Source organism: Methanosarcina sp. MTP4 (assembly GCF_000970045.1).
Classification (GTDB): Archaea; Halobacteriota; Methanosarcinia; order Methanosarcinales; family Methanosarcinaceae; genus MTP4.
This window is the reverse complement of record NZ_CP009505.1, coordinates 115,344-173,014: the sequence shown is the minus strand read 5'-3', so window position 1 is coordinate 173,014 and position 57,671 is coordinate 115,344. Positions and strand designations below refer to the sequence as shown.

51 protein-coding genes (2 of these 51 cut by a window edge) are annotated in these 57,671 nt (G+C 47.3%); 20 read left to right on the top strand and 31 right to left on the bottom strand.

Features of this window, described 5'->3' with window-relative positions; all coding sequences use genetic code 11:
* From MSMTP_RS00740 to MSMTP_RS00710, 7 genes are all read right to left on the bottom strand, one after another.
* A protein-coding gene (locus tag MSMTP_RS00740; RefSeq protein WP_048177143.1) for a nucleotide sugar dehydrogenase crosses the window boundary here: on the bottom strand, window positions 1–452 show its 5' end (the start). Its footprint begins 979 nt before the window's first position; only the first 452 of its 1,431 coding nucleotides appear in the window; it begins with the start codon at window positions 450–452; its stop codon lies beyond the left edge, outside the window.
* Window positions 453–597: 145 nt separating this feature from the next.
* Window positions 598–1,530 (bottom strand): UDP-N-acetylglucosamine 3-dehydrogenase, encoded by a 933-nt coding sequence (locus MSMTP_RS00735; protein ID WP_082090441.1) that lies wholly within the window; start codon window positions 1,528–1,530, stop codon window positions 598–600.
* A gap of 70 nt (window positions 1,531–1,600) precedes the next feature.
* Window positions 1,601–2,683 (bottom strand): DegT/DnrJ/EryC1/StrS aminotransferase family protein, encoded by a 1,083-nt coding sequence (locus MSMTP_RS00730; RefSeq protein ID WP_048177140.1) that lies wholly within the window; start codon window positions 2,681–2,683, stop codon window positions 1,601–1,603.
* A gap of 216 nt (window positions 2,684–2,899) precedes the next feature.
* On the bottom strand, window positions 2,900–3,568 hold the full coding sequence (locus MSMTP_RS00725) for an N-acetyltransferase (RefSeq protein WP_048182351.1): 669 nt from the start codon (window positions 3,566–3,568) through the stop codon (window positions 2,900–2,902).
* Between the two features lie 362 nt (window positions 3,569–3,930).
* The gene (locus tag MSMTP_RS00720; protein WP_048177138.1) at window positions 3,931–4,899 is read right to left on the bottom strand and encodes an NAD-dependent epimerase/dehydratase family protein; all 969 of its coding nucleotides are present in this window, start codon (window positions 4,897–4,899) and stop codon (window positions 3,931–3,933) included.
* A 331-nt stretch (window positions 4,900–5,230) separates the two neighbouring features.
* Complete coding sequence (locus tag MSMTP_RS00715) at window positions 5,231–6,151, bottom strand: CPBP family intramembrane glutamic endopeptidase (protein ID WP_082090440.1); 921 nt, start codon at window positions 6,149–6,151, stop codon at window positions 5,231–5,233.
* 2 nt (window positions 6,152–6,153) lie between these two features.
* Entirely contained in the window at window positions 6,154–7,050 is an 897-nt protein-coding gene (locus tag MSMTP_RS00710) for a DUF1616 domain-containing protein (protein ID WP_048177136.1), read from the bottom strand.
* Between the two features lie 592 nt (window positions 7,051–7,642).
* Between MSMTP_RS00710 and MSMTP_RS00705 the strand changes: the two genes are divergently transcribed.
* The gene (locus MSMTP_RS00705) at window positions 7,643–8,539 is read left to right on the top strand and encodes an NAD-dependent epimerase/dehydratase family protein (RefSeq protein WP_048177134.1); all 897 of its coding nucleotides are present in this window, start codon (window positions 7,643–7,645) and stop codon (window positions 8,537–8,539) included.
* Window positions 8,540–8,640: 101 nt separating this feature from the next.
* Here the strand turns inward: MSMTP_RS00705 and MSMTP_RS20285 are convergent, their stop codons facing one another.
* A complete protein-coding gene (locus tag MSMTP_RS20285; RefSeq protein WP_156153622.1) occupies window positions 8,641–8,823 on the bottom strand; it encodes a hypothetical protein in 183 nt (60 codons plus the stop codon).
* A 289-nt stretch (window positions 8,824–9,112) separates the two neighbouring features.
* Between MSMTP_RS20285 and guaA the strand changes: the two genes are divergently transcribed.
* Window positions 9,113–10,027, top strand: coding sequence for a glutamine-hydrolyzing GMP synthase (guaA, locus tag MSMTP_RS00700; protein WP_048177132.1), 915 nt, complete (start codon window positions 9,113–9,115; stop codon window positions 10,025–10,027).
* An 83-nt stretch (window positions 10,028–10,110) separates the two neighbouring features.
* Window positions 10,111–11,151: an archaeosine biosynthesis radical SAM protein RaSEA gene (locus MSMTP_RS00695; RefSeq protein ID WP_048177131.1), complete on the top strand. Its 1,041-nt coding sequence runs from the start codon at window positions 10,111–10,113 to the stop codon at window positions 11,149–11,151.
* A gap of 260 nt (window positions 11,152–11,411) precedes the next feature.
* Here MSMTP_RS00695 and argB read toward each other — a convergent pair whose 3' ends face one another.
* Together argB and MSMTP_RS00680 are read right to left on the bottom strand one after the other, a co-directional pair.
* Window positions 11,412–12,308, bottom strand: a complete 897-nt coding sequence (argB, locus tag MSMTP_RS00690) for an acetylglutamate kinase (RefSeq protein WP_048177129.1) — start codon at window positions 12,306–12,308, stop codon at window positions 11,412–11,414.
* A gap of 437 nt (window positions 12,309–12,745) precedes the next feature.
* A complete protein-coding gene (locus MSMTP_RS00680) occupies window positions 12,746–13,030 on the bottom strand; it encodes a non-histone chromosomal MC1 family protein (protein ID WP_048177125.1) in 285 nt (94 codons plus the stop codon).
* A gap of 421 nt (window positions 13,031–13,451) precedes the next feature.
* Here MSMTP_RS00680 and mptA point away from each other — a divergent pair, with 421 nt between their 5' ends.
* Both mptA and MSMTP_RS00670 read left to right on the top strand, forming a co-directional pair.
* Window positions 13,452–14,411 carry a GTP cyclohydrolase MptA gene (gene mptA, locus MSMTP_RS00675; RefSeq protein WP_048177124.1) on the top strand — a complete coding sequence of 320 codons (960 nt, stop codon included), beginning with the start codon at window positions 13,452–13,454 and terminating at the stop codon, window positions 14,409–14,411.
* A gap of 344 nt (window positions 14,412–14,755) precedes the next feature.
* Entirely contained in the window at window positions 14,756–15,079 is a 324-nt protein-coding gene (locus MSMTP_RS00670; RefSeq protein WP_048177122.1) for a DUF2098 domain-containing protein, read from the top strand.
* Between the two features lie 180 nt (window positions 15,080–15,259).
* Here the strand turns inward: MSMTP_RS00670 and MSMTP_RS00665 are convergent, their stop codons facing one another.
* Complete coding sequence (locus MSMTP_RS00665) at window positions 15,260–16,693, bottom strand: methanogenesis marker 14 protein (protein ID WP_048177120.1); 1,434 nt, start codon at window positions 16,691–16,693, stop codon at window positions 15,260–15,262.
* Between the two features lie 695 nt (window positions 16,694–17,388).
* Here MSMTP_RS00665 and MSMTP_RS00660 point away from each other — a divergent pair.
* The 4 genes from MSMTP_RS00660 to gatB all read left to right on the top strand — a co-directional run bounded on the left by MSMTP_RS00660 (window position 17,389) and on the right by gatB (window position 22,262).
* A complete protein-coding gene (locus MSMTP_RS00660; RefSeq protein ID WP_048177118.1) occupies window positions 17,389–18,552 on the top strand; it encodes a Coenzyme F420 hydrogenase/dehydrogenase, beta subunit C-terminal domain in 1,164 nt (387 codons plus the stop codon).
* Window positions 18,553–19,049: 497 nt separating this feature from the next.
* The gene (gatC, locus tag MSMTP_RS00655; protein ID WP_048177116.1) at window positions 19,050–19,331 is read left to right on the top strand and encodes an Asp-tRNA(Asn)/Glu-tRNA(Gln) amidotransferase subunit GatC; all 282 of its coding nucleotides are present in this window, start codon (window positions 19,050–19,052) and stop codon (window positions 19,329–19,331) included.
* Between the two features lie 9 nt (window positions 19,332–19,340).
* The gene (gene gatA / locus MSMTP_RS00650) at window positions 19,341–20,774 is read left to right on the top strand and encodes an Asp-tRNA(Asn)/Glu-tRNA(Gln) amidotransferase subunit GatA (RefSeq protein WP_048177115.1); all 1,434 of its coding nucleotides are present in this window, start codon (window positions 19,341–19,343) and stop codon (window positions 20,772–20,774) included.
* Window positions 20,775–22,262, top strand: coding sequence for an Asp-tRNA(Asn)/Glu-tRNA(Gln) amidotransferase subunit GatB (gene gatB, locus MSMTP_RS00645; RefSeq protein ID WP_048177114.1), 1,488 nt, complete (start codon window positions 20,775–20,777; stop codon window positions 22,260–22,262).
* 499 nt (window positions 22,263–22,761) lie between these two features.
* On the opposite strand, the gene MSMTP_RS00640 is transcribed toward gatB, so the two are convergent.
* Window positions 22,762–23,604, bottom strand: a complete 843-nt coding sequence (locus MSMTP_RS00640; RefSeq protein WP_048177112.1) for a carbon-nitrogen hydrolase family protein — start codon at window positions 23,602–23,604, stop codon at window positions 22,762–22,764.
* Between the two features lie 205 nt (window positions 23,605–23,809).
* On the bottom strand, window positions 23,810–24,475 hold the full coding sequence (locus MSMTP_RS00635; RefSeq protein WP_048177111.1) for a hypothetical protein: 666 nt from the start codon (window positions 24,473–24,475) through the stop codon (window positions 23,810–23,812).
* A gap of 436 nt (window positions 24,476–24,911) precedes the next feature.
* Between MSMTP_RS00635 and MSMTP_RS00630 the strand changes: the two genes are divergently transcribed.
* Window positions 24,912–25,439, top strand: a complete 528-nt coding sequence (locus MSMTP_RS00630; RefSeq protein ID WP_048177109.1) for a class I SAM-dependent methyltransferase — start codon at window positions 24,912–24,914, stop codon at window positions 25,437–25,439.
* Window positions 25,440–25,456: 17 nt separating this feature from the next.
* Here MSMTP_RS00630 and MSMTP_RS18240 read toward each other — a convergent pair whose 3' ends face one another.
* Together MSMTP_RS18240 and MSMTP_RS18235 are read right to left on the bottom strand one after the other, a co-directional pair.
* Window positions 25,457–25,984: a hypothetical protein gene (locus MSMTP_RS18240; RefSeq protein WP_197076114.1), complete on the bottom strand. Its 528-nt coding sequence runs from the start codon at window positions 25,982–25,984 to the stop codon at window positions 25,457–25,459.
* A 111-nt stretch (window positions 25,985–26,095) separates the two neighbouring features.
* Window positions 26,096–26,623 carry a hypothetical protein gene (locus MSMTP_RS18235; RefSeq protein ID WP_231582856.1) on the bottom strand — a complete coding sequence of 176 codons (528 nt, stop codon included), beginning with the start codon at window positions 26,621–26,623 and terminating at the stop codon, window positions 26,096–26,098.
* Window positions 26,624–26,966: 343 nt separating this feature from the next.
* On the opposite strand from MSMTP_RS18235, the gene MSMTP_RS00620 reads away from it, so the two are divergent.
* Complete coding sequence (locus MSMTP_RS00620; protein WP_048177107.1) at window positions 26,967–28,604, top strand: IS1634 family transposase; 1,638 nt, start codon at window positions 26,967–26,969, stop codon at window positions 28,602–28,604.
* 221 nt (window positions 28,605–28,825) lie between these two features.
* Here MSMTP_RS00620 and MSMTP_RS00615 read toward each other — a convergent pair whose 3' ends face one another.
* The gene (locus MSMTP_RS00615) at window positions 28,826–29,422 is read right to left on the bottom strand and encodes an RloB family protein (protein ID WP_048177105.1); all 597 of its coding nucleotides are present in this window, start codon (window positions 29,420–29,422) and stop codon (window positions 28,826–28,828) included.
* A 97-nt stretch (window positions 29,423–29,519) separates the two neighbouring features.
* Complete coding sequence (locus MSMTP_RS00610) at window positions 29,520–30,887, bottom strand: ATP/GTP-binding protein (protein WP_048177103.1); 1,368 nt, start codon at window positions 30,885–30,887, stop codon at window positions 29,520–29,522.
* A 489-nt stretch (window positions 30,888–31,376) separates the two neighbouring features.
* On the opposite strand from MSMTP_RS00610, the gene MSMTP_RS00605 reads away from it, so the two are divergent.
* The 3 genes from MSMTP_RS00605 to MSMTP_RS00595 all read left to right on the top strand — a co-directional run bounded on the left by MSMTP_RS00605 (window position 31,377) and on the right by MSMTP_RS00595 (window position 34,135).
* Complete coding sequence (locus tag MSMTP_RS00605; RefSeq protein ID WP_048177101.1) at window positions 31,377–31,922, top strand: dihydrofolate reductase family protein; 546 nt, start codon at window positions 31,377–31,379, stop codon at window positions 31,920–31,922.
* Between the two features lie 746 nt (window positions 31,923–32,668).
* Window positions 32,669–32,845 (top strand): dihydrofolate reductase family protein, encoded by a 177-nt coding sequence (locus MSMTP_RS18785; RefSeq protein ID WP_156153621.1) that lies wholly within the window; start codon window positions 32,669–32,671, stop codon window positions 32,843–32,845.
* Between the two features lie 183 nt (window positions 32,846–33,028).
* Window positions 33,029–34,135, top strand: coding sequence for a three-Cys-motif partner protein TcmP (locus tag MSMTP_RS00595; RefSeq protein ID WP_048177099.1), 1,107 nt, complete (start codon window positions 33,029–33,031; stop codon window positions 34,133–34,135).
* Window positions 34,136–34,153: 18 nt separating this feature from the next.
* Here MSMTP_RS00595 and MSMTP_RS00590 read toward each other — a convergent pair whose 3' ends face one another.
* Entirely contained in the window at window positions 34,154–34,909 is a 756-nt protein-coding gene (locus MSMTP_RS00590) for a radical SAM protein (protein WP_048177098.1), read from the bottom strand.
* 309 nt (window positions 34,910–35,218) lie between these two features.
* Here MSMTP_RS00590 and htpX point away from each other — a divergent pair, with 309 nt between their 5' ends.
* The 5 genes from htpX (at window position 35,219) to MSMTP_RS18780 (ending at window position 40,257) form a co-directional block, all read left to right on the top strand.
* Window positions 35,219–36,082, top strand: a complete 864-nt coding sequence (htpX, locus tag MSMTP_RS00585) for a zinc metalloprotease HtpX (RefSeq protein ID WP_048177097.1) — start codon at window positions 35,219–35,221, stop codon at window positions 36,080–36,082.
* 505 nt (window positions 36,083–36,587) lie between these two features.
* Entirely contained in the window at window positions 36,588–37,241 is a 654-nt protein-coding gene (locus MSMTP_RS00580; RefSeq protein WP_048177095.1) for a thymidylate synthase, read from the top strand.
* Window positions 37,242–37,398: 157 nt separating this feature from the next.
* Window positions 37,399–38,688 carry a 3-phosphoshikimate 1-carboxyvinyltransferase gene (gene aroA / locus MSMTP_RS00575; RefSeq protein WP_048177093.1) on the top strand — a complete coding sequence of 430 codons (1,290 nt, stop codon included), beginning with the start codon at window positions 37,399–37,401 and terminating at the stop codon, window positions 38,686–38,688.
* Window positions 38,689–39,101: 413 nt separating this feature from the next.
* On the top strand, window positions 39,102–40,082 hold the full coding sequence (locus MSMTP_RS00570) for a 50S ribosomal protein L11 methyltransferase (protein ID WP_048177091.1): 981 nt from the start codon (window positions 39,102–39,104) through the stop codon (window positions 40,080–40,082).
* A 10-nt stretch (window positions 40,083–40,092) separates the two neighbouring features.
* Entirely contained in the window at window positions 40,093–40,257 is a 165-nt protein-coding gene (locus MSMTP_RS18780) for a hypothetical protein (protein WP_156153620.1), read from the top strand.
* Between the two features lie 319 nt (window positions 40,258–40,576).
* Here the strand turns inward: MSMTP_RS18780 and mcrA are convergent, their stop codons facing one another.
* From mcrA to mcrB, 5 genes are read right to left on the bottom strand one after another with little or no spacing between them, the layout of a single operon-like run.
* A complete protein-coding gene (mcrA, locus tag MSMTP_RS00565; protein ID WP_048177090.1) occupies window positions 40,577–42,289 on the bottom strand; it encodes a coenzyme-B sulfoethylthiotransferase subunit alpha in 1,713 nt (570 codons plus the stop codon).
* A 10-nt stretch (window positions 42,290–42,299) separates the two neighbouring features.
* Window positions 42,300–43,046 carry a coenzyme-B sulfoethylthiotransferase subunit gamma gene (gene mcrG / locus MSMTP_RS00560; RefSeq protein ID WP_048177089.1) on the bottom strand — a complete coding sequence of 249 codons (747 nt, stop codon included), beginning with the start codon at window positions 43,044–43,046 and terminating at the stop codon, window positions 42,300–42,302.
* 1 nt (window position 43,047) lies between these two features.
* Window positions 43,048–43,668 (bottom strand): methyl-coenzyme M reductase I operon protein C, encoded by a 621-nt coding sequence (gene mcrC / locus MSMTP_RS00555; protein ID WP_048177087.1) that lies wholly within the window; start codon window positions 43,666–43,668, stop codon window positions 43,048–43,050.
* A gap of 6 nt (window positions 43,669–43,674) precedes the next feature.
* The gene (gene mcrD / locus MSMTP_RS00550) at window positions 43,675–44,169 is read right to left on the bottom strand and encodes a methyl-coenzyme M reductase operon protein D (RefSeq protein WP_048177086.1); all 495 of its coding nucleotides are present in this window, start codon (window positions 44,167–44,169) and stop codon (window positions 43,675–43,677) included.
* 25 nt (window positions 44,170–44,194) lie between these two features.
* Window positions 44,195–45,499 (bottom strand): coenzyme-B sulfoethylthiotransferase subunit beta, encoded by a 1,305-nt coding sequence (gene mcrB, locus MSMTP_RS00545; protein ID WP_048177084.1) that lies wholly within the window; start codon window positions 45,497–45,499, stop codon window positions 44,195–44,197.
* Between the two features lie 430 nt (window positions 45,500–45,929).
* Here mcrB and mmp10 point away from each other — a divergent pair, with 430 nt between their 5' ends.
* Window positions 45,930–47,165 carry a methyl coenzyme M reductase-arginine methyltransferase Mmp10 gene (gene mmp10, locus MSMTP_RS00540; protein WP_048177082.1) on the top strand — a complete coding sequence of 412 codons (1,236 nt, stop codon included), beginning with the start codon at window positions 45,930–45,932 and terminating at the stop codon, window positions 47,163–47,165.
* A 403-nt stretch (window positions 47,166–47,568) separates the two neighbouring features.
* On the opposite strand, the gene MSMTP_RS00535 is transcribed toward mmp10, so the two are convergent.
* The 8 genes from MSMTP_RS00535 to MSMTP_RS00505 form a co-directional block, all read right to left on the bottom strand.
* Complete coding sequence (locus MSMTP_RS00535) at window positions 47,569–51,009, bottom strand: DNA polymerase II large subunit (protein WP_048177081.1); 3,441 nt, start codon at window positions 51,007–51,009, stop codon at window positions 47,569–47,571.
* Between the two features lie 45 nt (window positions 51,010–51,054).
* A complete protein-coding gene (locus tag MSMTP_RS18775; RefSeq protein WP_156153619.1) occupies window positions 51,055–51,216 on the bottom strand; it encodes a hypothetical protein in 162 nt (53 codons plus the stop codon).
* 7 nt (window positions 51,217–51,223) lie between these two features.
* Window positions 51,224–51,454, bottom strand: a complete 231-nt coding sequence (locus MSMTP_RS00530; RefSeq protein ID WP_048177079.1) for a hypothetical protein — start codon at window positions 51,452–51,454, stop codon at window positions 51,224–51,226.
* Window positions 51,455–51,507: 53 nt separating this feature from the next.
* A complete protein-coding gene (locus MSMTP_RS00525) occupies window positions 51,508–52,608 on the bottom strand; it encodes an L-threonylcarbamoyladenylate synthase (protein WP_052718233.1) in 1,101 nt (366 codons plus the stop codon).
* Between the two features lie 66 nt (window positions 52,609–52,674).
* The gene (gene rbcL, locus MSMTP_RS00520; RefSeq protein ID WP_255350995.1) at window positions 52,675–54,057 is read right to left on the bottom strand and encodes a type III ribulose-bisphosphate carboxylase; all 1,383 of its coding nucleotides are present in this window, start codon (window positions 54,055–54,057) and stop codon (window positions 52,675–52,677) included.
* Between the two features lie 298 nt (window positions 54,058–54,355).
* On the bottom strand, window positions 54,356–55,507 hold the full coding sequence (locus tag MSMTP_RS17770; RefSeq protein ID WP_052718232.1) for a GTP-binding protein: 1,152 nt from the start codon (window positions 55,505–55,507) through the stop codon (window positions 54,356–54,358).
* Window positions 55,508–56,188: 681 nt separating this feature from the next.
* Complete coding sequence (locus MSMTP_RS00510; RefSeq protein WP_048177075.1) at window positions 56,189–56,578, bottom strand: hypothetical protein; 390 nt, start codon at window positions 56,576–56,578, stop codon at window positions 56,189–56,191.
* Between the two features lie 377 nt (window positions 56,579–56,955).
* A protein-coding gene (locus MSMTP_RS00505; RefSeq protein ID WP_048177073.1) for a uroporphyrinogen decarboxylase family protein crosses the window boundary here: on the bottom strand, window positions 56,956–57,671 show its 3' portion. Its footprint extends 1,225 nt past the window's final position; only the last 716 of its 1,941 coding nucleotides appear in the window; the start codon falls outside the window, past its right edge — the gene reads right to left on this strand; it ends in the stop codon at window positions 56,956–56,958.

Genomic DNA, 57,671 nt, shown 5'->3' with positions numbered 1-57,671 from the left:
TCGGTTGTGCCTGGGGTAATGGTGGACTCCAGGACCACCAGCATTCCGGGTTTCAGGTATTTCCCGACGTTTCTGATGCCTTCTATAAGGGCACTGAAATCAGGAGTCAGGTCTTTCGGGTTGGCAAAGGGGGTCTGGATTGAAAGGGTAACAGCGTCCAGTTCGGAGATCCTCGAAAAATCGGGAGTGCACTCGAACTTCCCGGCACCTGTTACTTTGCCGATCAGCTCTTCCAGGCCTGGCTCTTCGCCTTTTAACGGGCTTTCTCCCCGGTTGAGCATATCGATTTTGTAGCCTGAGGACTTCGAGTTTCTCTGGAACCCCAGGACTCTATCAAAACAGGAGGCATCTGCGAAAAGGACGGCTGCAGGGATGCCGACGTAGCCCATGCCGAGGACTCCGACCTTTTTTATCGGACCGCGGGCTTCGAGGAGAGTTTTAAGTTTGCTCATGAGTACCACTTCAATAAGGACAGCATTTCGGATATAATGAAGTAAGTGTTTCAGACTTAATCCGGTAAGCGTTTCAGATTCAGTGAAGTAAATATTTCTGATTTAACGAGATCAGCGTTTCGGACCTTCAAATCTTGATCAGTTATCAAATCTTGATCAGTTTTTCTTCTTCATATGAGCGGATGGCTGCCATGGCAACTTCCAGAGCGTGTTTGCCGTCTTCACCACAGGTTTTTGGGGCTTTGCCCGTGGAAGCGCATTCTATGAAGTGTTCCAGTTCGTTTTTAAGAGGTTCGCTTTCCACCACTTTAGCCTGCCGGATCCAGCCGTTGTCGTGGATTTCTACGGTCTGGTCGATGTAGTCCAGGTAAGCGACGCCGTTAACGCCTATGGCTGTGAGCCGCCTTACTTTGTGAGGGGTTAGCCAGTTTGTTTCCACGACCCCTGCGAACTCGTGGTCCAGGCGGAGGATGATTGAGGCATGGTCTTCAAAAGAATGGATGTCAGCACCTGCCACGGCGTAGACGTGGTTTACTCTCTTGCCGTAGAGGTACGAAATAATGTCAATATCGTGGACCCCGATGTCCAGGATCACGCCAACGTCACGGATCCTGGGGTTATAGGGGCCGACCCTCCGGGTGGAGATGGAAACAACCTTGCCCAGGACCCCGGACTCCATGATCTCCTTAAGTTTGATAACCGCAGGGTTGAACCTCTCGATATGGCCAACCATCAGGATCTTTCCCGCCTTCTCTGCAGCCTCGATCATCAGGTCTGCATTTTCGATACTGTCTGCGATAGGTTTTTCCACAAGGACGTGAAGCCCCGCTTCCAGGGCGTCAAGGACGACCTGCTTATGCAGCTTGGTCGGGACAACGACACTGACCGCATCAAGACCTTCGGCAAACATTTCTTTGTAATCCGTAAAGGGTTTCGTGTCAAACTGGGCAGCCATGGCGTCCACCCGTTCAAAGTCAACGTCCGAGATCCCGGCAAGTTCTACACCTTCCATTTCACTGTAGATCCTGACGTGGTTCTGGCCCATGGCTCCAGTGCCTATTACTCCTACTCTGATCAAATGTCTCACTTCCTCTTATTTTAAGCTGGGTTCTGGAAAACAGGGTTTGAATCAAAAGTTCGGTCCTGATTCAGTTGTTAGAGTAAAATTCCCTGATTGCTTCAATTATTTTCTGCGTATCCATTTCCGATACCCCAGGGTGAACCGGCAGGGAAAGGACTTCTTCTGCTGCCTTTTCGGAAACAGGCAGGAGGTCTTCGTATCCGAGTTCCAGGTAGAGAGGCTGCTTGTGAATGGGCATCGGGTAGTGGATACCAGTCCCGATTTCTTTCTCTCTCAGGAATGCAGCAAGCTCGTCTCGCTTTTCAGCCCTGACGGTGTACTGGTGGAAAGCGTGGGTGCAGCCGGCTTTTATCCCAGGGATTGAAACGCCGGGAACTCCCTTGAGCCCGGCTGAGAGCAGTTCTGCGTTTTTCTGCCTGCAGGTGATGAACCCGTTGAGTTTTCCTAGCTGCACAAGCCCGATTGCGGCTGCAATGTCGGTCATCCGCAGGTTGAAGCCCAGGCATTCATGCAGGTAGCGGGTGTGTGAACCGTGGGCCCGGACCATCTTTGCCTTTTCCGCAACTTCCCGGTCGTTTGTGGTAAGCATCCCGCCTTCACTGGTAGTCATGTTCTTGGTCGGGTAGAAACTGAATGCCCCTGTCCCGAAAGCCCCCACCCTCTTCCCGGAATAAGCGGCTCCGTGCGCCTGGCAGGCGTCTTCCAGGACGGCCAGGTTGTGGTCCTCGGCAAGCTCCATGATGGCTTTCATCCCTGCAGGGTGCCCGTAAAGGTGGACCGGCATAATGGCTTTTGTTCTCGAAGTGATTTTTTCCCGGATTTTTTCCGGGTCTATATTATATGTATCCGGCTCAATGTCCGCAAATACCGGCTTTGCCCCTGTGTAGAGGATGCTGTTTGCGGTTGCAATGAAGCTAAAAGAAGTTGTTATTACCTCATCCCCCACTCCTATCCCGTGGGCTAAAAGAGAGGCATGGAGGGCAGCAGTGCCCGAGTTTACGGCAACTGCATACTCACACCCGGTGTACTCTGCAAAAGCAGATTCAAATTCTTCAACCTTCGGGCCCTGGGCAATCATACCCGATTTCAGGACATCGGTTACTGCGTCAATTTCTTCCGGACCTAACAGCGGTTTTGCAACTGGGATCATGGTTGATCTTCTTTTTGTGTTTAAATTTATTCTGTGCCTTTTAAGACCTTATTCGAATTCATGTCTTTTAAGACCTTGTTCGGATCTCAGTAGATCTGTTTCTTTTAAGACCTTGTTCGAATCTCATTAAATCTCTTTTTTAAGACCTTATTCAAATCTCATTAAATCTCTTTTTTAAGACCTTATTCGGATCTTACAGGTCTTATTCCGATTTATTTAGATCTTGTTCAGTTCTTTCAAATCTCCCGGCAGGTCAAGAATTTTTGCAGGGACTCCGGCTGCCAGTTTCCATGGAGGGAGATCCTTCGTAACAAGAGCCCCTCCCGCCACCATAGCGCCCTCCCCTATTTCAACACCCGGAAGAAGAGTTGCATTTGCACCTATTGATGCCCCTTTCCGGAGGACAGGTCCTTTGAGAGGGTACTCTTTCCTTATAGGATATTTATCATTTGCAAGTACGGCACAGGGCCCAATAAAGACGTTATCTTCGATAGTCACATTAGTTGGAATGTAAACATTTCCCTGGATGCTCACATTATCCCCGATCCTGACGTTCCCATCGATAATGACGTTTGTCCCTATGAGTACGTTGTTTCCGATGTCGGTATTTTCCCTGATCATCACGTTATGGCCTGTTTTGAAATTCTTCCCGGCCCTCACCCTGGAAAAGATTGTACTCCCCGCCCTTATAATCGAATCCGGACCTATTGTGCAGCCGGGAAAATCGTAGTCTTCAATTTCCAGGCCCTGTTTCAGGATTTCCATCAGGATTTTGTGCTCGGGATATCCCAGAATCACGTTTTCCAGGATGATTGTTCCTTCACCGACTGTTGAAGAGCCGTATACTTTTGAAGAATTGTGGATTCTAAACTCGCTCGAATTCATTTCTTCCCCCATTTTATTCCAGATATGCTTCAGAACAATATGTTTCAGAACAATATGTTTCAGAACAATATGTTTCAGAACAATATGTTTCAGAACAATATGTTTCAGAACAATATGTTTCAGAACAATATGTTTCAGAACAATATGTTTCAGAACAATATGTTTCAAATACTGTTTTCCGGAAGCTGTTCTTCATAAAATGTGCATAATATGGCTGATTTGATAATTTTATCCGTGCTCACCTGGCCGGCTTCCAGGAATGATTTTGATTTTTATGGCCCCCTGGCTTTCCCGGCCTGGCGTGTTTGCAAATATTTTTAGTTCCGGGCTAATTACTCTGTATAATTATTTAAATTATTTGATTATTTTCCACAAAGCAGTGCCCTCGCCGTCTCCCTCACACTCTCTTCCGAAGAATACCCAGGCTTCCACCCTATTTCCTTCAGGTTCCCAATCCCGAGTCTCATCCTCGGGACATCTCCTTTCCAGCCCCTGCTCCCGCCGGTGTAGGTAAACTCGACATCCGAAAGCTCCAGTTCCTCCACAACAATCTCCCCGATCCGGGTAGCACTGATGGTATCCTCGGACCCGACATTGAAGATGTTGACTTCTTCGGTGCTATTTTCAATGGCAAAAAGGATCGATTCCACGCATTCCGAGACGTGCAGATAGGATTTTTCCTGCTTTCCGTCCCCCAGGACCTCAAGCCTCGCCGGGTTTTCCCTCAATTTGCGGATAAAGTCCACGGTAATCCCGTGAGTGCTTCTCGGGCCGACTATATTTGCAAACCTGAATACCCAGGCCTGCATGTCGAAGGTGTGGGTATAAGAAGTGATAAGGGCTTCGCAGGCAAGTTTGGAGGCCCCGTAAAGGGAAATGGGGATGAGGGGGCCGTAGTCTTCAGGAGTGGGCATGACTTTTGCATCTCCGTAGACAGTGGAAGTCGAAGTAAAAACTATTTTTCCAACGCCGGTTTTCCGCATGGCTTCCAGGAGCTTGTAGGTTGCAAATATGTTCTGGTCGAAGTGGACTTTCGTATCCGAAACTCCGAGTTTTACATCCGGGTTTGCAGCTACGTGGAAGACGAAGTCTATGCCTGAAAGAGCCCTTTCGAGCTGCTCTGTGTCAAGAATGTCCCCGTTTATGAGTTCAAAATTCGGTTTTTTGAGGTGCTGCTCAATAAAATCCATGCTGCCCGAGCTGAAATTGTCCAGCACCACCACCTCGTTTCCATCTTCCACCAGGCGGTCCACCAGATGGCTCCCTATAAAACCAGCCCCGCCCGTCACCAGGACTTTGCCCGCAACCGGGTTTTTTTCACTAAACGCCATAAAATCCCTTCATCTTCTTTTTTTATATGAAATATTTCTACTGACCTAGTATAATAGACCAGGATGCACTTAATTATTCACAAAATATAACTTATCAACTACCCAAATTTTTATCTGGATACACTTTATATTTATTTAAGTGATTTGGTTTTATTCATATCAGGCAGCCCCGCCTCCGAACCCCCCGCAAAATAGATCCAATCGACTGGTATAAATGCCAGACTATTATTTTAAGTCCGCTTGAGGGAGCAAAGCGACCGAAACGGACCCCGTGCTGCCGAAGCGGAATTCGGCTGGTACAGCACAGCCTTTCGAATTGGGATATGCCCGGTTACAGCCCCATCAGGGGAAAAATCCCGAAAACGAAGATATTCATAAAGCCGTGGATAAGAACCACAAGGGTAAGATCCCCTGTCCTGTAGTAGAGCTGGCCTATGAAAATTCCCACGAAGATGGCGTAAAGGATCTCAGTGAGACTGCCGTAACCTGCATGCATGAGTCCGAAGAGAAGACTTGCAACGAGGATGCCTGCGGCAGGGCCCAGGAACGACTCGAGCCTTGTCTGGAGAAGACCCCTGAAGATGAGTTCTTCGATTAGCCCGACGAAGAAGATCATCACGATTACGAGGCTCAGGAGGCTTGCAAGGCCCAGGTCCGGGATAAGAGCATCTCTTACACTTACCTGGAGTATGGTATACTCTCCATAACCAAGAACCGCGCCCATGGAAACAGCTAAGGGGAAGAAGAGCCAGAGTCTCCTCAAAGTAAGGCCCATCTTTTCAAGGGTAAACTCCTGGTACACGGCGATAATTGCTACCGGGATTGCCATAGGGGCGTAGATGAAGGCCAGGGCATAGAGTGTATCTTCAAAAAAGACAGGTGTTGCGAGGTTGACCAGGCGGAGGATCGGGAGGAGCATCAGGATCTGGTAGGTCCGCTGTATCTCACGGTCCTTGATGAGCGCAATGCACACTACCAGGGTTATAAGGAGCAGGGTGTGCGCCATTATGGCTTCATCCAGACTCCCCTCGTAGATCATCAGTTCGGCAAAAGCGATAATCAGTATCGGGATAGCTTCAAGAACACCCCTGTGCCGGGGCAAGGCGTTTTCAGGCTCCTCCCGGACTTCGCTATTTTCACTCACTTTTTTCCCCAACTCCCTTTTCCTTTCGAATTTATCTATTTCGTTCAGGAAAGATGCGGAGTTCCTTTCATGTTCATAAGTCTCGTCTACCAGTTCCGGGCTTGCCATGTTCAGGCCTCCTCAGCCTTTTCACTTACGTTTATCCAGAGACGCAGTTCCCGGTATGGGACTTCCTTTTCAGTATCGTTGAAGAGCAGGAACTCAAGTTTCATATCCGTCCCTTCGAAAGGCGGCGTGATTTCGAGAGTTTCTTCCCAGCTCTCGTTATGGGCCAGGTTGATATATTTCATGTTTTCGGGAAGGTCTAAGGACCTGTTATCAAGCCGGGCGGCCATCGCATAGTTTACTGTCCGGTACTCATGGTTTACAATCCCCACAATGACATTCCCGTCTTCACCAAGCACGTACTCTGTCGGGTAGTTGCTTGCCATACCCTCTGGCCCCAGTATATAGAATTCCGTAAAGTGCTCGTACTCTTTCGGCACCACAGCAGCATAGGTAAGGGTCCCCAACGACGCAAGAATGGAAAAGACCATGAGCACCATGAGGATTTTCTCTACTGTTGTTTCCGGTTTATTCAGGATTTCGTCCTTCAGGTCAAGGGCCACAGCCCTGAAAGACACCACAAGAACTTCTTCCCCGGGAAGGTTCCGCCTCCGGTAGTATGCAGCCCCGCACATGAGGAGCGTAAAAACCGAAAGGCTCACAATTATGGGCATGAGCCTTATCCCCCAAGCCATATAGTTCAGCCAGAGCCCCATCATTGGCACGACTGCAATGCTCAACCCTAAGGAAAGGACAACCCTTTCGATCCAGCCCAGGTCTTCTTTTCCTGGAAAGAGCGCTGCCACCAGCGTGTACCCCGGCAAAAAGAGCACCATGGGTATCCCCAACACCACCCTGATAAAACTCCCGTTAAGCCCCGGCGTCAGCACGAAGATATCTGTCAGGAGTACAAGACCTGCCACCAGCAGCAGGTCCAAAGGAAATCGTTTATTTCCGGCCATTTTCCCTCTGAGAATAATTTTTTAATCACTTTCTTCTTTCCACACCTGATGTATCAAGTAAGTCCTATTGAATGAGTCCTTAATTTTGAAATGGAATCCTTGTACTCCGGTCCGGTTACGGTTTCAATTTATTTGTTAGCTGGATACCGGAGGATATGCAGTGTGGTATCCGGGTCGGGTCTCAAAAAAGATCCCAATCCAGTCCCCTAAAAGCTTGTATTCCTGCCCCCCAAAAAGCCTGTACTCAAAGCTCTGAAAAGCTTGTATTCCGATCCCCGAAAAGCTTATACCCAAGGCTCTGGAAAACTTGCACTCCAGCTCCTAAAAGAACCCACTCCAAGCTCCGATTACCATTTATAATGAAAAATTCCCCCTGGGCTTCTTCAAGTTTTTAACTTCCCCATACTCATATTGTTCCTTTCTATGAAAAGTTTTTCCCTTTTTAGAAGAGTCTTAAGAGAGTCTGCATAAATTCGAACAGATTCAAAGAACGGATTTGAAGAACAGGTATAAATACGGAATGAAAATGCATCCCGGAACTTTCCGACTCACACAGAAAATTTTATGTTTTCTCCCCCCTTCTCTAAAAACCATGAATGTACTGGTTACAGGCGGGGCAGGGTTCATCGGCTCCCATATTACCAAATATTTTGCGGATGAAGGGCACAGAGTCCGGGTTTTTGACAACCTGGCAACCGGCTTCCTGCAAAACGTCCCTGCACACAAAAACATCGAATTCCTCGAAGGGAATATCTGTGACCCCTTCGCCGTGTCAAAAGCTGTTTCCGGCATGGACTATGTCTTTCATGAGGCGGCCCTGGTCTCCGTCCCCTTAAGCTGTGAAAAACCTGCCGAAGCCTTCAGGACAAACACCCTCGGGACCCTGAACGTGCTCCAGGCCTGCGTAGAAGCCGGAGTCGAGAAGTTCGTGACCGCCTCCTCGGCGGCGATCTACGGAAACAACCCCGCCCTCCCCAAGCGCGAGGACATGTACCCTGAACCTGCCTCCCCTTACGCAATCTCCAAGCTGGACGGGGAGTACCTTGCCCGGATGTTTTACGAGGACTACGGGCTTCGGACCACCTGCCTGCGTTACTTCAATGTCTACGGCCCCCGCCAGGACCCGAAATCCCCCTATGCAGCGGCAATCCCCATCTTCCTGGAAAGGGCAAAAGCAGGAAAAGACCTTACGATTTATGGAGACGGTCTCCAGACCCGGGACTTCGTGCATGTAAAAGACGTGGTCAAGGCAAACGCCACAGCCCTGGAACACGGGGACGGAGAGGTTTTCAACGTTGCCCTGGGAAAGAGCATAACAATCCTTGAACTTGCAGAAACCATCCTGGACCTCACCGGCTCCTCGGGAAAAATAGTTCACGCCGACCCCCGTGCAGGGGATGTCCGTGACTCTCGCGCCGACGTCTCAAAGATCTCTGGCTGGTGGAAAGGCGAGCTCAAGCTCAGGGAAGGCATCGAGGGAATGCTTTAAGGGCCTGCATATCAAAGGTGTGGGAATACAAGGTTATCAAGGGCTCACAGGTAAGTTTGGACGCTCCGTAAAGGGAAATCGGGATGTTGGGGCGTAGTTTTTCAAGGTTGCCATAACTTTTGTTTCCCCGTAGACGGCGGTAGTGGAGGTAAACGCAAGCTTTCGGCCCCCTGCCTGCGCATGGCTTCCGGAAGCTTATAGGTTGCCGGGATGTTCTGGTCAAAGTGGACCATGGTTGAAACTCCCGGTTTTACATCCGGGTTTGCAGCCGCGTAGAAATGCACCGGCGAAAGAATGCGGGATTACCGATTCAAAGGGGGTACCACGCAAGACCTTCTAACATTTAAGTGCTTCAAAGTGTCACAATATAATAGTGGATTATTCCACCTACTATACCTTTAAATATCAAAACCCCCATGCACTGACACATATATCCAACTAAAATATAATCAAATCCTAATAATTCTATTAGCTTTCACCAATCACGGTTATTATTCAACGGAAATCAATTCGAAGTCTAATTCAAGGTAACTAATCCGAAGGAATCAAAGTACCATTCAAAGGAGCATTTCGATGGTAAAAACCGAGAAATTCATTCCAAAGGCAATTGATAGGATTAAAAACGAAATCGAGGGGAGGGCGATAATTGCCCTTTCCGGCGGCGTGGACAGTTCGGTCTGTGCGGAGCTGGCTTACAGGGCAATCGGGGAGAAGCTGCACCCCATCTATATAGATACCGGGCTCATGAGGAAGGGGGAGACCGAAAGGATCGCCCACATATTTTCCCACATGAACCTGCACATCGTGTTTGCGAAGGACAGGTTCCTGGGAGCTCTCAAGGGGATCACAGACCCCGAAGAGAAAAGAAAAGCAATCGGAGAGACCTTTATCCGGGTCTTCGAAGAGGAAGCAAAGGAACTGCAGGCTGAGTACCTGATCCAGGGCACCATCTACCCGGACAGGATCGAGTCCGAGGGCGGGATCAAGTCCCACCACAACGTGGGTGGACTGCCTTCAGTAGTCGATTTCAAGAAAATTGTGGAGCCTATTGACGACCTTTACAAGGACGAGGTAAGGGAAGTTGCCTGGGCGCTTGAAATGCCAGAGGAAATCTGCGAGAGGATGCCTTTCCCGGGTCCGGGACTGGCTGTGCGCGTGCTCGGGGAAGTTACCGAAGAGAAGCTCGAAGCTACCCGTGAGGCAAACGCCATTGTAGAAGAAGAACTTCTGGACCGGTTCTGCCCCTGGCAGACCTATGCCGCATTGATCGGTAAAGGGACCGGGGTCAAGGGCGACATCCGGGCCTACGGCTGGATCATGGCAGTCAGGGCTGTCGGGTCCCGGGACGGGATGACCGCAGAAGCGCTGGAACTGCCCTGGGACGTCCTGAGGCACATCCAGTCCAGGATCACCTCCGAGATCCCGAGCGTGGTCAGGGTGGTCTACGACATCACGCCAAAACCTCCTGCGACCATTGAGTTCGAATAAAGCCGGAAAAGGCTTCAAACAATCTTTTTCTTTTTTTTGAAAAGCATTAAACAAACCTAGCTTTAAAGCGAGTTTTCACAACCATGTCCCTGAATAAAGCAGTACTCGATATCCGGCAGCGGATAAAGGTCAGGCCTTCTCCAACAAACGTGCCGGCGGCAAGCTGGACAGGAAGCGACCTGGTAAACGGTGTAGAGACAAAGACCCTGACGATGATATTCAAGACCGCAGGATGCCGCTGGGGAAAAGCCGGAGGGTGCACCATGTGCGGCTATGTCTACGACTGCGCAAGCGAACCCCCTACCCTGGAAGACTATAAGGCCCAGCTTGAAAAAGCGATGAAAAAAGCCGAAAACTTTCCAGAGCTCATGATCAAGATCTTCACCTCAGGAAGTTTCCTGGATGACAAGGAAGTCCCCCTCGAAGCGCGGCACATAATCCTCGAAGCCCTGGCAGCTGACCCCCGTGTGGTCAAGGTGCTCGTGGAAACCCGCCCCGGCTTCGTAAGCGACGAAAACGTGCAGGACTGCCTCGACATTATGAGAGAAAAGCCCTTCGAACTTGCCTTTGGTCTTGAGACCAGTTCCGACAGGATCAGGAAAGACTCCATCAACAAAGGTTTCAGTTTCAGGGACTTCGTCCGCGCCGCCGAGATAGCAAAAAAGCACGGGGTAACCGTAAAAACCTACCTCATGCTAAAACCCCTCTTCCTCTCCGAAAAACAGGCCATGGAAGACATCCTCCACTCCATCGACGACGCAGCCCCCTATTCGGACACCATCTCCATCAACCTCTGTAACGTCCAGAAAGGAACTCTGGTCGAGTCCCTCTGGGAAAAAGGCCAGTATCGCCCCCCCTGGCTCTGGAGCATCGTAGAAATTCTGAAGCAGGCAAAAGCCGCCCACCCTGAGCTCCCCATGATGTCCGACCCCGTAGGCGCAGGCTCAAAACGTGGCCCTCACAACTGCAAAATATGCAGCAGAGATGTCGCAGACGAGATAAGGGAATTCTCCCTGACCCAGGACCCCGCAGACCTCGAAAAAGTCGACTGCGGATGCAAAGAGCTCTGGAAAAAAGTGCTCGAAATAGAGGACTTTACGTACGGGACGCCGATTTTAGAGTGACAGAAAAAAAGAAAAATTAATTGGCAGAAAACAAAAAGCAGGAACCGGACAAAAAATAAGAACTGAGGAGATTTTTCTCCCTTTACTTTTTCTCCCTTTACTTTTTCTCCCTTTACTTTTTCTCCCTTTACTTTTTCTCCCTTTATTTAATAAGAGGGAAGCTGGCACCTTGCCATCATAAACAGGTCGGCATACCTCCCGTCCTTTATTATTGAATACTTTTTTTTCCCTTCTTACTTTTTAGTCGAACTTTTATTTTCTCATGGCTCAAAGCCAGGCCCATAGATCATTGTCCCGACTCCGCCGTCGGTGAAGAGTTCGAGAAGCATGGAATGAGAAACGCTACCGTTTATAATGTGAGCCTTCTCGACCCCGCTTTTTACGGCCACGGCCGCTCCTTTGATTTTCGGAATCATGCCCCCCCGGATTATTCCTTTCCTGATAAGGGGATCGACATCATCCAGCGTGATGCGGGAGATACGGCTTTCGAGATCGTTCATGTCCCTGAGGAGCCCGGAGACGTCGGTCATGAGGATGAGTTTTTTGGCACTGAGAGCTGCGGCAATGTCTCCTGCAACAGTATCGGCGTTGATGTTCAGGGCATTGCCTGCCACGTCCACGGCAATCGGGGAGATTACGGGGATATAGCCCTTTTCAAGCACAATCCGGAGGATTTCGGGATTGATGACCTCGCTCTCCCCCACCCAGCCGATATCAACCTCGGTTTCCACGCCTTCAACCATGACCTTCTGAACGGCTTTCTTGCGGGCGAGAATCATTCTCCCGTCGTGGCCCGTTAAACCTATACCCTTGCCCCCGGCTTTCCCTATAAGGGAAATCATTTTCGTGTTGATGTTGCCCACCAGGACCATGCGGGCGATTTCCAGGGTCTCGTCATCCGTTATGCGGAGCCCTTCCACAAATTCGGCTTTCTTCCCCATGCGCGTCATCTTTTCCGTGATCTCAGGGCCGCCCCCGTGCACGATCACCGGCTTGATCCCCACAAAACGCAGGAGCACGATATCCTTGATGATGTCTTCCATGACCTGGACGTTGACCATGGCATTTCCACCAACCTTGATGACCATGACCGAGTCATAGAACTCCTGCATGTAAGGCAGGGCCTCGATAAGCACATTCTCTCGCTTCAGTGACATGACCTAGGAATCAGAAGTTCTGCTATTAAACCTATCGTTAAAAGGGACCGCAAAACCCCGGGATATTGAAGAAAAAAGATTCGAAGAACCATAAAGATCCTCCGGGCGCTCAAAAAAGATTTATAGGAGAAGGAATCCGAAAAAAGCAGAACTGCATTTAGAGAACAAAACTTCTTTAAAAGAGCTGAATCTCTTTAGAGAACAAAACTTCATTTAAAAAAGCAGAATTGCATTTAGAGAATAAAACTTCACACATAAAGAGAGGAATTTTCTTTAGAAAACAGAACGTCATATAAAGAGGAATTTCCTTTAAAGGTTTTGAAATAAACGATCCCGGAAAGTTTTGAAAAATAAAGTCCTTTCCAGGAAAATGCATATATAAGTATTGGAAAGAAAAAGAAATAACCCCTATTTGAAGGGGCTGTGACAAATGCAATTTACTCGAGCTTTTCAATCCTTTCTTTCTTGACAAAGGGCTTGCTGATTTTCTCGGGCATCCAGTCAGGCCTGTTCTTGGGGGCTTCGACGTCGTCCTTCCATGCCTTGAAAACGTGCACCTTCTTTGTCCCGCGTTCCCTGAGGCGGATGATTTCCGGCTTCTTCTTTGTGCCGGCCCCACGGTTCGCAGCCTTGAGAGCAGCCTGCCGAGGCTGTTTTCCGGTGAATACTCCGTGCTCATTGCCAGCTTCGTCTCGTAAAACAAAATTTCTTGTGTTGGACATAAAGGTCACCTCGCAAATTGTATTGCTAGACACTGATTAAGTTTTAAAGTATATAAATTCTTTCTTCAGGAAGTTGGCTATAGTTAGTGTTTTGGGGAAAAATGACCCAAAACCGTGAACTCTATATAAACTAAATTTTTCTATATTGTGCTCTGTATGGGAAATATTTAAATATTTATGGCTTGTTGGAAATATACCCAAATATGGGTTCAGGAAACGGGTAATAGCATTTTGGAAAAGAATGTTTTATTGTACTTTTGGAAAAAAACTGAAAAATAGAAAGCATAAGCTTTACATGCTATAACCCCTAATGGCTATTATATTTTGTAAATGCATATAAAATTGCAAGATTGCAAAATCCGTACCAATCAAATTTATCCGTATAAAATCGAACATTCATCTTTTTATGGATATGGTTAACATGGAAAATTGTATTTTCAACCTCCCCGACGTCCAGGCCAGCAAACCGAGCGTGCCGATTAACCTCACGAGGGTAGGGGTTACAAACGTAAAAAAACTCGTTGAAATAAAAAGAAGAGACAAACGTCCCATCGTACTGATTTCAACCTTTGACGTCTTTGTTGACCTGCCTTCTGACAGGAAGGGAGCTAACCTCTCACGCAATTTCGAAGCCGTTGACGAGGTGCTGGAGAATATACTCAGCATGCCCGTGTACGAGATTGAGAAACTCTGCAGCGATATCGCACACAACCTTTTAGGCCGCCACGAATATGCCAACCAGGCAGAAGTCAGGATGACAAGCGAATACATGGTCAGGCGTGCTTCCCCGGCCACAGGCATGAAATGCCAGGAAGTCGTGAACATTTTTGCCGAAGCTTCGGCTGTAAGAGGCAGCGGCGATGATGACTACTTTGATGTAAAGAAACTCATAGGGACTGAAGTGGTAGGGATGACTGCCTGCCCCTGCGCCCAGGAAATCATGAGAGACAAGGCAGCAAACGAACTTGCCGACCTCGGAGTTGAAGAAGAGACTATCATCAAGTTCCTGGAAAAGGTTCCGATGGCCACTCACAACCAGCGTGGGAGGGGCACAATCTCGATAAAGGTGGCACACGATTTCGATGTGTCCCTGGAAAACCTCATCGAAATCATCGAGCACTCCATGAGTTCCAGCGTCTTTGAAGTCCTGAAGCGTGCCGATGAAAAAGCCGTCGTGGAAACCGCCCACAAAAACCCGAAATTCGTGGAAGACTGTGTAAGGACCATGGCAGACAACATTGTAAAACAGTTTCCCAACCTTCCCGACGACGCAGTGATCACCATTAAGCAAGTCAATGAGGAAAGCATCCACAGACACAATGCCTTTGCTGAAAGGGTTGCTCTCCTTGGAGAGCTCAAGAAAGAGATCAACGACAATTAAAATTTTTTTTCTTTTTTTTAATTTTTCCATTATTTTGTGCCAGTTGTTAATTCCCACATGACTTTTAACATTTCTTTGACAAAATAAAGCATTTCTTTAACTTCCCACCCATTTCACAAAATTCCCCAAAATATTATAGTCAACCTATTCTTTTTCCGGAAAAGCCGCAAAATAGGACCCGTGCTTCCTTTCCAGCCCCCTTTCCCGGGCATTCCATCCGGGAAAAAGGCCGCACAAAGTTTATTACAGGGACGGGATAACCTATAAGCAGTCAATCTTGAGAAACAAAGGACTTTGCGGGGTCGTAAAAGCAAGCATGCCCCGGGAGCCGTCGAGGTGAAATAATGGCTGAAGCTGAAGTCATCACGGCTGTTGGCCGAAACAATAAACCCATCAATGTGGGGAACGTTGTCAAATACGTCAACACTGATACAATAAGCCGCGTAAGCGAGATCAAAGAAGATGAACAGGGAGTCTGGGTACTGCTCGAGGCAACAAACCTCTGGTACAGGGATGAAACCCTGGAAGTCACGCACATTGAACTCAAGGAAAAGAAAGAAGAAAAGGAATTAACAGCCAAAGAAATGGAAGAACTGATCCGGAGAGGAAAGGAGGACGTGGCAGCTTTCGATCTTTCAAAAACGACCGGAGGAGGGGCAGGAGGCTAATACTCCAGCCCTCTCTATTTAAGGATATTATATTCAACAGCTTTTTTGAAAAATTGTGTGTTATTTTCAGCTGCCTATTTGTCCATTTACTTTAGATCTTTATTTTCGTTGTTCATTTGCTTTATTGTTTTATTTTCGTTGTTTATTTGCTTCATTTTTTATTTTCGTTGTTCATTTGCTTTATTTATTTTGCAATTTGACCCTCTGAGCAAGGATACACTTCCCTCCATGCCGGCCTCCAAGGGGATACTGAGGTGTTCCAAGGGAATTCATGCAACGGGCCATGACAGCTGCACCCCGGGCAAGCCCGTCGTCCACGAAAACAACGCGCTCATCGACTTTCGGGGCAATGCCCATTTCATCCAGGCATTTCAGGATCAGTTTTGGTTTGTTCCCGGTAATTCCGGCCCTGCCTGTGATCCCGATGGTGCTGTCCTCAAAGACCAGGCCTTCATCTTTTGCAACTTTAACCAGCCTGCAGGTAACATCCGCCATTACCTCGTCAATGACAGCCGAGATAACCTGTACCCCATATTTCTTGCAGATTTCCATGCCGATTGCGCTCAGTTTGCCCATATCGGACCCGTTTTCTCCAACATCACAGCCGATGAGCACGACCCCCACTTCTTTAGCCCCTTCGGAACTCACTGGCACACTTCCGTACCTCGTCCTGTGTTCCGGAACTTTTTCTATAATGATAAGGTCGTTAATTCTCTTTGTGTATTCCTGGATTACCTTGCCCTTCATTTTCAGGGTCAGGAAAGAGGTAGGCTTTTCGCCTTTCAGAACATCGAGCGCAGTTCCCAGTTTAGCGTCCACGACCCTTGAACCCCGAATGATGGCGTCGGGGATTGCACCCGCGTAGCCACAGAAGTTCCCGACGGTCTTTGCATAGGGCAAGTCGGGGCTTGTTATCCTTCCGTCCAGGGTGGTCCCGAAATCAATGGAGATACAGGGATTCCTGAAATCCACGTCCGTCATTTTGGCTGCTTCCTTGATCCCTGCCGTTGCAAGTTCTCCTTCCATTTCATTCGCAACAATTTCAACTCCTGTGGAGCCTATTGGAGGCAGGACTCCTGCAACAGCCCCATCGAAAACCACCTTTTCCATCTTGCTGTATTTCTGGAATTTTTTTGGGATATTTGAGGTGGACATCGGAGGAGTCATGTTTTTTGGGGGAACGCCGGCAAGGAGACAGCCCTCTGCAAGGGCTTTGACGAATTCCCCGACCTCATCCGGAGAATCAAAACCCGCAACAACCCCTGTGGAACGGACAACAAAGTTGAGGTCAGTCTTAATATCCAGGTTGGCTTTATCCAGGGACTCGAGCAGGCTGTTGCTCACAAGCTCCGCAATGGACTCCCGGGTCAGTTCCACGCCCGTAAGCGTCCTGCCAAAAACCACTTCTCCGGGTTTCGGGCCCCGGACGTCCCTGGTCATCTTCACGACTTTATTGATAATATGGGTCCTGCCTGTGTCCATATTTGTAGCGGTCAGGATGCATTTAGTGGTGGTGTTTCCGACTTCCACGGAAGCCACTATGAAGAAAGGTTTTGACTTCAGGTCAAGTAAACGGACCTGGGGGGATTCAGCAATTCTGGGTTTCAGAGCCATTTTTATTCCTTCTTAAAATCTGTAAATTTTATGAGTTGTGTTTTATAAGACTAATTTATGAGCTTCAATTTATAAAACTAATTTATGAGTTGCAATTTTAAAAGATTCCTGTAAACAAAGGCTGTAAACAAAGGAATGCTTCAGGATACCTGCAAAGGGTTCCGAGAGAGGAATTTAACAAGAACACAATTTATTCGAAGTATAGAGGAAGGTATTAACCAGAGCATATAATAATGTTTCCAAAAAGACCCCTGAGAGTCTATTGATCCGGATTTTACACAATCGAAGGGACAAATTGCCCCTGATTTCAGCCTGGAAAGGGAAAGAGATAGGGGTTTACGCCCCGACACACAATACTTTATTTCATTGTATACTCGTTCAGTTTCACCTGTGTTTACACCGTTAACGATTTCACCTCACTTTCCGACCTGCAGACCCCAAGAAACTCAAAAGCTCTGACCGATATTTTAATAAGGGAAGCGTACAGCGTCTAAATATAAAGATTGTAAATATATAAATGTGGTGAAATTACAAATGGAACCTTGCATACACAACATACACCATGCATACACCACATACATTGTAATTGACACACCAGTTGACTAACCCTTCCTAATTGGTGCAAATAGATATCCTGGGGAGGGGAGTCGTATACTGCCTTAATTTTTCATGTGAACCTTCATGGGAGGCTTTTAATGCCACTTGATCCTATCTGCAAGAAAATTGTGTCAGACAGTACTGAATACGTTTCGGACTACGGGGGGAAACCGTACTATTTCTGCAGTCCCGAATGCAAGCAAAAATTCGAGGTGCTGGAAAAGAGTGTTATCCGGCTCAAACGAAACCTTAGCGACAAGGAAAAAATTTCCTTCGGAAAACTAAAGCGCGACATCATCAAACCGGGGATCTGCACCCTTTGCGGAGCCTGCGCCGCAAGCTGCGAGTGCATCACCATCGAAGACGGGAAACCAAAACTTGTAGGCCCCTGCAAAGCCTGCGGGGTCTGTTACTACCAGTGCCCGCGGACTATCACCACAGAAGAGGGGCTTATCGGGAACATCCGCTATGCCTACGCCGCAAAATCTGCCATTCCCGAATTAAAGGGCCAGGACGGCGGGGTAGTGACCTCCCTCCTCCTTTACGCCCTTGACGAAGGGCTCATTGACTGCGCCGTGGTCACCAGCCAGTCAAAGGAAGAACCCTGGAAACCCATGCCGATAGTTGCAAAAACCCGGGAAGAAATTCTGGAAAGCGGGGGCAGCATCTACTCTCATTCCATGACCCTGGAAGCTCTCATGAGCGCCATAAAACAGGGGATGCACAGCATCGCTTTCGTTGGCACGAGCTGCAACATCGATGCCGTAACGAAGATGCAGAAAAGTTCCCACGGCTTACTGCACCTTTTCATGCGGGCAAAAGTCCTTAAACTGGGGCTCTTTTGCATGGACACTTTCTCCTACGAAGGAATAAAAGCAGTGCTTGAGAGTTACGGGCTCTTGCTCGGAGACGTCGACGCCATGAAAATCAGGAAAGGAAAGTTCGAAGTCTTCCTCAAAAATGGGGAAGCCCACACCTTCGAACTCAGCGAATTCGACGAATACCGGAGCTCCTCCTGCAAATTCTGCACGGACCTTACCGGAGAAAACTCGGACATCTCCTTTGGCGGCGTCGGAAGCCCCAAAGGCTGGACCACAGTCCTCGCGAGATCAGCCATGGGCTACGAAATCTTCAAGGAAGCCGTTGACAGCGGATACATCGAAGCAAAAGAGTTGACCGACAACGAACTCGAAAAAGTTCTCAACCTCGCCAAAATGAAGAAGGTCCAGATGTACGCCCTGCACATGAGGGAGAAAGCGTGAAAATTTCTAAATAAAGTCTAAATAAAGTTTAACAAACTCTAAATAAAGTCAAAGTGGAACTCCAGGTGAAATTCTAAAAGAAACATTCTAAAAGAAACATTCAAAAAGAAACATTCAAAAAGAAACATTCAAAAAGAAACATTCAAAAAGAAACATTCAAAAAGAAACATTCAAAAAGAAACATTCAAAAAGAAACTTTAAATAAAAAATCGGTCCGCTTGACCGAAAGAAAAAAAGCGAATTGAGGCGGTTGAAGCGGACAGAAGATTATTTATTCAGTCCTCTTGAGCGAGCGAAAAGAATCGCAACTTACTGACTTCCCACCGACTGCTAACCAGTTGCTATCCGGCTACTATACGATTATTTATCGGCCACCCATTAGCTGCCCGCCGGCAACAGATTGGGGAGGAAGAGAATATATATTTATTTCATGACTTGTTTTTAGTATGCAGAGTCAATATCCTTTTATTCAGATCATTCTTTTTTGAGGAAATTTCATGATCACAAAAGAAGATGTAGAACACATCGGCTGGCTTGCCCGTATTGAGATTAGCGAGCAGGAAACCACCGAATATATGGAAAAACTTAACTCAGTACTGGCTTATTTCGGGCAGCTGGACGAACTGCCGACAGAAGATGTACCCCCCACCTACCACGTGGCTGAGGTCTTCAACGTGTTCAGGGAGGACGTGGTCAAGGAATCCCTCCCGCAGGAAGAAGTGCTTGCAAACACCGAACACAAGCAAGATGGGGCTTTCAAGAGCCCGAAGATCGTGTGAGGGGAAAAAATGGCAGAAGTAAAATGGATGAGTGTTGCTCAAGTAAAGGAGCAGATTCGGGACAGTTCAGCCGAAGAAGTCACTGCCCGCTACCTCGAAACCATCGAAAAGAGCAAACTCAACGGCTATGTCGCGGTCTCGGAAAAGGCAGTTGAACAGGCAAAGGAAATCGATTCCAAAGGGCATCAGGGACCCCTTGCAGGAGTACCAATCGCGATCAAGGACAACATTTCCGTGCAGGGCATGCAAAACTGCTGCGGCTCAAAAATCCTTGAAGGGTATGTCCCCCCATTCAACGCCCACGTGATAGAAAAACTCCAGGCAGCGGGAGCCGTGATCCTCGGGAAGACGAACATGGACGAGTTTGCCATGGGCTCTTCCACGGAAACCAGCCACTACGGGCCCACCCTGAACCCCTGGGACCTCGAAAGAGTACCCGGTGGGTCTTCAGGAGGAAGCGCCGCAGTCGTTGCAGGCGGAGAAGCTCCTTTTGCCCTCGGGTCGGACACCGGAGGGTCGGTACGCTGCCCTGCAGCTTTCTGCGGGATCGTGGGGCTAAAACCCACATACGGGTCCGTTTCCAGGTATGGGGTAGTTGCCTACGCAAACTCCCTGGAACAGGTAGGCCCCCTTGCCAACAACGTAAGCGACATCGCAGCCCTGATGGACGTGATAGGAGGGTATGACAGCAGGGACTCAACATCGATCGACAGGAAGATCCCCTACCAGGAAGCCCTGAAAGATGATATCAAAGGGCTGAAAATCGGGATCCCGAAAGAATTCTTCGGAGAAGGAATAAACCCTGACGTTGAAAAGGCGGTGTGGGATTCGATCCACCGCTGCGAGGACCTGGGTGCCTCCTGGGAAGAAGTCTCGATGCCAAACATCCCCTACGCCCTTGCCTCTTACTACATCATTGCAATGAGCGAAGCATCCTCCAACCTTGCCCGCTTTGACGGGACCCGTTACGGATACCGGGAAAAAGGAGAGAACTGGCACTCCATGATTTCCAAAACCAGAGCAGAAGGATTCGGGGTTGAGGCAAAGCGCAGGATATTCCTTGGGACCTATGCCCTTTCCGCAGGGTACCACGACAAGTACTACCTCAAAGCCCTAAAGGTCAGGACCCTGATAAAGCAGGACTTTGATAAGGCACTTTCAAAGACGGACGTCCTTATGGCCCCCACCATGCCGAACCCTGCTTTCAAGATCGGGGAAAAGATCGAAGACCCGCTAACCCTTTACCTCTCGGACGTCAACACCTGTCCCATCAACCTGGCAGGCGTACCCTCGATTTCCGTGCCCTGTGGCTTTACCGACGGGCTGCCAATTGGACTTCAGGTAATAGGAAAGCCCTTTGACGAAGTTAGCATACTTCAGGCTGCCTATGCCTTTGAACAGAATACCGATCATCATACAAAGAGACCTCCGGAGGTGGCATAAATGGTTTACGAGAACCCTGACGGCGTGAAAATCGGGCTTGAAATCCACGTCCAGCTCAACAAGCTCAATACCAAGATGTTTTGCGGCTGTTCGACCGACTATCACGATGCGGAACCCAACACTCACACCTGTCCGGTCTGCCTGGGCCTGCCCGGAGCCCTGCCGGTCCTGAACAGGGAAGTTGTGAAGGCTGCAATCAAGGTAGGGCTTGCCCTTGAGGGGGAAATTGCGGAGGAGACGCAGTTTCACAGGAAGAACTATTTCTATCCTGACCTGCCCAGAGGCTTCCAGACTACCCAGTACGACTACCCGATCGTGAGCACCGGGAAGGTAGTGATCGAGGGCGAAGACGGAGAACATGAGGTAGGGATCTGGAGAGCCCACATGGAAGACGACCCCGGAAAGCTGGTACATATAGGGAGCATCGAAAAGTCCAAAGGGGTACTGATCGACTACAACCGGTCCGGAATGCCCCTGATCGAGACCGTTACAGCCCCTGACATGAGGACCCCCAAGGAAGCCCGGAGGTTCCTGGACAAGTTCCGGAACATCCTCGAGTACCTGGACGTCTTCGACGGCAACCTGGAAGGAGCCATGAGGATGGACGCAAACGTCTCGGTCTACGGCGGCACCCGTGTAGAGGTCAAGAACATTTCCTCCCATAAAGGCGTGGAAAAAGCCCTCCTCTATGAGATCATGCGCCAGAAGAACGTGATCCGCCGCGGAGGCGAGATCACGCAGGAGACCCGCCACTTCGACGAAGCCCGGGGTGTGACCATAGGAATGAGGACAAAAGAAGAAGCAGAAGACTACCGCTACTTCAGGGAACCCGACCTCATGCCGATGAAAGTGTCCGACTGGATCCCGGGGATCAAAGAGACCCTCCCGGAACTTCCCGACGCCAAACGCTCCCGCTTCATTGAGCAGTACGGCATAGCGGACATGCACGCAAAAGCCTTGACTTCCAAGATCATGCTTGCCGACTTCTATGAAGGCGTCTGTAAAGAAGCTACAGACCCCAAACAGGCATCTACCTGGATCGCCGACGTCCTCCTGGGCGAATTAAACTACCGTGACCTTGTAATCGCCTCATACGACGGCAGCGCCATCGGATGCTTCAACGACAAGGACCACAGCATAACAAACTCGGCAAAGGTAAGCGACATGGTCGAACTGGTAGCCCTCTTCACTGACGGCAAGATCAGTGACAGGGCTGCAGTGGAAGTAATCCGGACAATCCTCGACTCCGAAGAAGAAAAGACTCCCACTGAAATCGTGGAAGAAAAGGGTCTCTTCAAAGCCGAAGATGACCTGGTAACAAAAGCCGTTTCCGAAGCAATCGCCGAAAACGAAGCCGCAGTCCAGGACTACCTCGGAGGCGCTGAAAAGTCCCTGAACTTCCTGGTCGGGCAGGTCATGAAAAAGACCAAGGGCACAGCAGACGCAAAGACCGCCCGCGAGATGCTCGTCAAGGAACTGAAAGGATAAAAAGAGGCTTTAATTCCGAATACTTACCAGTTTTAGTGCCAAATATTGAAAAACTATAGGTTAGCCTGGAAAAGGGTTAACCTCCACTACACTTTTCTTTTTACTAGGATTCGCCTTTTATCGGGGAACGTTTTTCGAATTTTCTCTTTTCTCTATAGAGCTCTTTTTTCGGGAGCCGAAGGTTTCTGCTGAAAGATAGAAAACCAGAGCTGCGTGAATAGCCTCATCCCCGTCGTTATTGTCCCCGCTCGCGAAGCGAAGCGGCCTGACCCCGAAATTAAAAATCAGAAATAAAAAAATAAAAAAAGATAAAAACCCCAGAATCTAATTTCAGAAAGAAAGCTTCAAGCGAAAAGATACTTCAAAACCACCACCATCACAAGCAAGAAGAAAACAAGCCCCAGGACAACCCGGAAATAAGCCCTTTTTTGCACCGCACACATCTTCTTCAAACTGCCCGCCCCCTTTTGACTCGATCTTTGCCCTTTTTTCTAAAATTTCAATACAATTCCGGCCTCCGGTCTCCGAAAATGGATGTTGTTTCCCTGGTTTCTTTTGCTTTTTCCAGATCTATTTCCCCTACCAGCACACATTCCTCTTTTCCGGCTTCTGCCAGCATGCTCCCCCAGGCGTCCGCGATAAAAGAGCCGCCGAGGTAAGTCGAATACCGGTCTTTTCCTACCCGGTTGCAGGCGATGTGAGGGAGCTGGTTTTCCAGCGCCCTGGCAAGAGAGATGGTCCTCCAGGGGTACCCGAAAAAGTCAGGGATTTCAGCAGCCGAGACCAGGATGTCGGCGCCCTCAAGAGCAAGTTTCCTGGCAACTTCCGGGTAGCGGAGTTCGTTGCAAACGATAAGCCCGATGGTAAGTCCGTGTTTTTCGAGCGAAATAGGAAGGATCCGGTCTCCGCGCGCAAAGTGTTCTTTTTCCGGGCCGTAGAGGTGGGTTTTCCGATGGATGCCGGCCAGTTTTCCGGATTCAATGCAGAAGCCGAGGTTGTACTGGGATGGGCCCTGCTCTTCTTTTCTGACTTCGCCCCTTACTTTATCCCTTTCTATAAACCCTGGTTCTTTTCCTGCACTTTCCATCTTCTCTATAATCGAGCCTGCAAGAATGCAGTCGTTTTCTTTTGAAAAAGAGCGGAGGGCTTCGAGAGTGGGGCCAGAAACGGATTCAGCTACATCCTTTATGTGGTCATAACAAAACCCGGTTGAGAAAACTTCCGGGAAAACAAGTAGTTCAGCCCCTTTTGAGACTGCTTTTTCTGCAAGGGAAAGGGCACGCTCAAGGTTTTCCTGTTTTGAGCAGAGGGAGATGTTCATCTGGATGCAGGCGATTTTCATGGAGGGCCACCGGAATCAGAAATAAAATTCTACTAATGTGTTCCTAGCATCTGCTTACATCCCAATTCAATTAAAGCTTTGTGATCCCTTGCATTTCCAAAAAAACCGTTAACCGGATAAACTTTATTTAAAGCATCAAATGCACTGTCTTCCGGGAATCAAATACACTTTCTCCCAGAGCACCAAATGCACTGTCCCCCAGGCATTAAATTCGTTGTTTTTCTACCTCGATGTCTTCATGCCCGCAGTATTTACACCGGTAATACCTGGTTGTGGTAATCAATGCCCAGAAATTCTGCTTGATTTCCTTTACATCCGGTCTTTTGAATTCCTCACATGCAGCGTTTTTTCCGCAAGCCCTGCATGAGATTTTTTTCGGGGTAAAAACACCGGGGTCTCCCTTCCAGGCGACGATTCCTTCACTCCCTGTCCTGGCTTCTTCATGTCCGCATTTTTTGCATCTCCAGTAGCGGGTTATTTTTACGCTGTAGCTGTGAGGGGTGCTGAGTTCTTTTACATCCGGTTTTTCGAACTCTTCACAGGCGAAAGGCTCACAGCACTCCCTGCACCGGGCATCCCTGTGGTAGTCCGTGATTCTGGAAAACTGTCCCCCAAGCACCACCGCAAGCACTCCGAGAGCTATTCCGAAAACGACTATGAAGGTATCCACCCATAAGGGAACTCCCAGGTTAGAAGAAAGAAAGCCTGAGAACAGAAAAGAGAACATAACAAGAAGAGGAGGGAACATGTATGAAAAGAGTTCGGAAGCAGCCGAAATTCTTTCCTCGCCAAAATTACTGACAAGAGAAGGAGCCAGCCTTTTCAGGAAAAAATCGCTTTTGTACTCTCCTCCGTATGTGATGATGTGCATGCTGGAAGCAGAATGAAACTCAATATTCGAAAAGCTGCCCTGGAATAGATAAGGAGCACCGCTATTAGGAACACTATTATTAGAAGTATTAGAAGCACTGCTATTATCAGACTTATTTTTAGATTTGGAATGTCCGGAAACGGAATATGAGGAAACCTCAGCCAAGCTACCACCCCCCACAGATATTCATAGCGTATTGGCATCGGATTTCAATTTATGAATAAGTGTATGTAATCAATTACTTTAATATTTGTTTACTTAATTTTTTGAAAAAGAGACAGATTTTATTCAAACCAATCAACTTTTGCATATAAAAATACAAGTCTCACAACTTTTGCGGACAAAATATAAGGCTCAAGAATTTCAAATAATGTTATAGGGGATACAGAGCCGGAATAACAATAAAGCGATTTCTACAAACCGGCAGGGGAATATTATGGACGAACCGATGTCTGACCTTCACTTCCATGCCATGGCTCTCATGTTCAGGTTCAGGGACTTCATCAAGCCCAGGCGGAAGATCCTTGAAGAGGTGAAAATAGAACCGGGCTTCAGGATTCTGGACTACGGCTGCGGCCCAGGTGGGTACGTCCCTGCAGCCGCGGAGCTTGCAGGAAGTTCGGGAAAAGTCTATGCGCTGGACATCCACCCACAAGCAATAGAGATGGTCAAAGACCTGGCTTTTAAAAAGAACCTGAAAAACGTTGAAACCATTCTTTCCGACTGCGATACCGGCCTCCCGGCCTCGAGCCTTGACCTTGTTCTCTTCTACGACACCTATCACGCCCTGAGCGAGCCCGACAAAATCCTGAAAGAGCTTCACCGTATCCTGAAACCCGGCGGCACCCTATCATTCAGCGACCGCCACCTGGAAGAAAAGGAAATCGTAAAAAAGTTAACAGAAGGCGGGCTTTTCCAGTTGAAAGAGAAAGGAAAATGGACATACTCTTTTGAGAAGATTTGAACTTAAAGCAATTAGAATTATCCAACCCTGCCCTCACTTACCTCAAACTCCTCCCTCAGATCAGCAGGCACCCTGTTAAAGGGACAGCCGAAATAAACACAGCGCCCACACTCATACCTCCTCACGGTCAACAGGAAAAGGGCAATGGCAACAAAGTAAGCGCCCAGCAGGAAAGGTTCTTTCAAGAGCCAGGGAAGCGGGAAGAAGATAACAACGATGAAACCAAGAGCCGTTATCGCAATATCAAATGTGCTCGGGGGACACGGCCTCGGTTTGAAATATTTCGGACAGCCCCAGTTCATCATGCACTTCACGCATTTCCCGCCTCTGGCGTAGTAAGGGCAGTGAGTGCAGAAAAAACGCTGTTCAAGGATATAGAAGTGGAAAAAAACCAGGAAAAGGTAGACAAGCAGCCACCCTGTCGAACGCATGCCGATTGCAAGTGCTGCCGGAAATAACAGGACCAGGGTAATGAAGTTCCAGTAAAGGAAGTCCTTAAATTCGTGTTCTGTTTTTAGGGGGATCTGTGAATCAGGAACTGACATTAGAGTTTTCTCCAGCAAAAAGAGTTACCTTAACAGACATCTTTCTGAACAGACATCCTTCTTAACAGACGTCTTTCTTAAAAGCTATCTCATTCTTAAAAACCATCTTTATTAAAAGCCCTCTTTTTCCTCAAACTCCTTCCTGAGCTCAGCCGGTACCCTGTTCATCGGGCACTCGAAATTAATGCAGCGGATGCATTCGTATCTCCTCGCAGTCATCCCGAAGAGAGCCCAGGCAACAATGTAGGCACCGAGCAGGAGAGGGTCCCTTATCAGCCAGTACACCGGAAAAAGAAACATGGGAATAGCCCCAATACCAGTAATAACCTTTTCGAAAGGGCTGTGGGATCCGGGCCTGTCCTTGAAAAGCTTTGGCACCCCGTGAAGCATCATGCACTTTACGCAACCCTTGCTCCGGATATAGTGCAGGCAGTGGGTGCAGGTGAAACGGAACTCTATAACCAGGAAAAAGAGAAGGGATATACCGATATAAACTGCCACCCATTTGAACGAATCCCTGGCAATTGCTATGGAGCCAATAAGGAAAGGGATCATGTTAAAGAAGTTCCAGTAAAGGCGGTCTTTTGTGGAATGCTCCACCTTGAGAGGGATTGCTTGCCGAGGGTTTGAAGGAGACATGTATGAATTTTTGGGGAGGGGAGAGGTATAAAGGTTTTGATTTAGAGGATGGTTTTTGGATTATCCTGCAGGAAAAACAGGTTTCAGGGAAAGTGGTCTTGTATAGGAGACCAATTTAATGGAAATTTGGTCTTGTATAGGAGACCATTATACCGGAGTTTATACTTTGTGACTAAAAACGATATCTTGCGGCTTCATTCCTGTAGGGTCTAACTATAATTAAATAATTGTTATCAGATCTGTAATATGAATTGATAAAAAAAACAATCAATATACATTATTTTTTCGAAATAGAAACTAATATTTTAGAAAAATTTATTAATAAGTAGGGTATAATACACATATGCACTTCAAGATTAAAACTATATCGGGCCACAAATACCTTTACGTCATAAAGAATGAACGAATTGATGGAAAAGTTGTCCAAACAATTCAAAAGTATGTTGGGACTGCTGACCAAGTTTATGACCTCATAATGGAAACAAAAGAAACAAGAATAGCATCCTACTCTTTTGGCAAACCAGCTGCCTTACTCAAGGCAGCTGAAGAAGTAGGCCTCATTGAAGCTATGAACAAACACATTGACAGAAAAAGCATAAAAGGCCTTACGCCTGCAGAATATCTCCTTTTAATCATCATCGGAAGATCCGAACATATCCTTAGCAGGAATGTTCTTGATGAATACTTCAAAGAAAGTTTACTCAAATTTTTCTGGAATCCCTCATATAAACTCTCAAGTCAGAACTTCCTTAACTACATGGAAAGATTGGATGAAGAAACAATCCGTAAAATCGAAATTGATGTCTCCAGAACACTAATCCAAAAAGGAATAAGGCCAACTAAACTAACATTTGACACGACTAACTTTTACACTCATATCGAGCATGGAGAGGAACTCCCAAAAAAGGGGTTCTCTAAGGATAAACGGTATGATAAGAACCTGATAGGTGTTGGCTTAACAACTTCAAACAAGAACATTCCTTTTCAGACAATTACCTACCCGGCAAACATACCTGATGTAACTTTGTTTTCAGGTTTAATTGACAACATTTGCAAACGTGTAGAAGAAATCGAGATTCCTCTTGATGAGATTACTATCGTTTTTGATAGGGGAATGAACTCAATAGATAACATAGAACATGTTCTGGATAAAATGCATGTTGTTGGGGCTCTACCTTCTTCGATGTGTAAAGATTTGTTTCAAATTCCTTTGTCCGACTTTGAAGAGGAATGGGAAAATGGAAAAAACAATATCATTAAAGCTCATCGTATTATGGGGAAATGGTATGAACAGAATTTCACCGGAGCAATAAAGTACAGTGAAATTACCAGGAGAAAACAGATGCATGAGTGGGAAACAAAAAGAGTCATGATTCTGGAGAAAATCGAAGAACTAAGATCAAGGCTTAACCACAAAGGAAGGGGAAGAAAAATGACATCAAAAGGCCTTATGAACCGGGTCGTTGATACGGTACCAAAGCAATATAGAGGACTCTTTGATTACAATGTCATTGAAAATGAAGGGAAGTTACAACTTAATTTCAGTTTAAATGAAAGTCGGGAGAAAGAGTTTCTTTCAGGGATGGGAAAGACTGTTGTATTTACTGATAAGGAAAACCTTGCAACAAAAGAAATTGTGGAAATGTATGATTCCCGAAATATGATTGAAGAGGACATAAAGTGGCTAAAGGACAGGTTACTGATACCGATAAAACCTGTATATGTAAGGAAGGATGTGAAGATAAGAGCACACGTGTTTCTTTGTGTAATGGGATTACTGCTCCACAATTATTTACTCCATTTGATTGATGATCCTGAACTGACAATTCAAAAATTGGCCACTAATCTCGAAAAGATAAGAATGAGTCTTGTCTATAGTGCAAAAGAAGAGAAAAATGCAGAGTTTGTTATAGAAGAAATGAACAAAGAAACTGCAAAAATATTTACAAAACTTCAACTTGGGAAGTATATCCCAAGTTGAAATCGTTAACTTAATTAATTTTTTATTAGACTTCAAATTATCGTAGCCAAGAGCCTTTATTTTTCAAGATCTTAGAAACTCCGGTTATAGGCAAGTTTTGGTCTTTCATAAGAGACTGATTTAAAAGATATTTGATTCTGCATAGGAGACCGATTTAGTGGGTATTTGCCATTATACATGAACAATTTGAGAATATTTGCCCCTCCAAAATAGACAGGCTGCTACCTGAAACCATTGACTTTTTCTATCAAATCAAAGACAAAGGTTGAAGGATTGCTCTTCCTGCTCAGGATTTCCACACCGTATTCCAGGTGCTTTTCACGGACCTGCCTGGAATTGCTTACTGCATCATCAATCCTGTCCCTTGTTTTTGTGTAGAGTTCCGGGTCATTTTTTCGGTATTCGCCCAGGTTTCGGTCCAGTTTTCTTTCAAGCAGGTCCTTTTCTATCGCCTGTGGATAATATTCGAAATGCGAAAGTAGCCAGTATTCAAAACAGGGGTTCGAGAAGATCAGGGAAAGACCGTTTTCCTCTGCAATTTTCTTTGCTTTTGCAAGTGCCGCGTTTGAATTTAGGTCCCTGTCGAAAACGCAGAAGATCAAATCCCCGGGCAGGTAGTCCTTTCTGTGCTTTTTGAATTCGACGGAGTAATTCACAAGGCCAACAGGATCCTTATTTTCAGAAGAATGGACCTTGATCCTCAACCTTTCAAGCCTTTCCTCTGCCCTCAACTTGCTAAAGTAGTAGGACTCCGTTTTTTCGCCTTCGCAAAAGATCCAGGCAGTTTTTATAGGCTTTTTCCCTTTCTTTCTAACCATGATAGGCCCTTCCCAAACCCCATCAATAAATTATTGTCAACAGTTATAAACAAACTGTTGACAATCATTGTCAATAGACCAGTTCAATGAATTATTGTCAATAAAGCAGAGTTTCATCCACGATAGGAACACCCCCGACCCTGCCCGTCAGGTAAGCCCTCTCAAAATCAATCTCCTGCCTTATGTCGAAATCTAGCAGGGAAGCAAGCTCCGTATGCCGATTAGGCTCTTTCGTACAGAAGTATATCTGGTCCCGCCTGAAAAGTTCGTTGTCAAGGAGGTTCGTGTCATGGGTGGTGAAGATTAGCTGTGCCTGGCTGTTCTTTTTGCTGTTGAAAAGCCGGATCAGAAGCCGGGTGATTTCAGGGTGGAGGCTCGATTCGAGTTCGTCTATGAAAAGAACCCCGCCTTTGTCCATTACGTCAAAGAGAGGTCCAAGGAGCATGAGGGTTTTCCGGGTCCCTTCGGATTCCTCGCGCAGGTCAAAATATACGGCATCCCCGCTTTCTGTCCTGTGCCTGGTCCTTACTTCGTAAGAATCCCCATAAGCCCCACTGTAAGCCCCACCGTACCCACTGGCAGACATAGCGGCAGGCCCAGTAGCAGGCCCAGAACTTTTGAAAGCATCCGTAGGGGAGTACTCGAACACGAATTCCGGCGCGGGGGAAGGACTTTTTAGCTTTTTGACCGTGATCTCCTCTATCCCTCCGAAATCAGCTTTTTTTAGCACCTCGATAACCCTTGCCTTGAATACTTCGTCAGAATGCATCCGCTCAAGGGTATAGTTCTCCCAGCCCGGAGTGAGGCAGACCCGCAGGCCCCCGGTGAAGAAATCATAGACCGGCCTGGTTTTCTCATACCCGAGCTGCGTCGCCCGTGAGAGGTAGAGGGTGTTTTCGATGGTCTGGGAACTAATAAGTTCCTGTTGCTTTTTGTCCACGGGAAAGTGAAATTCCGAGCTGCATCTGTAAGAGTTATCGCTATCAGAGCTGCCTTTGTCAAAATTGTTTTTGTCAGAACTGTCTTTTTCAGAGCTGTTCTTCCGCTTAAAGACGGCCCTTTCCCTTCTCCCCGGCCTTTCGAAAAGGTACTCATCGATAACCCGCCATCTGTCACAGGAAAAACCATACCTGTACCTGACCCCCTCATGAACAAATTTGAGCTCAAAACGGGAAGGCTTTTCAAGGCAGTCCCTGTCCAGCCTGAAAGGAGTAACGGGAATCCTCGTGTCAATGTTAAAATTGTGCGAATGCGCAACCATGTTCCGCATGAAAAAGAGAGCCTTCACAAGGTTAGACTTCCCGGAAGCGTTTGCCCCGTAAACCACAGCCGACTTGAGCAGCCGCTCCTTTTCCGAGACCTCTATAAGGTTGCAGGGAAGCTTCTTGCTCGCACTGGAGTCAAGGCTAAGGGTAACCCTATCCTTAAAGGAGAGAAAGTTTTCAACAGAGAATTCCAGGAGCATAATATTGTATATAGCGGTTCAGGTTAATAAGTTTAATTGAAAATTTTGTAAAAATTTTGCATTTTTTGGCTTTTTAGGGGCAAAATTCAGAGATTTAACCGTATTTTTGCATTTAAGAGGCATTCAAAATCATAACCGTTTGCTCGATTTTTGAGGGGAGATGCCCCGAGAAACGTGAATACCGTATTCCCGTCTGTCCTGTCCCGTTCGCTTGCGAACGGCCTTTCCTTTTGCAACACCCTGAAAGAAGAGGAAAAGGGGAGGAAGGAGTTATGCTCCATTTTTACGACTGAATTATTATATTTCGCCAGGGGACGCGAGAAGAAAACCGAGGTTACGTTAAAAAACCCACCCCAAAAAATGAACTTTACCCCTCTGTCCCGATCACTTCAACAACAAAGCTTTGTGTAAAGACCAACCTGATTCACATATTCAATAACCGTAAAAAAACCCGTAAAACAACCCGGAAACCAAACCGAGACCCAAACCATGCCCCGAATAAAGCTCTACATCGCCTGCAGCCTCGACGGCTACATAGCCCGCTCCGACGGAAGCATAGACTGGCTCCCCGAACCCGGGCAAAACTCCGATACCGACTACGGCTATTCCGAATTCTACGCCTCAATCGGCACGGTCCTCATGGGCAGGAAGACCTACGAACAGGTCCTAGGCTTTGGGGTCCCCTGGCCTTATGGGGACAAAAAGACCTACGTATTCACCCGCCAACCCGAAAAAGAAGCTACCCTCCCCCGTGAAAAGAACGTCGAGTTCGTCTCCGGGAACATCGGGAAATTCGTGCGCCAGCTAAAGGAAAATACGGAGGAGGAGATCTGGCTCGTCGGCGGCTCACAGATCATCAAGGTCTTTCTTGAGCAGGACCTTGTTCAGGATTTGATTATTTTCGTGATTCCGGTAATTCTGGGGGGCGGGATTCCGCTGTTTGATCGGGTTGGGAAGGAGATAAGGTTGAGGTTGGTGGGGACGGAAAGGTATGATGGTGGGGTGGTGAGGGTGGAGTATGAGGTGGTGGAGTGAAAAATTCGAAACTTTTCCGCAATCAATTGAATTGAGGTTTAACTATTCTGTTTTTTAAATGAGTAGATCAAATAAAAGAGAGTTACTCAGATTTCGGCAAACGTATGACCAAAATTAAGTGAGTTCGGGGTTTTAGTGTCGGATATAGGACCCATGACAATAGAAATATAATTACATATTTAACTATTTTCAAAAGATATATATAGAGGTCTCTCGTTATTGAACAGTAAGAAGTTTTTGGGGAAAAACTGTACAAAAATAAAAATTCAGTAAGAAAACTGGGACTTTATATCAAAAGTAATTTTATTTAATAAACGAATCCGTAAATGGGAGTGGGTAGTGGATACTATGCAAATATCCGGATCTCTAATTACCGAAGGTACGGATAAAAAATACACGAAGGTTTCTCCAGAGGGAGTTGTAATCTTAATATCCTCTATACACCTTTTACTATCCGTAATCCTTAGTTTCCGCAATCAATTAAATCCTACACAAATTACTCTCTATTATTATTCGATTAGAATATCGACGCTAGGCTTCAGTACAATAATAATCAAGCAAGCAAGTTCGATGCTTTTCAAGATAAAATTGGAATACAAAAGATAGCACTCCCCACAATTATTTAAGGAGTAATTTCTGAACTTCAGGTTTTGACCTTAAGGAACAAAAAGGCATCATGCCTTCAAAGTAAATCAGATAATGTGGACCTTTAGAGAGAAAAGAACACTGAGTTCGTCTCCGGGGACATCGGGAAATTTGTGCGCCAACTCAAGGAAACCACGGAAGAGGACATCTGGCTCGTCGGCGGCTCACAGATCATCAAGGTTTTTCTTGAGGAGGACCTCGCGAAGGATTTTATTATTTTTGTGATTCCGGTCATTCTGAGAGGCGGGATTCCACTGTTTGATAGGATAGGGAAGTAGATCGGATTGGGGGTGGAGTATGAGGTTGTGGAGTGAGATTTTCATAATTACAATTTATTCACAGGAAATATCATTTTGGAGATGATTAAAAATAAGTTTTTAATGTAGAAAAGTAATGTAATGTGTATTTCTCCTTAATATCCTTTTTAATTTCAGGTAGAAGAATTTACTAGCGGTGTAAGGATGCCATTAAATGATGACGAGCTAGATAAGTGGATTTATAAGAAACACACTGAAATAAAGCATGAAATACTGAGCAAATATCTTGGCACTTGGATAAGAATACTGGGCTCAAGATATAAAGCCGTGAATTATTTTGATTGTTTTGCTGGTAGAGGAGAATATGCAGAAGGAGAAAAAGGATCTCCGATCATAGCATTAGATACGGCCAAAATTGTTAAAGAAGATTTTTCTTACTTAGACAAGATTAACTGCTATTTTGTTGAAAAGAATAAGAACAACTATGAAAACCTTGTTAAAAAAATAGCAGATAATATGGAAGAACATAAAGATGATTACGAAGGAATGATCAGTACACAAATAATTAACGATGAATTTATTAATATTGCACCAGATTTCACACAAATAAGTTCCTCAACACCCTCTTTTTTCTTTATCGATCCATTTGGATGGAGTGGAATCCCATTTAAAGCGATAAAAGATATTCTCAAAGTAAAGAGAACTGAAGTTTTCCTGAATTTTATGGTAAGGGACATGAACAGATTTTTGACAAATTCGAACCACAAGATAAGTATAGACGATTTTTTTGGAATCGAGAATGTAGAAGAGATCATAAAAAATCGGGATTCTGAGTGGGCCGGAGAATACGCATTACTCGAATTATATAAAAAACAACTCTTGGAAGATGCAAAAGTAAACTATGTTCTCTCTTACAAAGTATGTGCAGACGAAACATCGCAAACTACATACTACCTGATCCATGCAACAAATCACCCCATGGGGTGTGAAGTTATGAAAAATATAATGTACAAAGCAGGCACTGAGGGCAGATTCGGTTACTTAGGACCTCAAAATGGACAAATGAATTTAATGAGATATTCAGATTCATCAGAATTTCAAAATTATTTATTCGAAAAGTTTGGTGGAAGAAAACTTTCTTATCAACAAATAAGATATGAAACGCTCACTGAAACCAAATTTATTCAAAAAGATTACAAAGAGGCTTTATTGGAGTTGGAAAGAAAAGGAAAAGTAATAATCACAGGAAAAGGTACTAGAGGAGGATTTAAAGATAAAAAAGCAATTATTAATTTCATATGCTCAAGTTAGAAATTTAAATAAGTAACTTCAAAATTTCATTAAATCTTCTTTAATATAATAGTTCTTATTGTATTTCTTAAGTTTGACAATGACATCGCATTTGAATTGTTTCCAGTCTACATTTTTTTGCTGTTTGTTGTAGTTCAACTTCCCAACTTTAAAAGAATCTACAAACTTGTAAGTCGAATCAATTAATTCTAATGTCTGCTCAGCGGTCCAGACCGGCTCTAATGAAACAAATGTAGGAATGCCTAGTTCATGGGCTTTTTTCAAACATTCTATCCTTTCCTTTGTACTTGCCGCAAATGGCTCAATTTCAGATCGGAGTTCTTCGTCTGTGAAAACTAATGTAGCGCCATATTCACTTAATTCAGGTCTTTCAGCGAGTAAATCAAAATCCCTTTCAGACCGTTTACCTCCCTTTGTAAGGATCTTAACTTTGAGGTTGTGTTTGTGCAAAATTTCAATTGCTTGGCGCGTTAATTTCTCTATTATATCTAAGGGTTGGTAAGGATCTGTCGTAAAAGAAAGCAATACTGGCCTTGTTTCCCCTATTTTTTCTAGATAAATAGCATCATTTTCAAACTTTTTGATAACGTCTTTCCTTACACAAGGTTTAACAAAATTCTCTCTTTTTTTGAATGTTGCAGATGGAGCATAACAATAGGTGCAACCATGACTACATCCACGGTATAAATTGGCTGCTAGTTCACAGTATTCTCTAGCCTTTCCTCGAGTTTCATATATTATAGTAGTGATATTTCCACCTTCAAACTTATCCATGAGATTGGAAGAGTTTTAAATTTTATGATTAAAATCCACCTATATTCCTTCAAAGAGATTATTTCGTTTTAGCCATACAAAAAGAATTAGAGAAAACATATAAACAAATCTATTCTATATTCCCTCCCTAAAAAATTTCTTTCAACAAATAATATATACCTTAACCCCCTATATAGTAGTTTGAAATCAAACCAAACCTGATTCCAAAACTACATCAACTATAAAAATCTATAAAGCGTATAATAAAAACCCTTATTCAAAAGACTGAAAACCCAGACGTTAGCCTGGGAGGATGTCGTGTGATAAATCATGAAGAACATGTTTAAAACCACTATTCTGCTTGCTTCTCTTACAGGGCTCCTGGTCATTGTCGGAGGCGAATTAGGAGGCACGGGCGGAATGATGATCGCGTTTATGTTTGCGGTTGTCATGAACTTTGGGAGTTACTGGTATAGTGACAAGATCGTACTCAAGATGTACAAGGCAAAGGAAGTTTCCCCTTCGGAGGCTCCGAACCTGCACAAGATTGTGGACGGGCTCGTTATGAAGGGAAGACTTCCGAAGCCCAAGGTTTATATCGTTGAGTCCGGGATGCCAAACGCCTTTGCAACGGGGAGGGACCCGAAACATGCGGCTGTGGCTGTTACTACCGGGATTCTCAACCTGCTCTCAAATGAAGAGATAGAAGGGGTACTGTCACACGAGCTGGCACACGTAAAGAACAGGGATACCCTGATCAGTGCAGTGGCTGCGACCCTTGCCGGTGTAATTACCATGCTCGCAACCTGGGCCCGCTGGGCTGCAATCTTTGGCGGCTTTGGGGGAAGGGATGACGACGGCGGAGGAAACATCGTCGGCTTTATCGTGATGGCTGTCCTGGCCCCGCTTGCAGCAACCCTGATCCAGCTTGCAATCTCAAGGTCAAGGGAGTTTGCAGCGGATTACGAAGGCGCACGGATGTGTAAAAAACCCTGGGCCCTTGCCGATGCCCTGGAAAAACTCGAATACGGAAACACCCACTACAAGCCGAGCATCAGGGACATTCCGGCAAAAGAAAACACGGCTCACATGTTCATCGTAAACCCCCTCAAGGGCGGGGCACTCCAGTCCCTTTTCAGGACCCACCCCGTGACCGAAGAAAGGGTCAAAAGACTCAGAGCAATGAGGTTCTGAAAAAGCCTTCCCGGCACATAAAACCAGATTTTTTCCTTTTCTTTTTTACTTTTTCCTTTTTTCTTTTCATTTTCTTTTTCCTTTTTTCCTCTATTCCTTTTCCTAATTTCCTCTGTACCTACCTGTTCCCCTTTTCTGTCCAGGACTGGAAGGCATGTACCGGTATTATTATAAGCAAAATCGTGCTACATGCTAACACAAATCACGAAGAGCAAAATGCAATCCGGCAAAAAAGACTTATAAAAGAAAATGACAGATAGAGATAAAAAGAGGAAAGAATAAACAGAAACAAGAGATAATATAGCGTGAAAAACAGAATTAAAAAAATAAATTAAGAGCTAAAAGTTTCAACAGAGCAATATGCGATACATCAAATACGCACCATACTCCACGAAAAAGCGTCCGGAAAAGTTCAAATCACCAAATTTAAAGAAAATTTTTATAAATAAAAGATTATTATATCATCCGTTCACATTTTACCCGAAATGAAATTGGGGAATTTTCAATGGAAGAAAAGCTTGAGATTGGCAGGATCATCAGGGCAAAGAATATCTCTGATGCATGGTACCGCGGGCTTAATATCATCTGGAACCACGGGCAGGTAATCACCGATGAGAGGGGAAGCCAGATCAGGGAGTTTATGGACTTAATGGTAGTAATCGAGGACCCCTATACCAACCGGATTCCCGCGGATACTGCCTGGAACGAGGAGAGGCTTGAAGAGTACGCAAAACAGCTGATCTCGGGCGAAAACGTACAGGACTTCGAGTACACATACGGACAGCGGCTCAGGAACTGGAACGAAGAAGTAGACCAGATCGAGTACGTGATCGAAAAGCTAAAGGAAAGCCCGACCTCGCGGAGGGCTACTGCCGTTACCTGGATCCCCCCTGTGGACACGAAGGTAAACGAGGTACCCTGCATGATGCTGGACGACTTCAAGATTCGGGACGGGAAAGTGCACCTGACAACCCTTTTCAGGAGCCACGACTTCGGGGGAGCCTATCCGGCAAATCTCTACGGACTCTCGAAGCTGTTAGAGTACGTAGCTGGAAGGATCGGCGTTGAACCCGGGAAGATTACCACGGTTAGCATCTCAGCCCACGTCTACGACCACGACTGGGACATGGTGGAAAACATCGTAAAAGGCGTTTGCTGAAAAAACAGGGATGAAAGAAAAGGGAAGAAAAAAAGGGATGAAGAAAAGGGAAGAAAAAAACAGGATGAAAACCTGAATCCTGGGAGCCGGAAAGCCCGAAAAATTCCTGAAAAACCAGAAAATAAATTTCACAATTATCAAGGAGTCCTGATTACACATGCGCGTTTCTATCGGCAAATCATCAGTTAACGGAGAAGTCTTTGCTCCGCCCTCGAAAAGCTACACCCACAGGGCCATTACCCTCGGAGCCCTCTCCAAAGAATCGCTCATCCGCCGCCCCCTGCTCTCCGCTGACACCCTGGCAACCGTCCGGGCCTGCGAGATGCTGGGAGCTACCATCGAAAAGAGGGGTGAAGACCTCCGGATCCGGGGAGTGGAAGGAAAACCACAGGTTCCTGACAACGTAATCGACGTTGCAAACTCAGGCACCACCCTGCGCCTCATGACCGCAGTCGCAGCCCTGACCGACGGGATAACCGTGCTCACGGGAGATGATTCCCTTCGGACCCGGCCAAACGGCCCCCTGCTCGAAGTCCTGAACAAGCTCGGGGTCAGGGCCTGCTCCACAAGGAAAAATGAAAGGGCGCCTCTCATAGTCGAAGGGGAGCTTGAAGGAGCAATCGTGCAAATCGACGGTTCCATCAGCTCCCAGTTCATCTCCGCCCTCTTGATCGCCTGCCCCCTTGCAAACACCAGCACCACCCTCTCGATCATCGGGGAGCTGAAGTCAAAACCCTATGTAGACGTGACCCTGGAAATGATCTGCCTGGCAGGGGCTGAAATCCACATGGACAACAACAACCGGATCAAATTCATCATCCCGGGAAAGCAAAAGTACGCTCTCAAGGAATACACCGTCCCCGGAGACTTCTCCTCGGCATCCTATCTGCTGGCAGCAGCTGCAGTCACGGATTCCGAAGTCACGGTCAAAAACCTCTTCCGCTCAAAACAAGGAGACCTGGTCATTATCCAGACCCTAGCAAGGATGGGCGCGGACATCCGCTGGGACATGGAAACCGGAGTGGTCACCATCAAAGGTGGAAAACCCCTGAAAGCCATAACCTTCGATGCCGGAGCAACCCCGGACCTTGTCCCCACGGTCGCAGTCCTGGCAGCCGTCGCAGAGGGCACAACAAAAATCGAAAACGCCGAACATGTCCGCTACAAAGAAACAGATCGCCTGCACGCCCTTGCCATGGAACTCCCCAAGCTCGGAGTTGAAGTAAAAGAAGAAAAAGACAGCCTGACCATCACCGGCGGAAAACTCCATGGTGCAGACCTCCACGGCTGGCACGACCACAGGATAGTCATGGCTCTCTCAATCGCAGGAATGGTAGCCGGAAACACCACCATCGACACCACCGAATCAATTTCGGTCTCATACCCGGACTTCTTCAAAGACATGGCTGAACTCGGAGCTGAAATCGAGAAAATCTCAGAAGAATAAGTTGAAGATACAATCTGGATTTCTAAGTGCAGATTAGATGCAGATTGTAGTCCCGGACGTAAATATTTAAACTTACATTATAACCACGGAAGACACAGAAAGCACGGAAGGGTTGTGCCCCTATTTCCTTTATTCCGTGTTTTCCGTGCTTTCGGTGGTTAAACTTTCACTTGAGATTGATGAAGGAATTTTTGTCCTTGACTATAAATGCAAATTTTATTTAACATAATAACTGATCATGAGAGGAATCCTCAGACTTTCAGTATTTTCTTTTTTGAATTAAGCTCCAATCGGTCAAAAAATCATTTACCCCCTAGATGAATCTGAACCAGAATTCAGGAATAATAAGGAACCAAAATTCAGGAATAATAAGAATGGTATAACTTTTATACAGAATATCCATATTTAAGCATATGGAAATAAGATGCAGGTGTGGAGATACGTGTATAAGGCCTATTTCGGAAGCACTAAAAGACATTGAATTATTCTACAAACCATGCAGCGATTGCAAAACAGAAAAAATAAGGAAATTCGCTCCTCTAGCAGAACAGATTAACCTGGATGAAATAGACAACGATTTTGGAAGTTGTAAATGCGGTAAGAGGCAGCTTGATATTGTAATGTCTCACGTGCTAAAAATAATGATCGATGAAGGAATAAAAGATAAAAAAGCTAATTTAAGGAATGCATGTGTCCCTCTTGTGACTCCTGGCTATCCAACTGATTTTGTTCCCTATTTGCCCGGGGATTCTTTAGTAATAATATCTGATAAAGTGGATAAAGGATGTGCTGAAAAAATTGTAAAGGAAGTTGGGGAAGTTAAAGGGGTTTTAAAAGGAGATGTAAGAAAAACCGTGGGTATAAAAGATTCTGATTCTAATCCTCATATATATGAACTTCTTGCCGGGTGCGATATGAGATGTGATATTATACAGACTCCTTACGGGGCTTTAGGAATATACAAATATCAGCATGAAATTCATATAGAGTTTCCAAATGAAAAATCACCCAAAATAGAGATACTTAAAGAAGCTTTGAAAGATTATGAAAGGCCTAATGTTCTTGATTGTACATGTGGTTCCGGGACTTTAGGAATCGCATGCCTTAAAGCCGGCGCGCGAAAAGTTGTTTTTAATGACATATGGAATCCTGCAATAGAAACTACTTTGATTAATTTAGAGGCTAATGGCTTTCCGGTCAAACTTTCAGGCAGTGAAGAAGAATTAATAGCATCCGGAGACAAATTTGAAGTTTATAGTATGGATATAAGAGAATTAGTGAATTGTTTAGACGAAAAATTTGATATTTGTATTATAGATACATTCCCTGGTGTGGATACAACAGAATTTGTGGAAGCCGCAGGCAAATTAGGCAAAAAAGTTGTCGTGATTTGAAGAGAATTATATGAGCTTAGAATGGAGAGGAATATTGTTTGATTACCCTTATCCAATAAAAAAATGGGAACCACTATCCAATGCTGGAATTTATGCCATTGAGCTCATCCCAAAACTCGGCTTAACTTCATTATCGTTGCCAGGATTACAACTCCAAAGTATGATATTTATTTAATTTCATATCCTGGAAATACCTTCTTAAATGACCCTATATAGTTAAAGAAAATTTTTATTGTACTTTTCTTTTTTAACTCTGACCTTTCGCAGATTCCGTCTTCAAAAAAATAACATATTTCTTGACATCGTTTTTGAAGAATTATTCGAAAATCTGCAGTTATTTATCTCAACTTTCCATCTCCTTCGTAATGGTTGCCAATGGAAAGAATCCTCACGATAAAAAGCTTGTAAGAATCGTACGAAAAAATGAGTGTAGAAAAAAAGAGGACAGAGTAGGCCGGAAAGGCCTACTCACGGTACTTAATCTTTTAATGAATTTACTTTGCCGGGATGATGAGAGATCTCTCACCAGCAGGCACGAATTCCCTGATTGCGCCACGGCCGAATTCCCTTCTGGGTGCAGTGAAGTCGAAGGGCAGAAGATCGTCGGCGAAGCAGACCTTGATCAGTGGGTTGACAGCGAATGCGTCTCCGCGGGTCGAGTGAGCTGCGGAAGCGATACCACCGTAGCCACCCTGGTGACCGACGTTCATGGCGTAGTTCGGGTAGTTTGGACCACGGAGTTCGCCTGGAAGACCTTCGTCACCCTGGTAGGTACAGATGTTGGTTGCACCACACTGGTCCTGCAGGTCGAAACCGAAGAATCCGAGGCGGCCCCATGCTTCCTTGTGGACGTACATGGAGAGGTACCATCCGGACAGACCGGCATTTCCGTTTCCGGTTGCAAGGGAACATGCAACACCGGATGCTGCTGCCAGCATGGTTGCTCTCTGGGATCCACCGAAGTGGTCTTCAAGGGCTGTCGGGTAGTTCTCGTAGGTCTCGATACCGTAGAGAGTGGATTCGGTTGCGATGTCCTTGACGACTTCGAGGCTGGCCTTTACGGTCGGCTTGTCCACGGCTGCTGCACCACCGTACTTGTCGTTGATGTAGTCAACGTCGTAGTAGGTGTTGTTGTCGAGGATGTCGTCAGTGTATGCTGCGGTTGCGTACTGAGTGAAACCGACACCACCGGACATGTAGGATCCGAGCCAGATCTGGTCGTAGAGCATACATCCAGCACCGACTACCTCAAGGGAGACGTGTGCAGGGTCATCTACGTCTACACGGCTGGTCTGGATGACATCTGCCATGTGACCGAAGGAAAGTCCACCGGGCTCGTTGGGTCCACGTGCACGCCTTGCGGGCAGCATTTCACCCATGGAGACAAGGGATGCGTGCTTTGCGGAGAAGGACAGGTCAGCGACGGCTGCTTCACCGGCACACATTGCGTATGCGGAGATGAAGGACATACCGATCTGCATGGCTGCCCACCTGGAGGTCTGTGCACCGTCAGTTGTCCTGGAGACAATTGTCGGGATGTGGATTGCCTGCCAGGTTGTCTTGCCGATGGAGGCCTTGATCTGTTCTGCCTGCTCTTCAGGGAACATCTTGTTGATGTTGATAACGAACTGGGAGTCGATTTCGTCAGCCAGGGCGTCGTCCCCGGTGAAGATCTTGACGTAACAGTCGTCGACAAGAGCTGGGTGGGTCTCGATCATCATTTCCTGGACAACTGCTGCACCAGGCATTGCGTGGTTCAGGGTCTCGAGGTAGTGGTTGATGGTTTCAGGAGTGACTTCCTTACCCAGCCTCTTCTCGAGGGTCTCGTGTGCCATGTCCAGACCGACAATACAGGTCCTCCTGATGTCGTCCCACATCTGCTGCATTGCAGCGTTGTTGACGTAGTGGAGGTCGTCGGGCTCTGCGACGATGTCAGTGCCTGAGAGAGTGTAGGGGGTGATTGCGCGCTGTCCGAGAGGTGCACCCATGTGCATGTTGGGGTTGTATCCTACAATGCCCCTCTTCTCGGCGATTTCCTTACCAGCTGCGATCATCTCGACCTTTCTGGGGCTCTGCTCAGGACCGAGTCTGAGGAACTTGGAGGTCTTTGCCTCAATGTCGCTCCCGCCCAACTGGTTTGTACCGTAATCCTGTGCGAACTTAACTTCCATTGACTTCTTGAATTTTGCGAAAATATCTGCTGACATCTTGTTCACCTCACTTGGGCTGGAATCCGAATGAAGTTCTCTGGTCGAACACTCTGTGGATCCACTCGATTACTTCGGCGTCGCTCCTTGCAGGAACGTTGTCGACACGGTAGATGGTGGTCCTCTTTGCGGCTTCTTCTTCGGACATTGGCTTTCCGAGGTCTACCTTCCTGTCGATGGGGATTGCGACCTGGTCCTTGTCCATGATGATGGTGCCGTTTTCAAGTCTTCTCCTGTCGAGCATGTCGAACATAACACCGTCTTCCTGAAGACGGACGGAGTGACCGTGCACTGTTGCACCGCGCATACCGGAAAGTCCGGGGCAGCTGATTTCGGTTTCCATCTGAACCTTTGCGCACTCTTCCATGTCTCTTTCACGGGCTTCGACAATCTGACGGCCGGAAAGGGTACCTGGGTCTACGCCTCTGAAGTTGATTGCTGCGAAGTAGGATCTGAAGTACGGGGTAGCCGGAGCGTTGTACATGGAGTCAGCGAACTGGACGTACCTGACCCTGTCGCCGGCCTTTGCACCAGGTGTAGCTTCTACAGCTTCACGGACCGAGCATGCAGGCTCGCCCATCTCTGCGAGTGGTGGGTGGGTGCTGGGGTAGTCGCTTCCCGGGGCACGGTGTCCAAGAACTGCGGTTAAGTCTTCGTCGGAGATTTCCCTGATTTTCTCAAGGTCTCCAGACATGTGCTTTCTTCTGTTAGCGCCAACTGAGGTTGCGCCTGGATAGAACTGTGGTTCATATGCCATCTTATGCAACTCCTTTATGATCTTCTAATTGGTCTAATGTCGATTTCACGTCTTTCACGATTAAGTTTAGTTTATCCCTGGGACAGGAGTCTCCACGTGTTACTCCGTTTACCATATCCATCACAATTCCCTTTGTCTGGATATTTTCGTCCTTTGGCATCACTAATCTCGTTTTCACTCCTGCTTCTGCAAAATCTTCGAAATCTACCGGGATCTGGCTGACAATGATTGCCGGGATGTTTGCCTGACTCAGGATTTCCCTGGCCTTCCTTACCACGTGGTCCCTTATGTTTCCAAGGTGAATGACGGCCAACTTGTGCATCTCGATCTGTGCCTTTTCCATCGGGCTCATAACGAAAGATCCCGTCCTCAAACCCGAGTCCGGAATCCCCGTACCCGAATAGAGCACGAGAACACTTACCTGGATATTTTCCTTCCGCATTCCGTATGTAATTTCACAGACCGGTTTTGTAATATGTCTCTGCCCGGGACTCATCGCAATGGCGACCACATCGGAACGGCCGGCTTCCGAGAGGGTCCCTCGCTGGGCAAGCCCACCTCCTTTTCCAAGTCCCATTCCGCAGCGGCAGTCAACTACCTGCGTTTCCCGGTCAAACATCATACAAATTCACTCTTCTTCCTTCTTCTCTATGAAGACGAGGTTGTCTTCATGTTTGGCTTTTGGATCAACCATGCCAAGCAAAGTAGGGTCTGCGTCAGAACCAAGTTTGGCGTAGTCACTTACCGTTGCCTTCCGTCTCATGAAATTTCCTTCCCTGAACTCGAAGGGGAACGATAAAACCTTATCACATACTTCCCGGACCTTTTCCTTGGCTTCGGGGCTTGCAAGTTCCATCTGAATCCTGCCCACACTGACCTTCATCTCAATTAACTGGTCCCCAATCTGAATAGGTTTCCTGAGAGGATGTTCCACCTTTTCCCCGGTACCCGGGCCGGATGAGACCTTTTCAGGCAACCTCTGGCCCTGGACTATAACGCGGATTACCCCATCCACTTTATACAGCTCGGCCAGGAGGACCTGAGCTGTTTCGGGGGACAGGATTCTTCGGGGGAAGATTTCTATTTGAATAAGATTTTCCGTGTTTGAAGCAGAGTCTGACATTGTTAGACCTTTTGACTTAATTTGTTTAGAGCGCTCCTGCTACTGCCTTAATAGGCTCGCTGAATTCCCCGATCGTTCCGAACACGTTTCCGATGAGGCCGGATGTTGCTTCGATTGTGAACATCTGGGTACCTGCATCGAGGGCTACTGCGGCACATACACATGGAATTGCAAAGCCTCTGGAGTGCCTGGTTACGACGTGGTTACCGTTGAATACACCCGGTCCGCCGCCGCCGTAGATGGAGTGGCTGAAGAAGGAGAAACCAACAGCTACACCCTGTACTTTACCGTAGTCACAGCCTGGAAGACCAGTCTCTTTCTCGAGCATGTCGTTGAAGTACAGAAGTGTGGAGGATACGTTCTGGGCTGCACGGCCTGCACCACAGTTCACGAGAGTGGCTGCAAGGGTACCTGCTGCGGCATATGCGTTCCACATTGGGACGTCGTTTGCCTTGTAGAAGTTGTATCCGGAAGGTGCGGTCTTGTCAACGGAAATGACGCCGTCTTCGATTGCCCTGCCTACGATGGACTGGAGCACAGTACCGATGGTACCGTCCTTGCCGTTTTCCTTTACGGTTTCGTAGACGATGTTGTTGGCGTTGAGACCCTGGCATGCAAGACCGAGGAGCTGCTGCCTCTCGAACATACCGACTGCGCCGCCCATCTCGAAGATACCGCTCTGTTCGTAGATTGAGGAAAGGGCTGCGGCGTTCATTGCAGACCTGTTGGTGATGGCTGCAACGTGGTTTGCCATAATGTTCCTCAGGGAGAAGCCGAGACCTTCGTTGTTCTGGGGGATGTTGAGGATACCTGCAACGCTTCCGCCCATGAGGTCCATGGTCTGTGGGTAGCTGCCCCAGATTGCGGACTTGACGATCATGGCGTCATACATGTCGGTTCCGAACATGTCAATGAGGGTCTGGGTGACTGCTGCTGCACCGACGGTGGTGGAAGACATGTAGTCTGCACCGGAAAGAATCCTTGATGTGGGGGACTGAATCCGCAGGTTCTTTCCGCCGTTGAGGACCGTCACGTTGGTGTCGTCGCCTTCATCGACCTGCACTAAAGCCTTAACCTTTTCTGCAATTTCGTCAGCACGGCCTACGATATCGTAGTCAAGTTCACGTCCAAGGATCTGGCGTCCCTTTCCACCCATCTTGCCTGTTGCAAGGGCGTTCTGGATGCCGCCGAGGTTTACCGCAACGGACCTCTTGGTGTCCATGATGATTTTTTGAATTGCTGCGTTTCTGGTTGGAGCAAGAGACATAATGTCGACATTGCTCTCAAGCAGTTTTCCTCTGTCGTCGTAGATGTCTACTGTGTCAGACACGTTTAATTTCCTCCTTAAGTTATTAAAAATCATTTTTGGGACTGGTCACATTCCACGAGAGTGTTAAATTTACTCTTACAGATCAAGTACCGCTTCGTTTTTAAGTGTCCACTTTCCCAATGAACTTTCATTCGCTGAGAAGGTACTTAAATCTTTTGTGTTCTTGGAAGGGGGCATCCGTCCATTTTTTTAAAATTGTTTTTATAAAGAAAAAAACTATTTTTAGGGTTTTATATAAAAAAACAGCATCAATAGATAACGATCGTTTCAACAGCTTCTAAAACTCTTCGAGATATAGAAAGATACTTTATAAATTATAAGAGCCAAAGAGAGAGATTTCTTAATTATTTTTTTTATAAAGTCATGGCCATCTAAAACAGAACAAAACCATAAAGATTTAGTAATATCCCTTCAAATACGAAAGCTTAATATGGAAGTTGTTGTCGACGTAGGCGGGAACCCTGGAATTGACTGCAGGGGCTTTTGTAGGTACTGTTATTTCAAAAAAGTTAAAGAAGTGCCCCCCCTGGGCTGCAAGCATTGCCTGCCTTTCAAAAAAGGGTGTGATTACTGCACCCGCGGGGTAAAAGAATCATATTCTGGCTTCAAACCCCTCCAGATGGTCCTTGAAGACACCGCCCAGAAACTCTGTTTCGCAAATGAGGAAGTGAAAAAATTCACCATCAGCGGAGGTGGGGATGTTAGCTGCTACCCCGAACTTAAAAACCTCGTAGCTTTCCTATCCCAGTTCAAAACTCCTATTCATCTCGGATATACCAGCGGAAAAGGCTTTAGCAAGCCTGACGACGCCCTATTCTATATCGACCGCGGGGTAAGTGAAGTGAGTTTCACCGTGTTTGCAACAGATCCGGCTCTGCGCGGTGAATACATGAAGGACCCGGAGCCTGAAGCCTCCCTTCAGGTCCTCAAAGATTTCTGTGCCCACTGTGAGGTCTATGGAGCAATCGTGCCCATCCCCGGAGTAAACGACGGGATAGTCCTTGAAAAGACCCTTTCTGACCTGGAAACCATGGGAGCTAAAGGAGCCATCCTGATGCGTTTTGCAAACAGCAGGGAAAACGGGCTGATCCTGAACAACGCCCCGATCATGCCGGGAGTAACTCCGCACACCGTGGACGAATTTACCGAACTTGTACGCAGTTCCGCAGCAAAGCATCCCTCCATCCGGATCACCGGCACTCCCCTGGAAGACCCCCTTATCGGCTCTCCCTTTGCCATCCGAAACGTGCCTGAAGCCCTTGAGAAACTGCCCCCCATTACCAGAAGCGCCACTGTAATTACGAGCCGGGTTGCAGCCCCCAGGCTAAAGGAAATCTTCGATTCCCTTGGAGGAAAAGTAAACGTCGTTCCCCTGGAAAAAGACGTGGGCTGCCTCATCACCATCGAAGACTTCGGAAACCTGGACCTCTCGGAAGTAAAAGAAACCGTTTTCTTACCCGGGAGAGCCTTTGTCCACGACAGGGAAGTAAAAGAAACCCTTACCCGGGACGGTGTGGACAGGATTGTTCGCAGAGGCCCCGAATGCCTTTCCGTGGACGGGGAAATGTCCATAGGAATGAGCCGCGAAGAGGTCTTGAAACTGGAAATCGAGAATTTTACGGAATTAATCGAGCAAATAAACTCCCTGGGGCTGCCTGTGGAATAAAACCATCTGCCCCTAATTTACTTTCTGACCGTTTTTTCCCGGCAGATTCACTTTTTCAACTTTATCTCCGGGCAGATTCTCTTTTTACCCTTCTTCCCAACAGCTTTGCTTTTTCAAGCTTTATCGGCACATGGGTCCAAAATCCGGGCTGCAAGAAAAACATAAAAATAATAAAAATGAAGTAGAAAATATAAAAAATACAAGCGATCCTATATAAATAATGTGCATATTATATAAATTACCCATAAATAGATAGAATGTATACATTATTGTATAGAAAATATTTTCGGCTTTCAGGATTCGGATAAGACAGTTCAGAGAAATTAGCTCACGTTTCCTGTTCAATCCGACTATTGGTTCAATTCACAATTCCCGGATCAATTCACATTCCGTGTACCTTTCTTTAATGTCCGGGCCCGGACATGAAATCCGAAAGCCCCATCTGTTTTATTTTATGGTTTTCAAAGAGGGAGTGTATATCATAGTCAAGGAGTTCAATCCTCTGCCGGGTATAGGCCGAAACCCCGTACTTTTCCGCCACTTCCTTCGAGACTTCCAGGTACTTTTTGACTGACCCTTCATGCACCGTCAGGATCACGTTCCCTCCGCACTTCGGACAGGCTCCGGAAAGAGGAGGCCTCCGGAACTTTTCCCCGCATTTGATACAGCGCGTCTTCTGGCGGGAAAAGGAACGCAGGTTCCCGATGAGGTCCGGAAGGAAATGGGACTTCAGCACCCTTTCAGCCACATCAGGAGCATCAACCGCCCTTATACGCTCGGCAAGAGAGAGCTGAGCTTCCATTTTTTCAATCATGCTGCCAAGGGTCTTGTAAGAAGATTTAAGGGGCCCTGCAGCAATATCCGTGGTATCGTGGGTGAACATGAAATGTTCATACTGCTCAGGGGTCCCCAGCCGCCCGCTTACCAGGTCCATCAGGTCTTCGAGTTCCGTCGGGTTTTTGATCTCTTCCGTAGCCCTGTAAAACTCCAGGGGATAGCGGGCAGGGACATCGATGTTATGGGCTTCCTTGTCCACTTCTTTGGGGTCGATCCGGGTGGTGAGCACAAGGGGAGCATCCATTTTCCCTCCCCTCTTTTCAGGAAGATAAGAACGGGAGAAGTTCAGAATCCCGTCCATAAGCATCATCACACAGTCCTCGTCCCCGTCGCAGTTCCGCCGCTTCGAAGCATGGAAAAACGGATGAGCATACCCTACCGAAGCCTTCGTAAACCCGACCAGCCTTCCAAGAACCCCTGCCGAGGTGTGGGGAGCAAGACCCATCAAAAGGGCCCCTACAAGGTCGTAGATAGTTTCCGCATTGTAGTAAGGTTCTACATTATAATACTTCACGAGTAGTTCGTCCACATACTGAGCTATGCGCAGAAGGTACTCAGCCCCGTCATAGGAGACCACCAGATCCTGGACCTTCAGGCAGACCACCTGGTCATTCCTTTCAAGAGGTTTCCCGTAAATATCTTCCCTGTACCCGAGTTCCCGGAGTTTAGCTGCCGTAATCCCGAGTTCATCGGCCCGGATATGGGTCAGGGGGATATCGGACATATCGTAGCGAATGGTTCCGTCCTTGAAAGTAAAAACCTCATGTTTGGCCCTCAAAATTCCTTTTTCCAGGGGTTCCGGGGTCATCTGCCCGTTCATGAGCCTTTTTACCCCTTTGATCATGTCCAGCTTTTCCCGTTCCCCGAGCTTCTCAAAAGCCTGTTTGTACAGGCTGCGAAAATCCAGTTTCACATTTGCAACGGAGCTTGACTTTCTTCCGCACTTTGGGCAGGTCTCCGCACCCCGCACATCGATCTTGCAGCGCGGGCAAAGAAGCCTGGGCAGGGTGTATTCCCCGCATTCACAGCGCCAGAAATACGTCTCCTTCTTGCAGGCAGGACATTCCCGAATCCCCATTTCGACCTCGATTTCTCCGATCTTCCCGTTCATTGAAGTCATGTAATCAGCTGCCGCCACCAGGTTACGGGTAGTTCCTCCCGTATTGCCCAGCGGGAAGAGGACCTGAGCTGCCGGGGACATCTTGCGCAGGTTTGATTTTTCGGGTCTCCCCATCCGCGCCCCTATCCTTGAAGGAGCCCGGGGATAGACCTTAAAACCACTCAGGACGTTTACAGCTTCCACCATATCATCCTTGTCGGGCATGGAAGCTTTTTCATTCAGGGCAGAGTCAAGCCCCAGGCAGAAAATAAACGGAAGGGCTTCTCCAATCAGGATATTCCCGGCTGCCACCTTGTGGAGCACCAGGAGTTTTTCAAGCACGGGTTTGATTCCTTCATCCCATGCCGCATCCAGAGGAAGCTTCAATATATCCTCATCAGCCAGATAATTCCCCTTAAGGGTCACAAAGTTCCGGAGAGCCTCGAATTCCCGCCGTGAAACGTCATGCCAGAGATAGGTGAATTTCGGATGTAAGGGGACCTTGAATTCTTCCGCAAGCCGCAGCGCCAGGGCTACAGAGGGATTTTTCAGTTCATCCTCAGGGATTTTTTCAGGGCAGTTCGCTTCATAATCGTAGTGCCACCACTCAAAAACATAAGGTGAAGGCATTAGAGGGTGGTTGTTCTCCAGGAAGTCCCCATAATTTATCAGGATTTCCCCGATGTCCACAAGCGCCTCGACCTCAGGGCGCAGGGCATAAGCAATCTCCATATTATCTATACGGATAAGGTCGCCCGAGCGAAGGCGGACCGTTGGGCCTTCAATGGAGTCCACGGCAGACATTGCTGCGGCTTTCCCGGGGCGTTCAACCTTAAGCTGGGTCCCGTTGCTGACAAAGTCGTCAAGCAGGACCATGGAAGCAGGGTTGATCCCGGCTGCGGCAAAGGAAGTGTTCCTCGACCTGCCGTAGCGCAGCCTGAAACCTCCGGGCCGGGAAGGATGGGAAAAGACCGGCCTGCCTGCGATCAGGTCCCGGATATACTTGTCCTTGGGTTTGATGACGGGTTTTTCTTCCGCCTGATCATCCCCACCGCTTTTTGCACCCCCAATCAGCGTGTCCAGCCAATCCCAGCCGTCCATCTTCAGCTTGTTCACATGCTTCTTGACCTTCGGGGCTTTCAGGGCAAGCCCTTCGGCCAGCACCAGGCACATCCCACCCCTAACGCGGTTGGTCCCGATCCTTTCAAGGTTCCTGTGCCCTTCTACCTCAGCCTCTTCGGTGGGGTCTCCGTCAATGCAGACCGGACAGTTCTGGACAATCATCCGGATCTCGTCTTCCGACGGAGTGTACTGAAGACTTGCAACCCGCTTGTAGATCAGGATTTCTTCCACATAGCGTTCAACCTCTTCGGGCCTGGGCTTGTACCTGTCAACCCCTATCCCACGCCGCACGTAATCCCCCACAAGCACCGAAAGGGCCTGGGCTGTCCCCCCCGCACTCCGGATAGGCCCCGAGTAAAAGATCTGGATATACTCGGAACCATCATCGTTTTTCCCGAGCTCTACCTTATCAATACCCTCAATAGGGGCTGCAACCACCCCTTCGGTCAGGGTTGCCATCGAAACCCGGATTGCAGCTTCCACAGCGTCCTTTTTGCTAGGAAAATCCCCTACAACCCCTTCAGCAACCTGTTTTCCGATCTCAAGGGCAACTTCTTCCCTGGACATCTCTTCTTCAAGCTCTCTTAGCTTTGCCGCAACCCCGACTACCCCTATCAGGTTTTCCACCCTGTCAGCCAGGTCTTTGGCGAGGGGAATTTCAACCTCGGGTTTCGGGTCTCCTCCCCTGGCCCGGGCTCTGTTTGCGAGCTCGATAGCCTCTTTGAGTCTGGCCTCAAGCTCATTGAAATACTCATGCATTTCTTCGCTTGCGATTGTTTCACCCATGGGAAGCAGCCTCTTTTCCAGAAAAACAGCAGATGTATCTTATTTTCAATAGTTTACCACTTTAGCCGTCACTTTAACTTCAGTAACCTTAACTCCGGCCACTTTAACTTCAGTAACCTTAACTCCGGTCACTTTAACTTCAGTAACCTTAACTCCGGTCACTTTAACTTCAGTAACTCTAGCTTCAGTAACCTTAGCTTCACACACTTTACTTTCATTTAAGCCTGCGCCTGGACTTTGAAGCGATGATACTTGATACTGCAGTAACAAAGAAGACAAAAATCCCGGCCCAGAGGATGTACCTCCCTATCTCGATGCCCAAAGCAGTAAGCAATAACCCGAGAGCCAGTATACCCAGGTTAATCCTGTTCATCTTTTTGTTTTTTTCCAGGACCTGTTTGTATGCCATTTCCTTTTCCAGAATTTCCTTTTTCTCCGCTTTCAAAGACCTATCCTCCTCAAATGTTCTCTTTCCGGGAAAGCCTCAGACCTCAGACCTCAGACCTCAAACTTGGTGGAAGCAGCCTCTTTCAGCCGGTTCAGGAGTGCGAGTCCAAGTCCCGTATTACTAAAAGAACCGTCAGCCAGGATCACATCAAAGCCTTTCAAGTCAAGAATCCTGAGCCCTTCAAAAAGTCTTCGGGCAACCGTATCTGGCTCTTCCCGTCCTCCCAGCAAAAACCACTCTTCCGAATCTTCTGAACGCAGCCCTTTCGAATTCAGGAAACTTGCACTTTCCTCACTCAGCAGGAACCCGACCTTCAGCCCGTCCTTCTGGAAAATACCTGCGAGTTCCCCGATTTTTTCAGAAACCTGATCCCCTTCCCCTTCTACAAGCACGACCGCAGTATCCGGAGTGTAATGCCCGTACTTTTGCCCGGCTCGTTTTTCGGATGAAATCTCTCCTGCCGCTTCATTTGCGTTCTCGTATCCGAGCCTGACCTCTCCAATGATTTCTTCAAGGGCTTCGAGCCCGATTGCCCCGGGCCGAAGGACAACAGGAGGTTCGGCAGTCAGATCCACAACCGTAGACTCAACCCCGATCGTAACAGCGCCCCCGTCAAGCACCGCATCGATCCTCCCCTCGAGGTCGGCAAGCACATGGGCCGCCGAACTGGGGCTGGGCCTTCCCGAAAGGTTGGCACTGGGGGCTGCAAGGGGTCTTCCGGCCCTTTTCACAAGTTCCAGGGGAATCCTGTGGTCAGGCATCCGGACCCCGACAGACGGGAGGTTCCCGGAGGTAATTGCGGGAACTGAATCACTTTTTTCCAGCACGAGAGTGAGGGGGCCCGGCCAGAAGGCATCCATAAGCTTGAAAGCGTTTTCCGGGACGTCCCTCACAATTTGTTGGAGGTCTTCCCTGGAATGGATCAGCAGGCTAAGGGGGTTTCCCGGAGGCCTCTGTTTCGCCTCGAAAATCTTCCGGACAGCTTCCGGGAGGAGCCCGTCCGCTCCGAGCCCGTAGACGGTTTCCGTGGGAAAGGCTACGGTCCCGCCTTTCCTTATAAGCTCCGCCGCCTCTTCGAGCACGGCATCAAAATTTTCGTCCGAAACCCGGAAAACCCGGGTCTTTATTCCACTTCCGTTTTCAGCCTGCACAGACGCAAAACCCCGCTCAGGTATTTTGTTTATATTTTTCAGAGAATTTCATGCTCGTTTTTATTTTCAGGCCCATTTTTCAAGGGCAGCCCCGAGTTCTTTCCGGTCCTTCGCATATTCTTCCAGGGTGAAACCTTCCATGCTGGCTTCAAGCGCCTGCCTGCAGGCAGTTGCTCCAGGTGCAGTTCCCATAGGATGGGCATGGATTCCGCCGCCAAACTGCATGATAACGTCTTTTCCGAAGATGGAGTAGAGGTCCGGGATCATGGTTGGGGCAAGCCCTCCCGAGGCTACCGGGAACATAGGTTTGATTCCTTCCCAGTCCTGGGCAAGGACACTCTGTCCGGGATCTGCGAGCACGGTCTCGAGTACACACTCGTCCCTAATCGAAAGGACTTCGTCTTTATCCCCGTGCATCTTCCCGACGACAGTACCTATATGGAGCTGGTCAAGCCCGATCAGCCGACAGAGTTTAGCTACTAGCAACATGCTGACCCCGTGCCTGGGGTTCCTTGTGAATGCCGAGTGCATGCAGCGGTGGGCGTGGAGCGCCAGGCCTTCGTCTTCAGCTGCTTCCCGGAGAGTCTGGAGGGCTGTCCAGCCCGTGGGCACGATGTCGATCATGGCGTAACTTGCTCCGAGGTCTTTTAGCACATGCAGGCGCCGGATCATTTCTTCACAGGTAGGAGCCGTGATGTTGCACAGGTACATCTTCCGTTCCCCGGTCTCGACTTCCGCCTTTTCCGCAAGTTTCAGGGTGAGTTCGGCCCTCTTTTCAAACCTATTGAACTTCTGGTCGGTAAGGTTCTCGTCATCCTTTACAAGGTCACAGCCCCCTGCAAAAGCATTGTATGCCACTTCCGCATGCATTTCCGAGGTCAGGCCTACTTTCGGCTTGACGATTGTCCCGATCAGGGGCCTATTTTTAATCCCTACGATATCCCGGATCCCGGAAAGCCCGAAGTTCGGCCCCTTGAACTCCCGGAGCATGGATTTCGGGAAGCTGATATCCTGCAGGCGCAGGTTATCCACAATCTTCATGCTGAAAATGTTGCCTGCCACCGCACTAAGAACCTGGGGGACGGACCCGAGTTCAAAGAGCTCTTCAGAATAAGCCACTCGAACCGATTTTGTCCCCTCGTCCAGATAAAAGACATGGGGTTTCAGTTTTGCCGCAAGCTCGGGGCTCAGGGTAGAAATTTCAGTCCAGGAATCGATGGAACTTTCCCCCGCCATATGGGTGGAAGCTTCCTCAAAACTTACTCCTGCTGCCGGTTCAATGTGGAATTCACAGATCAGATCTGTGTCTTTCGGGCTGTAGCCCGGGTCTACGTAGTCCCTGCGCATTATTTTATCTCCTTGTTTGTATAGAGTTAATTCTTCTCCTATATGATAAAAATGAAGTTCTGATTGAAGGAAGTATCTGAACGTAAATAAAAATTTGTTCATTTGAAAGCTTTGGAGGCAGGGTAACAGCACAAGGATAAAGAAAAAGAAGAAAAGAAAAAGGAAAAGAGCAGGAAAGAGAAGAAAAACGGAATGAAAAGAAGAGAGAAGGAGTGAAAAGAGGAAAAAAGGAATAAAAAGAGAAGATGAGGGGTTAAAAGAAAATAGGAGGAGTGAAAAGAGAAGATAAGGAATGAAGAGGGGAGAAAAGAGGAGAAAAGGAATGAAAAGAGAAGAGACGGAATGAAGAGAGGGAAAGAAGGGGGAAGACTGTTGCCCCAATTATGAAAAGTTACCATTTTCAATGTTCGTGAGAACTGGCAGTTGCCTGCCAGACCTTTTTGATTTCAATCTGCCCCTCTTCAAGCTGTTCGGCTACAGCTTCATTAATGACTTCACTCAGCGCTTTCTGGGACACATCCGTAACAGCGGAAAATACCTTAATTTTCAAGCCTGTATCACTTCCCTTTTTGAAAATCTCGATTTCAGGGCTTGAGGCAGCAGAAGTCACACTGCCCCGGACAAGGGTGCCCCGGTGACTGAAGGAAAGCTTTATGTGTCCCGTGAAGTCGGGATTCAGGTCCCTGGCCCTGCCCCTTATACTTTCCAAAACCTGCCTGGAAACGAGTACCGCATCATCGAGGGTCATGCTGTCGGAAAAAACTTCAAACTCCGAGGAATACGCCGAGACTCCGGACATTTCAACCGAGTTTTTCCCTTCCAGGGGCATTTTTTTGGCTACTGGGACCCTGCCAGCTACTGGAATCCTGTCATATGCAGGCATTCTTTCTACTGTAGAGATTTCCACTTTACTGCTTTTGTTACTTTTGATGATTGTGGTATTTTTGATGCTTTTGATATTTCCTTCAAGCAGTATTTCCATAAGCTCTTCGAGCTTCCCGCCTTCCCTGGCAGAAAAATGAATTATCCGGGCTTTCGGGTTCATTTCACGCAGGAAAACACAGATCTCCAGAAGGCGCACCCGGTCTATAAGGTCGACCTTGTTGATGCAGAGTACTTCTGCGTCCTCGATCTGATATTTAATGAAATTCTGGAGACCTTCTTCAGGCTTAAACCGGCTTGCATCAAGGAGGTTCACTATGGGAGCCATGGAAATCCCCGGGATATTCATGGCTGAAATGTTGTCTTTTATCTGTTTAGGGAAAGCAATTCCCGTGGGCTCGACAATCACTGTTTCAGGGTGGTAGTCTTGCATCAGGGCTCTCAGGGTTTGTTCCAAGCTGATCCTAAGAGTGCAACAAATGCATCCACTGGTAATTTCCCGGGTCTCTACCCCACCGGTAGAAACCGTATCCCCGTCAATCCCGATTTCCCCGATTTCATTCACGATTACCGCCGTTTTTTCACCCGTTCTTCCCAGAGTCTCCACAAGTTTCCTGATAGTTGTGGTTTTTCCGCTTCCAAGGAAGCCTCCCAGTATTATACATCTCATATCCTCACAACCCTTTTCCTCGTTTCCTCGTTATACGCATAATACAGATTCATAAAATAGTAATTGATGTTGATAATCAGGACTCCACATGCAGTATATATTATAGCAGCATATCTAGCAACATACTATAGAGTGGAAATGCAAACCTCTGCAAAAATTCAGAAGATGGAGGGGGACCGCTTTCAAACCCGTAAAAATGGCAAATAAGGGTTTGAAAGGCACCACTCCCGGATTTAGGAGACCGATTTCCCCCCAGGGATTGGAGGTTACTGGGGCGAGGCATCGAATCCTTTATTTCGTTCCTGGATTTCATTCATTGCTTACTGATCCCTTTTTCCCGAACCCTGCCGTAAAAACCCGCTAAAATGGCAAATGCGGACTTTCTGGAGGTATCCGCCCGGGAATTTTCTTTCTGGAATACAAATCCCATGTTTCCCCATGCACTGGAAAACAAATGTTAGTGTGCAGGGAAAAGGCATTGGGCATTGAAGGTCTGCTTTGGGGGATACATGTGATAACAGTACCCTGAGAGAGGAGAAAGGTACTGTCATCAGTTTTATTTAGTTTATTGGAAATTTGTCAGTATGCCTGCACCGATCTGAAATCGCTGCTGACGGTTTTGACTGCGGGAGTTTCCGGTTTGGGCAGGCAGATGACTCAGGGAAGTCTCAGATAACTGAATCAAAATTCACTGATAATTTTCCTGAGCAGCGTCTGCAGATGCAATAACCCGGAAACCAGCCTTTTCAAGGAGATTTTCTTTTCCGTATCGTTTTCACACACTTCTGCGAGAGCGGAATAAGTCATTCCCGCCGGGAAAGACAGCTCCCCGGCTTTCGACGAACTGTCCGTTTGCAGGAATCCGGGTCTTCCCGTAATCGAGGAACATACCGTTTTCAGAGGGCTTCCACAGATTTCATACCTCGGTAGACAAAACTCAAGAACCGAGTACCTGAAAGAAGCCACACTTGAAGAGCAGTTGAAACCGTGGTCATATACCCCGAAAATGTTCATCGAAACCGTTGTCGAGACCTTGTTTATTCCGGTTCCGGACTTTCCTGAAGTTTTCATTCATTTCTACCTCTCAACACCAATATATTATGATAAGGCTCTCCGCTGACGTATAGGGCAATGGCACCCAAGTGATCGTTTTGAAGGTTCGTTTTGAAGGTTTGTTTTGAAGGTTCGTTTTGTGAGTCGTTTTGCAGGGGTTGCCAGCACATCCTGGAAATTTTTCCTGAAAGGAAGTTCCCTTGCAGGCCAGTGAAGAGCTTGGATTATTCTGAAATTGAATTTTTTATAAGTTGGATTTTTCTGAAATACAAACCGGATTTTATCTAAGTGGCAGATTCTTTTATGGAGGTTAGGGAGCCCCGGAGGGCTACCTCGTTTTTTGTGGATTTTTTTCAGGAAGCGTTTATTGGAAAAGGAAAGAAGATGGGATTTGTTTATCCCATCATCTTCTGGAGTTCAGGTCCGAGTTCCTTGACTACATCGACCATTGCTTTCGAGGTGTCAAGAGGTGCTCCGGGCGGGATTTCACAGCCAGTAGACAGCACGTACTTGGACTGTAAACCGTTCTCTTTAAGGGTCTGGACAGCACCTCTCAGGTTGCTTTCCGTGTCGTTTCTAATTTTCTGGATGCCTTCCGGAGAGTTGTCCAGGAACTGGATCGGGTCCACTTCACCCATCATGCAGCAGGTTTCCCCGTACTTCGGGATGAGTTCGTCGTAACTGTAGGAGCCCTTATCCTTCCCTGAGGGATAATAGGCATAGCTGTACAGGGCTGTCCCGAACTTAGAAATCTGAAGATCGTAGTGGACAGCATCGGCACAGTTGTGGACGATATAAGGCTGGTTGTATTCCTTGAAGACCGGGACGTGCTTGTCGTACACAAACTGCCCGTCGAACTTCCAGTAGTCGTCGTGTCCCATGATGACGTTGTTGGACCAGAGGTTGTCGATACAGAGCGCGTCACAGGCATCTTCCTCAAAGAAAGCCCTGGAGACTTCGGCTACGTAGTCCGCACATTTGTCCACGGCTTTGAGCACAACATCAGGGTTGGTGTTGATATCGCCGAGCACCCGGCTTGCGCCCATGAGCTGGGTCAGGGTAAGGAGGGGACCTTCATGGAAGCCAACCATCGGAGTTTCCAATTCGCTGT

Bases quoted from the DNA above. Each gene is read 5' to 3' on its own strand.
- MSMTP_RS00730 (WP_048177140.1), bottom strand. From the start codon at position 2,683: ATGATCCCAGTTGCAAAACCGCTGTTAGGTCCGGAAGAAATTGACGCA.
- MSMTP_RS00725 (WP_048182351.1), bottom strand. From the start codon at position 3,568: ATGAATTCGAGCGAGTTTAGAATCCACAATTCTTCAAAAGTATACGGC.
- MSMTP_RS00720 (WP_048177138.1), bottom strand. From the start codon at position 4,899: ATGGCGTTTAGTGAAAAAAACCCGGTTGCGGGCAAAGTCCTGGTGACG.
- MSMTP_RS00715 (WP_082090440.1), bottom strand. From the start codon at position 6,151: ATGGCAAGCCCGGAACTGGTAGACGAGACTTATGAACATGAAAGGAAC.
- MSMTP_RS00710 (WP_048177136.1), bottom strand. From the start codon at position 7,050: ATGGCCGGAAATAAACGATTTCCTTTGGACCTGCTGCTGGTGGCAGGT.
- MSMTP_RS00705 (WP_048177134.1), top strand. From the start codon at position 7,643: ATGAATGTACTGGTTACAGGCGGGGCAGGGTTCATCGGCTCCCATATT.
- guaA (WP_048177132.1), top strand. From the start codon at position 9,113: ATGGTAAAAACCGAGAAATTCATTCCAAAGGCAATTGATAGGATTAAA.
- MSMTP_RS00695 (WP_048177131.1), top strand. From the start codon at position 10,111: ATGTCCCTGAATAAAGCAGTACTCGATATCCGGCAGCGGATAAAGGTC.
- argB (WP_048177129.1), bottom strand. From the start codon at position 12,308: ATGTCACTGAAGCGAGAGAATGTGCTTATCGAGGCCCTGCCTTACATG.
- MSMTP_RS00680 (WP_048177125.1), bottom strand. From the start codon at position 13,030: ATGTCCAACACAAGAAATTTTGTTTTACGAGACGAAGCTGGCAATGAG.
- mptA (WP_048177124.1), top strand. From the start codon at position 13,452: ATGGAAAATTGTATTTTCAACCTCCCCGACGTCCAGGCCAGCAAACCG.
- MSMTP_RS00670 (WP_048177122.1), top strand. From the start codon at position 14,756: ATGGCTGAAGCTGAAGTCATCACGGCTGTTGGCCGAAACAATAAACCC.
- MSMTP_RS00665 (WP_048177120.1), bottom strand. From the start codon at position 16,693: ATGGCTCTGAAACCCAGAATTGCTGAATCCCCCCAGGTCCGTTTACTT.
- MSMTP_RS00660 (WP_048177118.1), top strand. From the start codon at position 17,389: ATGCCACTTGATCCTATCTGCAAGAAAATTGTGTCAGACAGTACTGAA.
- gatC (WP_048177116.1), top strand. From the start codon at position 19,050: ATGATCACAAAAGAAGATGTAGAACACATCGGCTGGCTTGCCCGTATT.
- gatA (WP_048177115.1), top strand. From the start codon at position 19,341: ATGGCAGAAGTAAAATGGATGAGTGTTGCTCAAGTAAAGGAGCAGATT.
- gatB (WP_048177114.1), top strand. From the start codon at position 20,775: ATGGTTTACGAGAACCCTGACGGCGTGAAAATCGGGCTTGAAATCCAC.
- MSMTP_RS00640 (WP_048177112.1), bottom strand. From the start codon at position 23,604: ATGAAAATCGCCTGCATCCAGATGAACATCTCCCTCTGCTCAAAACAG.
- MSMTP_RS00635 (WP_048177111.1), bottom strand. From the start codon at position 24,475: ATGCACATCATCACATACGGAGGAGAGTACAAAAGCGATTTTTTCCTG.
- MSMTP_RS00630 (WP_048177109.1), top strand. From the start codon at position 24,912: ATGGACGAACCGATGTCTGACCTTCACTTCCATGCCATGGCTCTCATG.
- MSMTP_RS18240 (WP_197076114.1), bottom strand. From the start codon at position 25,984: ATGTCAGTTCCTGATTCACAGATCCCCCTAAAAACAGAACACGAATTT.
- MSMTP_RS18235 (WP_231582856.1), bottom strand. From the start codon at position 26,623: ATGTCTCCTTCAAACCCTCGGCAAGCAATCCCTCTCAAGGTGGAGCAT.
- MSMTP_RS00620 (WP_048177107.1), top strand. From the start codon at position 26,967: ATGCACTTCAAGATTAAAACTATATCGGGCCACAAATACCTTTACGTC.
- MSMTP_RS00615 (WP_048177105.1), bottom strand. From the start codon at position 29,422: ATGGTTAGAAAGAAAGGGAAAAAGCCTATAAAAACTGCCTGGATCTTT.
- MSMTP_RS00610 (WP_048177103.1), bottom strand. From the start codon at position 30,887: ATGCTCCTGGAATTCTCTGTTGAAAACTTTCTCTCCTTTAAGGATAGG.
- MSMTP_RS00605 (WP_048177101.1), top strand. From the start codon at position 31,377: ATGCCCCGAATAAAGCTCTACATCGCCTGCAGCCTCGACGGCTACATA.
- MSMTP_RS00595 (WP_048177099.1), top strand. From the start codon at position 33,029: ATGCCATTAAATGATGACGAGCTAGATAAGTGGATTTATAAGAAACAC.
- MSMTP_RS00590 (WP_048177098.1), bottom strand. From the start codon at position 34,909: ATGGATAAGTTTGAAGGTGGAAATATCACTACTATAATATATGAAACT.
- htpX (WP_048177097.1), top strand. From the start codon at position 35,219: ATGAAGAACATGTTTAAAACCACTATTCTGCTTGCTTCTCTTACAGGG.
- MSMTP_RS00580 (WP_048177095.1), top strand. From the start codon at position 36,588: ATGGAAGAAAAGCTTGAGATTGGCAGGATCATCAGGGCAAAGAATATC.
- aroA (WP_048177093.1), top strand. From the start codon at position 37,399: ATGCGCGTTTCTATCGGCAAATCATCAGTTAACGGAGAAGTCTTTGCT.
- MSMTP_RS00570 (WP_048177091.1), top strand. From the start codon at position 39,102: ATGGAAATAAGATGCAGGTGTGGAGATACGTGTATAAGGCCTATTTCG.
- MSMTP_RS18780 (WP_156153620.1), top strand. From the start codon at position 40,093: ATGAGCTTAGAATGGAGAGGAATATTGTTTGATTACCCTTATCCAATA.
- mcrA (WP_048177090.1), bottom strand. From the start codon at position 42,289: ATGTCAGCAGATATTTTCGCAAAATTCAAGAAGTCAATGGAAGTTAAG.
- mcrG (WP_048177089.1), bottom strand. From the start codon at position 43,046: ATGGCATATGAACCACAGTTCTATCCAGGCGCAACCTCAGTTGGCGCT.
- mcrC (WP_048177087.1), bottom strand. From the start codon at position 43,668: ATGATGTTTGACCGGGAAACGCAGGTAGTTGACTGCCGCTGCGGAATG.
- mcrD (WP_048177086.1), bottom strand. From the start codon at position 44,169: ATGTCAGACTCTGCTTCAAACACGGAAAATCTTATTCAAATAGAAATC.
- mmp10 (WP_048177082.1), top strand. From the start codon at position 45,930: ATGGAAGTTGTTGTCGACGTAGGCGGGAACCCTGGAATTGACTGCAGG.
- MSMTP_RS00535 (WP_048177081.1), bottom strand. From the start codon at position 51,009: ATGGGTGAAACAATCGCAAGCGAAGAAATGCATGAGTATTTCAATGAG.
- rbcL (WP_255350995.1), bottom strand. From the start codon at position 54,057: ATGAACAAATTTTTATTTACGTTCAGATACTTCCTTCAATCAGAACTT.
- MSMTP_RS17770 (WP_052718232.1), bottom strand. From the start codon at position 55,507: ATGAGATGTATAATACTGGGAGGCTTCCTTGGAAGCGGAAAAACCACA.
- MSMTP_RS00510 (WP_048177075.1), bottom strand. From the start codon at position 56,578: ATGAAAACTTCAGGAAAGTCCGGAACCGGAATAAACAAGGTCTCGACA.